Here is a 54,809-nt window from a genome sequence, read left to right on the forward strand (position 1 = left end):
GGCACGGGCTTCGCCCGTGTTCGCGGGCAAGCCCGCTCCCACAGTGACTGCATATGTTTTTAAATTTTGGGCAAGACGGTTCTCCCACAGGTTACGCGCACCGCTTGCGAATTCAGTTCTCTTCGCGACAGCTCCGGCCTGACAGTTGCTCCACCAGAAAATCCACGAACACCCGCACCCGCGCCGGCATTGCCGGGCCGCCGACGAACACTGCATGAATCGGCTCCCGATCACCGGGGTTGTACGCCTCCAGCAACGGCACCAGCTGACCGCTGGCCAGGTCATCGGCCACGGTAAAGGTACCGATGCGCGCTACGCCGGCGCCGAGCCTGGCCAACTGCGCCAGGGCTTCGCCGCTGCTGCATTCGATATTGCCCGTCACCTTCAATGAGAACGCCTGCCCGTCGCGGCGGAATGGCCAGTCGGGGGCGGCGCGGCGGAAGTTGAAGCGCAGGCAGTTGTGCCGGGCCAGGTCCTCCGGCACAAGCGGCGTCCCACAGCGCGCCAGGTATGCGGGCGAGGCGACGATCACCTGGCCGGTTTCGCCAATGGCGCGGGCGCTCAACGAGCTGTCCGGCAGGTGGCCGAAGCGCAGCGCCACGTCGGCCTGGCCGCCGAGAATGTCGGCCACTTCGTCACTGAGGGTAAGGTCGACCAGCACCTGCGGGTAGCGCGCGCTGAACGCTGCCAGCAACGGCACCACGGTCAGCCGGCCATGGCCCAGCGCTGCGCTGACGCGCAAGCGCCCGCGTGGCACGCCCTGGTCGGTGATGGCCTCTTCCACTTCGAGCATGTCGGCCAGCACCCGCCGCGCACCGCGCAGGTACGCTTCGCCCTCGGGCGTGAGAGTGATCGCCCGGGTGGTGCGTAGCAGCAGGCGGGTGCCCAGCCGCTGTTCGGTGCGCGCGAGGATGCGGCTGACCGCCGAAGGCGTCAGCCCCAGCGCCCGGGCGGCGGCAGACAGGCTGCCCTCTTGTGCCACCTTGGCAAATATTTCCATCTCTCCGGATCTTCCACTGAAGTCCATTTGTGCCTCTTCAGCAAAGGTGGTTCGCAAAAACCCAGTCTAGTGCGGCTCAGTTTCGGATCGTAGCATTTGCAGCACAGATAAGGAGTTTGCCATGCGTATCAATCCACCGCTTGTCGCACTCGCCATCGGTGCCTTTGGCATCGGTGTCACCGAGTTCGCCCCCATGGGCATGTTGCCCAGCATCGCCACCGACCTTGGCGTCTCAATCCCGGCTGCCGGGCTGTTGGTCAGTGCCTATGCGATCGGTGTGCTGATCGGGGCACCGCTGATGACCCTGGCCACGGTGAAGGTCCCGCGGCGTTACCTGTTGATCGGCCTGATGGCCATCTTCACCCTGGGCAACCTGATGTCGGCCCTGGCCAGCGACTACGCCAGCCTGCTGGTCGCCCGCGTGGTCACCTCGCTCAACCACGGTGCGTTCTTTGGCATCGGCTCGATCGTCGCGGCCAGCGTGGTGCCGCCCGAGAAGCGCGCCGGGGCCGTGGCCGCCATGTTCATGGGGTTGACCCTGGCCACCATCGGCGGTGTGCCGCTGGCGACCTGGTTCGGTGAAATGCTGGGCTGGCGCACGGCATTCTGGGGCATCGCCGGGCTCGGCCTGGTGGCAATGACAAGCCTCTGGTATGCACTGCCCCATGTGCCGTCGCCCAAGGGTGACGGGGCCATGGCCGAAATCCGCGTGCTGGGTCGCGGGCCGGTGCTGGCGGCATTGCTGCTGACCGTGGTGGGCTCCAGCGCGATGTTCACGGTATTCACCTATATCGCGCCGATCTTGCAGAGCGAGGCGGCCGCGTCCACCACCTTCGTCACGGCCATGCTGGTGTTGTTCGGTGTCGGCCTGACCTTGGGCAACGTGTGGGGTGGCAAGGCCGCGGACCGCTCGATCGACCGCACCCTGATGCTGTCACTGGCCGTGCTGATTGCGGTGTTGCTGGTGTTTCCGCTGGTGATGGGCTGGCCGCTGCCGACTGCGCTGGCGATCCTGGTGTGGGGTGCGGCCAGCTTTGCCCTGGTGCCGCCGCTGCAGATGCGGGTGATGGAGGCGGCCAAGGATGCGCCCAACCTGGCGTCGGCGGTGAACATTGGGGCGTTCAACCTGGGTAACGCGATTGGTGCGGCGCTGGGTGGGGCGGTGATCAATGCCGGGCTGGGGTATTCGGCGGTTTCCCTGGCGGGGGCGGCGATGGCGGCGGTTGGATTGGTAATGGTCTTGATGTTTGCCTGGCGTGGGCGGGCGGTGGCGTTGGGGGATCGGGCAGCGGTTTAACGGGCTGAGGTCCTGGGGGCGCCTTGCGCCCCTTTCGCGACGCAAGGCCGCTCCCACAAGTCAAGCGAGCACCGTCCCTGTGGGAGCGGCCTTGTGTCGCGATGGGCTGCAAGGCAGCCCCAAGGTCCTGTACTAGCTGTCAATCTGTTGCCATCACGGCGTACCGTTGCGGCCGTGCAGGTGATAGGCCGGGCGCTCGCTCAACCGCTCGTAATAGTCGCGCACGGCCGGCAGGTGCGGTTGCTCGAACGGTGTTTCGAACCAGCGGTTGACCGACAGGCCGATGGGAATGTCGGCCAGGGTGAACTGGCTGCCGGCCACATAGGCACCGGTGGCCGCCAGCTGGCGGTCGAGAATGTGCATGTAGCGCGCCCAGTCCGCACAGCCGGCGGCGAGGGCCTGAGGGTCCTGGTGGGCGGGCGAGTGCCTGACCAGTGACATGAACGCGTAGCTCCAGGAGCGGTTGAGGTCCGAGGCCTGCCAGTCGATCCACTGGTCGATCCTGGCCCGCGCCTGCGCTTCGCCCGGGTAGAACGCGGTGGCGCCGTAGCGCGTGGCCAGGTAGCGGATGATGCTGTTGGATTCCCACAGGGTGAAGTCGCCATCCTGGATCACCGGGATCATGGCGTTGGGGTTCAACGCAAGGAACTCGGCGCTGTCCGTGGGCTTGAAGCCCGCCCCCCAGTCTTCGCGCTCGAACGGAACCTCGAACTCGGCGCACGCCCACAGGACTTTTCGTACATTGATGGAAGAGGCTCTGCCCAGTATCCGTAGCATGGTGTTCGTCCTTGTGTGGGGGAACTTGATCGTCCGTCACTGCCGGGTGCCGGTCAAGAGCCTGGCCGGTGGCAGAGCGTCCCCTTTGTAGGATTCTTGTAGTCCATTTCCGAAAGTAAGCCTTTCCACCCCCAAGGTGATTGTGGCGGGGCAGGCAGCGCCCTAGTCTCGGCACGCTCGTAACCCCGAGGAATGGACATGGACAAAGACACTCCGAAAGAAGGCAGCAACCTTAATGTCGTGCGCGCAGCGGGCCGTTTTGGCAACGGCGGTGCCGAACTGGTGCAGATGAAACCGCAGCTGCCAATGCGGACGGCGCTGATGGAAGCCTCAAGCATCATGGGCTGCATTACCGAACTCACCCGCAAGGCCATCGACCGGCCTGGCGACCGCAAGGTGATGATGCAGGCCACGTACTATCTGGCAGGTATGGCCAAGGCGTTGATCGACGGCCAGTTGCATCAGTTGCGCCAGGCACGGGCAGGTGAGGAGCAGCCTTAGTCAGGCTTGCCTGGGGGCCGTGAACTTGGCACCCTTGGTCAGTTTGAATCGTCTGAATCACGACAGAAGGAAGTTCGCATTGAGCTGGGACAAGGTGGGGAAACTTCTGGTAGCCGTGCTGCTTGGCCTGATGGTTCTGCTGGCCGTCTATGGGCTGCTCAGAGGCAACCCGCGCCTGGAGGCATCGCTGACCTATGCCTACCTCACCTATCCCAGCCAGTTCAGCGAACGCATCAGCAAGGCCAGCGAGCAGCTCAAGTACGAGCAGTTGCAGGGGCGTATCAACACCATCAGCGAGGGCGGGCTGAGCCACGATCAGGTCGAGCGCCTGATCGAAATGGCCCAGGCACCCTATGCCCAACTGTTCGCCAAGCCCTTCGAGGCCGGGCTGGTCGACCACCGCACCGGTTTGCTCATCGAATTGCGCAACAGTGGTGATGCACAGGTGCGTCAGGTGAAAATCCGCCTGCCAGCCAAGGGCCTGGTGCAGGTGCGCGACGCTGCGGGCAACGACACCATCCTGGAAACCGCCACCATGCAAGTGGATATCCCCGCCATCGAGCCGGGTGGCGCGTGCAAGGTATGGGTGTACTTCGATGCGGACTACTCGCAGATCCGCCAGAGCGGGGTCAGCATCAGTCACGCCAATGGTAAGGCCGATGTGCAGGTGTACCGCGAGGTCATCGGCTTCCCGGCCTGGGTGGCCCGCTACAGCCGTGAGCTGATGGTACTGCTGGGCGTATTGGCGGTCAGCGTGCTGGGCCTGGGGTATGCCTGCCTGTCGCGGCGCCGCGTGGTATAACCCCGGCGGGCGTGCCTTCAGGTCAAGGGTCATTTGCCGCAAACTCAACAATCGCCCGTTGACAACCCTCTATAGTGCTCGGCATTACAAGACCTATGCCGAGCCTGCCCGATGATCCCTTCCCTGGACTCCATTTTCTCCCGCCTGCGCCTGCGTCAGTTACGCCTGCTCATCGAACTGGACCGCTGCGGCTCCCTGCACAAGGCGGCCGAGGCCATGGCGATTTCCCAGCCCGGGGCCACCAAGGCCTTGCGCGAGGTGGAGGAGGTACTGGGTGTGCCGTTGTTCCAGCGCCTGCCCAGCGGGCTGGTGGCCAATGACGTAGGTCGTTGCGTGGTGCGTTATGCGCGGTTGATCCACAGCGACCTGGGGCACTTGCGCGAAGAGGTGCTGGGCATTGTCCAGGGCCAGGGCGGGCGGCTGGCGGTGGGCAGCATCATGGGTGCCATGCCGACCCTGGTCGGCGCCCTCGGGCGGCTGCGCAGCAGGCAGCCGCAACTGGCGGTGGAGATCGCCGAAAACACCAGTGCCAACCTGCTGGCCCAGCTCGATGAAGGGCGCCTGGACCTGGCCATCTGCCGGCCAGGGCTGGGACGCAACGCGGCAGACTATGCCTTTGTCGAACTGGCCCAGGAGCCGCTGGCGGTGGTCGCGCACCCACGGCACCCGCTGGCCGGGGTAGCGGCGCTGGAAGTCGGCGACCTGAGCCAGTACCGCTGGATTGTCTACCCGGCCAACATGCCCATGCGCCAGGCGCTGGAGCGTGAATTGAGCGAAGCGGGGGTGGAGGTGCCACGCTACCCGCTGGAAACCTTCTCCACCTTCGCCACCTTCATGCTGCTGGAGGATGACCCGACGCTGGTGGCGGTGATCCCCAGCGCGGTGGCGGCCTTTGCCGAGCAGCGCGGCTTGCTGGTGTCGCTGGCAGTGCAGCTGCGGGCACTGAGCGAGCCGTTCGGCATCGTGCACCGGGTGGCAGCGCCGCTGTCACCGGCGGCGCGCTTGCTGGTAGAGGAGTTGACTGCCGGTTGAAACCTGTAGCGGCCCCTGTGGGAGCGGGCGCGCCCGCGAACACCGGCGCAGCCGGTGCCATCCACCGCGTCGCCTGCTTCGCGGGCACGCCCGCTCCTACAGGGGCTTGCAATCCCAAACCTCAGAACTGCCGCTCGCGGTAATCGATCAAGCTGGAAAACACCGCAATCAACACCGCCGCCACCACGAAGAAGATCAGCGCAAAGAAGTAATCCCCGGTGAACTGCACGATCAGCCCGATCACGATCGGTACCAGCACCCCGGCCATGTTGCCGCAGAAGTTCATGGTGCCACCCAGCACGCCGGTGCGCGACGGCCCGCCGATGATCGCCGGCAGGCACCAGTACATCCCGCACCAACGGATGAAGAACATCGCCACGCACAGCAGGCTGATCACCGCGACGGTTTCGCCCACATAGGCTGCTGCCAGGATGCACACCGCCGCCACCAGCGCCGAACCGCTGAACAGGGTGCGCATCACCAGGTTCGGCGAGGCACCGCTGGCCCGCCAGCGGTCACCGATCCAGCCGCCGATCAGCTCGCCGACAAACCCGCACATGAAGATCAGGAAGGTCGCCCCACCCATGGCCGAGATGTTCAGGCCGTGGGCCTTGTGCAGGTAGCTTGGCATCCAGGTCAGCAGCCCGTAGAACACCGCCAGGATGCAGCTGTAGCCGGCGAACATGGCAAAGATCGAACGGTCCTTGAGCAGCTCGCGCAGCGGCAGGCTGGCCTTGGCTGCCGCGGCATGGGCGCTGGCGTTGCCTTCGGTGATGTGGCGCAGCTCGGCCTCGTTCACCCCTGGGTGCTCGCTGGGGTGGTTGCGGATGTACTTCCACGCCAGGATGCCGGCCAGTACGGTACCGACCCCCGCCACCACGAAGGCCAATCGCCAAGAGCCCAGCCAGGCAATCAACCCGGAAATCAGGATCGCCCCCAGGGCACTGCCCAGCGGCGCGCCGCCGTCCACCAGCACTGCGCCACGGCCACGTTCGTTGGGCGTCAGCCAGGCACCATTGAGCTTGGCCCCGGCGGGCATGATCGGCGACTCGGCCACGCCCAGGCCGATGCGCGTCAGTAGCAGTACCAGCCAGTTGTGCGAGGCCGCGCCCAGCGCCTGGAACAGGCCCCAGGCCACGGTTGCCGCGCCAATGATGCCGCGGGTGTGGAAGCGGTCCAGCAGCAGGCCGCCAGGGATCTGCATCAAGGCATACGACCAGAAGAACGCACTTAGCATCAGCCCTTCCATGGCCGGTGTCAGGTTGAATTCGGGGGCGATCAGCGGCAGCGCCACCGACAGCGAGGCGCGGTCGATGTAGTTGATTGCGGTCAGCAGCAACAGGATCAGGAAGATGCGCCAGCGCACCGTGGTCATCGGGGCCGCGGCGGGCAGCGCCAGGTCGGCCGGGGAGGGGATGGTCTTCATCGCGGGAGCTCGTTGTTGTGATTATCGGGAGGCGTAGCAGCTACGCAGGCCGATTGTTGGAGCGCTGCCGGCGGGGCGGGTAATGAAAAGAGCTGATCCGCNNNGCGGATCAGCTCTTTTCATTATCGGCGGCCCTGGCCCGCGCTCTAGATTGCCCCGGCACGGCCCGCCAGCGTCACGGCGGGCACAACAAGAACAACGCAGTTGCCTGAGGACACCTCATGAGCCCATTCCAGTTCCATTTCCCCACCCTTGCCAAATGTGGCGCGGGCCTGGCCGACCAGGCCGGTGCGCTGCTCAAACCGTACCTGGACGGCCCCCTGCTGGTGGTCACCGACCAGGGCCTGATCGACGCTGGCATCCTGGCCGGTTTCTTCGCCTCGCTGGAGCAGGCGGGTATCGACTACCAGCTGTTCTCAGACGTTGAAGCCAACCCCAGCACCGACGTGCTGGACGCTGCCGTGGCGCTGCTGAAAACACGCAACTGCACCGCCGTGATCGGCGTGGGCGGTGGCAGCAGCATCGACACCGCCAAGGGCGTGGCGGCGATGGCCACCAACCCTGGCAACATCCTCGACTACGAGGGTTACGACAAACTGACCCAGCCACCGCTGCCGATCTTCGCCATCCCGACCACCTCCGGTACCGGCAGCGAATGCACGGCGTCGACCGTGTTCACCAACAAGCGCACGCTGTTCAAGACGGTGATCGTCAGCCCGCGGCTGTTCCCGCGCCTGGCCATTCTCGACCCGGCACTAACCCTGAAACTGCCCGCGGCCATCACCGCGGCCACCGGCATGGATGCGCTGACCCACGCCATCGAGTCGTATGTGTCGCGCCAGGCCAACCCGATCAGCCAGGCCATGGCCCTGCAAGCCATTCGCATGATTGCCGGCAGCCTGGAAAAAACCTACTTCGTCGGCACCGACATGGACGCCCGCGAGCAGATGCTGCTCGGCTCGTTCCTGGCCGGGGTGGCGTTCTCGCAATCCAGGCTGGGCAACGTGCATGCCATTTCCCATACCTTCGGTGGGGTGTTCAACATTCCCCATGGCATCGCCAACGCCGCCCTGCTGCCTTACGTGATCAAGTTCAACCTGCCGGCCTGCCCGGAGCGCTTCCGCGACATCGCCATTGCCCTGGGCGCCGATGTGACCGGGCTCAGCGTGGAGCAGGCCGCGGCGCGCGCGGTAGAGGCGGTGGTGGCCCTGAACCAGGCCATCGGCATCCCGGCGACCATCCGCGAACTGGGCGTGGACCTGGAGTTCCTGCCGCAGATGGTCAGCGACTCGATGCGCAGCGGCAACGTGCTGGTCAACCCACGCCTGACCACGGCGCGCGATGTCGAGCGCCTGATCACCGACGCCTACCACGGCAACCTCTGAACCTTTAGCGGAACCACGACCATGTTCTATGAAATGCGTACCTACACCCTGCACATCGGCAAGATGAAGCAATACCTGGAGCACTTCGAAAAGGAAGGCTTGCCGGTGATCTCACGCTACGCCAAGCTGGTGGGCTGGTGGTATACCGAGATTGGCGAACTGAACCAGGTGGTGCACATCTGGGCCTACGAGAGCCTTGACGACCGCATCGAGCGCCGCGCCGCCCTGTACCGCGATGCGGACTGGCTGGAGCGCTTCATCCCCGTGGCCTTCCCGATGCTGGTGCGGATGGAATCGAAGTTGTTGATGCCTGCCGCGTTTTCGCCGATCCAGTGACCCTGTAACTGCATTGCATCAAGGAGCAACCCAATGGATCTAGGCATTACGGGCCGCTGGGCCATCGTCTGCGCGGCCAGCCAGGGCCTGGGCAAAGGCTGCGCCGAAGCGCTGGGCAAAGAAGGCGTCAACCTGGTCATCAATGCCCGCACCCAGGCCACCCTGGAGCAGACCGCTGCCGAGTTGCGCGCGGCCTGCCCGGGCATCGAGGTGCGCACCGTGGCCGGGGATGTCGCCGACGCCGAGGTGCGCCAGGCGCTGCTGGCAGCCTGCCCGCAGGTGGATATCCTGGTCAACAACGCCGGAGGCCCGCCACCGGGTGACTTCCGTGACTGGGGGCGTGAGGACTGGCTGAAGGCACTGGACGCCAACATGCTTACCCCCATCGAGCTGATCAAGGCGGTGGTCGATGGCATGGCCGAGCGCGGGTTCGGCCGGGTGGTGAACATCACCTCCGGTGCGGTGAAGGCGCCGATCGATATTCTTGGCTTGTCCAATGGCGCACGCAGTGGCCTGACCGGCTTCATCGCCGGCCTGGCCCGTCAGCAGCGCCTGGCGGGCAGTAACGTGACGCTGAATAATCTGCTGCCGGGGGCGTTCGACACAGCGCGCCTGCAGAAGACCTTGAAGGCGGCAGGTGGCGATGTAGAAGCCACCGCACAGTCCCGGCGCAAGGCTATCCCGGCGGCGCGCTTTGGTAGTGCCGATGAGTTCGGCGCCTACTGCGCGTTCCTGTGCAGTGCGCATGCCGGGTACATCACCGGGCAGAACCTGCTGATCGATGGCGGGGCGTATCCCGGTACCTTCTGAATCGCCTGACTGAACTGTCATTCGAAACAAAATGCAGGCCCTTGTGGGAGCGGGTTTACCCGCGAAGGAGGCGACACGGTGTATGGCACCGGCTTCGNNGCGGGTAAACCCGCTCCCACGGGTACCGCGTCAGCATTGAGGTGCGGCGATCAGTGAATCGCTACGGGGTTGATGTTCACCTGGGTCGAGCCCTTGTACAGCGGCTGCCCAAGCACGAACAGGAACTCGAACGCCTTGTCCTTCACCAGCGCTCGGGTGTCGATCAGCTCGAGGTTGTAGATGCCACGCTTGGCCAGCATGAACTGGTTGACCGGGAATTCTTCACCGGTCGGGTTGGGGTACACCTCCGACGCCCAGGTGTCGCCACCAAAGGCAACGATGCCCTGGTCCGCCAGCCACTCGGCCGCCGGCAGGTCGATGCCCGGTTCGGTGGCGAGGAACTGCTGGTTGTCCTTGCCGATCAGTTCCAGCCAACCGGTGTTGAACAGCACCACGTCACCCTTGCGCAGGGTAATGCCTTCTTTCTTCAGCACGGCCTTGATGTCATCGACGGTGATCGAGGTGCCGCCCGGCACGATGGCTTTGCCGTAGTGAGCGGTCATGTCCAGCACCACGCCGCGGGTGACCATGGGCGGTACTTTCTCCACACCCAGCTTGGTCACGCCTTCGACGGTGACGAAGTCGGCAGCCTTGTTGCCGTTGTAGTAGACGTTGTCGATACCGATGTGGCCGATGCCGTTGAGCTGGGTGCCGACGCCGGTCCAACCGTTGACCAGTTCATCGTTGAACGTGAACTTGTTGCGGCCCAGGGTCTGGCCAGCCTGCTCGCCGGGCTGGATGTTGTACAGGTGGAAGCTGCGGTGGCGGAAGGCTGGCAGGTCCTTGCTCACCGGCACGGCCAGCGGGTAGGTCTTGCCGGTCTTGACCAGGCCGACCGCCTGCCTGACCACTTCGGGGGTGAGCAGGTTGGCGGCGCCGACTTCATCCTGTTTGCCGTAGGGCGAGGTCTGCCAGTCGGCGGCCAGGGTGGCCTGGGCAGTGGTCGCCAGGGCGACGGCGAGCAGCAGGGGCTTGAAGCGTTTCATCGGGTACTCCTGATGGTGAGGCGTTGTCAGGAGCAGATTCTGCGCAGGGCCCGCTATGGGAAAAAGCGGCCCGGGGGACAATGACTTTTGCTTGCCGATCAACAACCACTCTCGTGCAGCGCCAGGCTCTGGCGCAACTGTTCGAGCATGGCCTGGCGCAGTGCCTGCGGCGCCTGCACGCGGATCGAGCCGGCCTGGGACAGCAGCCAGCCCATCAGCGCGCGGTTGTCGTCGACGGTGGCGACCAGCGTGGCGCCGCCGTCCGCTTGCGGCGTCAGTTGCATATCTGCCGACAGTGGCGACGCTTCCAGGCGCCTGGCCAGCGCAGCATCGACCCAGGCGTGCAACTCAACCTGTTCCGGGGGTGTGAGCGCATCGGGCTGCAGCTGCTGCGCTTCACCCAGGCTCAGGCCCGGTTGCCAGTACCAGCCGTAGGGCATGCCTTTGCTGTTGCACTGCAGCGGGAACAGCGCCGCGAGTTCGACCAGATCGCGTTCGACGGTGCGTTTGCTGGTGATATGGCCAACGGTTGTCAGGGCCGCCTGCAGCTGGGTGGAACTCATCCCTGGGTGACGGCCGGGCAGCAGCTTGAGCAACTGCCACTGGCGGGCGATGGTGTGACGGGTAGGGTGGCTGGGCAAAGGGCTCGTCCTTGAAGGCAGGCACGAAGCCTGCCTGAGTAGTGGCGTTTAGCTATCGGTCAGCATACCTTGTCACGGAATGGGATCCAAGTTCTCGCAGACGGCTGTTAGTCGAGGCGTGTCACCCATTTGCCTGCGCCTTGGCCTTCTTTCAGCTGCTGCAGAGCCTGTGGCAATGCCGAGAAGGCGAACTCTCGGCGCTGTGGCGCGATCAGGCGGCCATCGGCGACGGCCTGCAGCAGTCGTTCACCGGCCACGCGCAGGGCCTGGCGATCCGCCAGCCGGCCGTGGGCATGAATGCTGTTGAGCGCCACTTCATGCAGCGAGATTGCCGTGCTGAAGGCGGGCGTTGGTGCGGTTTCCTGGCGGTCCTGGATGCACACGAGGTGGCCGTTGTAGCCGAGCAGGTAGGCAAGGCTGCCGGCATAGGCGCCGCTGACGGTGTCGAACAGGGCATGCAGCGGGCGCTCGCCCAGGGCGGCCTGCAGTTGGTTCTGCCAGTCGGCGTCGTGGTAGTCGAACACGCCGCTTACGCCGAGGGCCTTGAACAGCGCTTCGGTGGATGGGTAGCCGGGGTTGAATTCAGATAGCCAGGCTGTCGACCACGCCGCCGTCGACCCGCAGCGCTGCGCCGGTGGTGGCGGAGGAGTAAGGGGAGGCGAGGTACACCGCCAGGTGGGCGACTTCGTCGACATCGGCGGCGCGCTGGATGATCGAGCTCGGCCGTGCGGTACGCACGAAGTTGTCGGCTTCTTCACGAATGCTGCGCCCGGACGCCTGGGCTGCATCGGCTACCAGCGCAGCCACGCCGTCGGTCAGGGTTGGGCCGGGCAGTACTGCGTTCACGGTTACCCCGGTGCCGGCCAGGCGCTTGGCCAGGCCATGCGATACCGCCAGGTTGGCAGCCTTGGTGACGCCGTAGTTGATCATGTCGGCAGGGATGGCGATGCCCGATTCCGAGGAGATGAACAGGATCCGCCCCCAACCTTTCTCGACCATGCCCGGGGCATAGTGACGGGCCAGACGCACGCCGCTCAGCACGTTGGTGTCGTAGAAGCGCGTCCACTCGCTGTCGGCCACGTCGAAGAAGTCGACGTCGTCGTAGATGCCCAGGTTGTTGACCAGAATGTCGGCCCGTGGGTGGGCGGCGAACAGGGTGTCGGCACCGGCGGCGGTGCCCAGGTCGGCGACCACGCCGTGGATCTGCCCACTCCCACCTTGCTCGCGCAGTTCGGCCAGGGCGGCATCCAGCGACTTCTGGCTGCGGCCGGCAATGACTACGTCGGCGTTTGCGCGGGCCAGGCCGCGGGCGATAGCCAGGCCAATACCGCCGGTCGAGCCGCTGATGATGGCGGTGCGTCCGCCGAGGTCGATGTTCATGGAATGGCTCCTGTGGTTGGGTTGCATCGATAGGAGCCATCCTAGTGAAGCGCAGTCAGACTGTAAAAGACGTAATTCGACTGAGTTAAGACCTACATGGACTTATCAAGCCCTTCCTCGGCCAATGCCAGCACCTGCTCACGGAAAATGCCCACGATTGGCCGCAAGTCGACCTGGTGCCAGACCGCCCACAACTGCTCGCTGGGCTGGAACCAGTCCAGCTTGCGCAGCACCACGGTTGGCCCGGCGCTGGCCGACAGGCTGCTTTGCACCATGGCCAGGCCCAGGCCGGCGGACACCAGGCCGAGTACGCTCAGCGGGTCGGTAGCCTCCAGCGACAGGCGCGGGGTGAAACCGGCATCACCACAACGGGCAATGAAATCGTCGCGCTTGTTGACCTGGTCGGGCTGGCCACCGGTGATGATCCATTCCTGCTCATGCAGGTCGGCGGGGGTCAGCCGAGCCTTGCTGGCCAGCGGGTGCGCGGCCGGGATGGCCAGCAACAACGGGTCGTCCAGTACCGGCTGGCCGCGCAGGTCGGGGTCGTTCTTTGGCGGCGGCTCGCAGACCAGGGCAATGTCCAGGCTGCGCTGACGCAGGCCTTCGAACTGCTCGTTGGGGGTCATGTTGTACAGCGCAATGTGAATGTTCGGGCGCTCGCCACGAATGGCCCGCACCGCGCCAGGCAGCACGCCGGCATGGATGGCGTGGTTGATGTAACCGATGCACAGCCCGCCTTCCTCGCCGCGGCCCAGGCGCTTGCCCAGCGATTCCAGGCGCTCGGCATGCTTGAGCAGGCCACGTGCCTCGGCCAGGAAGGTGCGCCCGTCCCTGGTCAGGTACAGGCGCTGGTTGCGCCGTTCGAACAGGGCCAGGCCCAGGTTGTCCTCCAGCTGGGCGATCTGCCGGCTGAGGGGAGATTGGGAAATATGCAGCTGCTCGGCGGCCCGGCCGACGTTCTCGCATTCGGCGACGGCTACGAAGTAGCGCAACTGACGTAGATCTTGCATGAGACCTCCGGGGACTTAACTGTTGATGATTATGACTTTGGCGGTCTCGATCTGGCCAGCCATGGATGCGCTCGCTTCGTCGGTTGAGCATGCCGACCAGGACTTGGCGGTGTTCAACGCAAGGGGAGGGCTTTGCCCTCCATTCGCGGGCACGCCCGCTCCCACAGGTACCGCGCTGTTTCAAATGCAGCGCAGTACCTGTGGGAGCGGGCGTGCCCGCGAATGCATCTGTCCAGGCCCCACAAAAGCTTGATCCTTTCGCAACAGCCCGACCACCACCTTTGCTTCAGAGGCAAAACTCATTGTCCCGCCCCCGTCTTTTTCCCATCCCGCGCCCCCCGAGAATTCACCCATCCCAACCTTCCACAGGTGATTCTCAAATGCCTCTCGCCTTGTTAGCCCTGACCTTGGCGGCCTTCGCCATCGGCACCACGGAGTTCGTGATCGTCGGCCTCATCCCGACCATCGCCAATGACCTGGCGGTCACCCTGCCTTCGGCCGGCCTGCTGGTCAGCCTTTACGCCCTCAGCGTCGCCATCGGCGCACCCCTGCTCACCGCCATGACCGGCCGCGTACCGCGCAAGCTGTTGCTGGTCGGCCTGATGGCGCTGTTCACCGCCGGTAACCTGGTGGCCTGGCAGGCGCCCAGCTACGAATCGCTGATCATGGCGCGCATCCTCACCGGCCTGGCCCACGGGGTGTTCTTCTCGGTCGGCTCGATCATCGCCACCAGCCTGGTGCCGAAAGAAAAAGCCGCCAGCGCCATCGCCACCATGTTCAGTGGCATGACCGTGGCCTTCGTCACCGGCATTCCGCTGGGTACCTTCATCGGCCAGCACTTCGGCTGGCGCGTGACCTTCCTGGTGGTGGCCGCGTTCGGCCTGGTGGCGCTGCTCGGCGCGCTGCTGTTCGTGCCCAAGCGCATCCAGCACAGCCAGCCGGCACCGCTGCTGCGCCAATTGCGGGTGATGCTGCAACCGCGCCTGCTGCTGGTGTATGCCATGACCGCCGTGGGTTACGGCGGCTCGCTGATCGCCTTCACCTTCCTTGCCCCGATCCTGCAGGACATCGCCGGCTTCGGCGCCAACAGCGTCGCCCTGGTGCTGCTCGCCTACGGCGTATCGGTTGCCCTGGGCAACATCTGGGGCGGCCGCCTGGCCGACCGCAAAGGCCCGGTCAAGGCACTGTCGATCATCTTCCTGCTGCTGGCCATGGTGCTGCTCGCGCTGACCTTCACCGCGCCGCATCCGGTGCTGGTGGTAGTGACCGTGCTGGCCTGGGGCGCAGTGGCCTTCGGCAATGTGCCGGGCCTGCAGGTGTACGTAGTGCAGCAGGCGGAAAAGGTCGCCCCCGATGCCGTCGACGTGGCCGCCGGTTTCAACATCGCCGCCTTCAACCTGGGTGTGGCCGGTGGTTCCTGGGGCGGTGCCCAGGTGGTGCAGCAACTCGGCCTCGGCCACACCCCCTGGATCGCCGCACTGGTCACCCTCGGTGCCCTGGCCCTGACCCTGTACAGCGGCCGTCTCGACCGCCGCGTGCCTGCCCAGCCACAACCTGTCGTCAGCCGCGCCTGACCCCTGATTCGACTTACGGAGATGCTCGCCATGACTCAAGATCCGCTGTTCCAACCCCTGCAACTCGGCGCCCTGAACCTGCCCAACCGCGTACTGATGCCGCCGATGACCCGCTCCCGCGCCGCCCAGCCTGGCGATGTACCGACCGCGCTGATGGCCGAGTACTACGCACAACGCGCCAGTGCCGGGCTGATCGTCAGTGAAGGCACCTGGATCTCGCCGCTGGGCAAGGGTTACGCCCGTACCCCGGGTATTCACACCCAGGCGCAAATTGACGGCTGGCGCCTGGTCACCGAAGCGGTGCATGCCGCGGGCGGGCGTATCTTTGCCCAGCTCTGGCACGTCGGCCGCCTCAGCCACAGCAGCCTGCTCGGCGGCCAGGCACCGGTGTCGTCCTCGGCGATGCAAGCCGAAGGTGTGAATGTGTTCATCGACAATGCCGACGGCACCCCAGGCTTTGTCCAGGCCTCCAAACCGCGCGCGTTGAGCGAAGCGGAAATTGCCGAGATCATCGAGCAGTACCGCCAGGCCGCGCGCAATGCCATGGCGGCCGGTTTTGACGGTGTCGAGTTACACGCGGCCAACGGTTACCTGGTCAACCAGTTCCTCGATTCTGGTGCCAACGACCGCACCGACCGCTACGGCGGCTCGCTGGAAAACCGCCTGCGTTTCCTCGACCAGGTCACCCGCGCGCTGGTCGAAGGCACAGGTGACGCCCAGCGCGTAGGCGTACGCCTGGCCCCACTGACCACCCTCAATGGTTGTGTCGATGCCGACCCGGTCACCACCTATACCGCAGCGGCCCAGCGCCTGGGCGAAATCGGCATCGGCTACCTGCACATTGCCGAAGCCGACTGGGATGACGCGCCGGACATGCCGGTGGACTTCAAGCAACAACTGCGGGCGGTGTTCCCCGGGGTGATGGTGTATGCCGGCAAGTACACCGGCGAACGTGCACGGCGTGCGCTGGAGGAGGGCTGGGCTGACCTGATCGGTTTTGGCCGGCCATTCGTGGCCAACCCGGATCTGCCGGCACGGCTGAAGCTGAATGCGCCCTTGGCGGAACACGAACGGGCTACGTTGTTTGGCGGTGATGCCCATGGCCTGACCGACTACCCGGCACTGGCAACAGCCTGATACAAGCCTTCGCGCGGACTTTTGCAGGGGCGGCCTTGTGCCGCGATAGGCCCGCAACGCGGCCCCGGCGATGTCAGTGCGAAGCTGCAATCGATGTGCTTGTTTGTGTCCTATATATGAACCAAAATATGGCTCTCTATTGAGGGTGCAAACATGCAAAACATATTCGCTGACGTGGCTGTAAGCGTGTCGGAACTGAAAAAGAACCCATCCGCGGTGATGACCGGCGCTGCGGGTATGCCCGTCGCCGTGCTCAATCACAACCGCGTGATGGGTTACATGGTGCCGGCCGAACTGTACGAGGCCATGATGGAACGCTTGGAAGATCTCGAATTGAGCGAACTGGCAAAGTCGAGGCTGGGTGAACAAGGCGTACCGGTTTCCCTGGATGACCTATAAACTCGAATTCCTGCCTTCGGCAATGAAAGAGTGGGGCAAGCTAGGCCACACCGTGCGCGAACAGATCAAGAAAAAACTCGCCGAGCGCCTGCAGTCACCCAAGGTACAGGCCGACGCGCTGCGTGACCTGCCGAACCACTACAAAATCAAGCTCAAGGCCTCTGGATATCGCCTCGTCTATCGAGTCGAGGACGAGCGTATCGTTGTAGTGGTGGTATCGGTTGGCAAGCGCGAGCGTAGCGAGGTGTATCGATCCGCTCAGAAGCGGTAAACATCATCAGTGGTGTAGCCATCCTGCAAACGCCGCGCGCTACGAATGCGCTTCGCTTACCGTTCCTCGTTGCTATTCCATCAGCATCACAGCGTTGGCGTATTTTTCCTGGTCCGGTGTGAACGTTGTCAGCATGCCGGTGTGATTACAGGTCAGGGTGAGCTCTGTTCGCGTATCGATGAACAGATCCTCGCCGCGAAGGCCCTGCCATTGCGCCAGGTACTTGAACGAACCGTACTTCATCGGTTTCTTCAATGCGCGATCATGGCCACCTTTCCAACCTAGCACCGGGAGTGCGCCATCGGCGCAGTGCCGGGCAAGTTCTGGTTGGGCCAAAGCCCGCTCACGGCCAATCTCCCAGCAGCGGATCAAGCCCTCGTCGGGTCCTTTCCATGCTTCTTCCCAGGTGATCAAGGGGCGGATGGGGTGATGAATAGGGCGCTTGATGATCCCGGTAGTTCGATCCATGACTGAGATTGTCCGTAATGTTCAGTTGGCCTGGATGCTACTAATTGGCCATCATTGTGTCCAGTGCTGGCCCGCCTCACCTCTGTGTTCAGTCAAGGCTTTGCTGCAACGCCTCGATAAACACCTCTTCCGCGCGGCTGAAGCGCTGCTCCCTGTTCCACAACAGGTGGATATCCACATCGGCAATCCCTTCCTGCGGCGGCAGCTTCCACAGCAACCCGGCGTCTACATCCGGTGCCACCACATGCTCGGGCAGGCAACCTATGCCAAACCCGGCAATCACCAGCCGGCGCACTTCTTCAAGGCTCGGTGACGACGCCACGATCCGCCCGGCAAACCCTTGCTGGTCGCGGAAAATGGTCAGTGGCGACAGCATGCCGCCAATCTGGTCACTGGTGAAACTGACGAAGTTCTCCCGCTGCAGGTCGCCTTCGTCCTGGCCGAACAGGGCATGGTGCTTGCCACAGAAGAACGCATAGCGCTGGCGCAGGAACAACCGTTGCTCCAGCCGTGGCTGCGCACGCCGGTTCAGGCTGAGGCCCGCCGTGGCGGTTTTTTCCTGCAAGGCGGCGACGATGTCGGAGCTGCGCATCACGTCGATCTCCAGCTCCACCCGCGGGTGCTGGCGGTGGAAATCGGCGAGGAAGTCGTCGAAGCGTTCGTTGACGATACGGCTGATCATCAACAGGCGTACCTTGCCCACCAGTTCGTCCGCCGGCTGCTCCAGCAAGCCGCCGATCTGCGACATCTGCCCATAGACCTCGCCGGCAAGCTGGAACAGCTGCTCGCCCATTTCCGTCAGCACGAAGCGCGGCCCGCGACGGGCGATGAGTTGGCGGCCGAGCTGCTCCTCCAGGCGCTTGAGTGCCTGGCTCACTGCCGGCTGGGTGAGGTGCAGGCGGGCGGCGGCGCGGCTGATGGACAGCTCCTGGCCGATGACCCGGAAGGTGCGCAGCAGGTTCCAGTCGAGGCGGTCGTTGAGCAGGCGGTCGGGCATGGCGGGGCTCGATAATAAGCAAGGCTAATAGTGCGAATAATAAATAGAAAATTGACTAATCATAGCCCCGGGCCGATAAATCGCAGGTATTGAGGCCTGTTGCATCGGTGCTGGCTTCTTCGCGGGTAAACCCGCTCCCACAGGTACTGCAGCGCTTGCAGACCTTGTGCAATCCCTGTGGGAGCGGGTTTACCCGCGAAGAAGCCAACACCAGACCAGCAGGCCAAGCGCCACAAGAGCGCCACCGTGCCCCCGACAACTCCTGCCAGAACAACAAGCAAAGGAGCCCCCATGAAGCCCACCGCTTCCCCCCAACCACGCCGTGCCGCCGCCGCCGCATTCATCGGCACCATGATCGAGTGGTACGACTTCTACATCTATGCCACCGCCGCCGCCCTGGTGTTCGGCGCGCTGTTCTTCCCCTCCGACAACAGCCTGTTCAGCACCATGGCCGCGTTCGGCACCTTCGCCGTCGGCTTCTTCGCCCGGCCGCTGGGTGGCATCGTCTTTGGCCATGTGGGCGACCGTATCGGCCGCAAGAAGTCGCTGGTCATCACCTTGCTGATGATGGGCATCGTCACCGTGGGCATCGGCCTGCTGCCGACCTACGCGCAAATCGGCGCCATCGCGCCGGTACTGCTGATCCTGCTGCGCATCGTCCAGGGCATTGCCGTGGGCGGCGAATGGGGCGGGGCGGTGCTGATGGCCGGCGAGCATGCGCCCAAGGGCCGGCGCAACTTCTTTGCCTCGTTCGCCCAGTTGGGCAGCCCGGCGGGCCTGATCCTGTCGCTGCTGGCCTTCGGCGCGGTCACCCGCCTGCCGGAAGCAGACCTGATGAGCTGGGGCTGGCGTGTGCCGTTCCTGGCCAGCGCGCTGTTGCTGCTGGTGGGCCTGGCAATCCGCCTTGGGGTGAATGAATCGCCCGAGTTCATCGCCAGTCGCGAGCAGGCGGAAAAGGCCCGGCGCAAGGAGCAGGCTCCGGCATTCGAAGTGCTGCGCACGGCCTGGCGCCCGCTGTTGCTGTGCATCGGCGCCAATACCCTGGGCATTGCCGGGGTCTACTTCACCAACACCTTCATGATCAGTTACACCACCCAGCAATTGCACCTGGAGCGTTCGTTGATCCTGGAGTGCCTGTTCTTCGTGGCGATCATCCAGTTCTGCGTGCAGCCGCTGGCCGCGTGGTTGTCGGAAAAGCTCGGCGCTACCCGCTTCCTGGCCCTGGTTGCGTTGCTGGCCATGGCCTCGCCATACCCGATGTTCGTGCTGGTCAGCTCTGGCGAAGGCCCGCTGATCGTGCTCGGCATCGCCCTGGCAGCCGCGTGCATGGCGTCGTTCTACGCGGTAATCGCCGGCTACGTCAGCGGCATGTTCGACACCCGCGTGCGCTACACCGCCATTTCCCTGGCCTACCAGATCTGCGGCGCCATCGCTGGCGGCCTGACCCCGCTGATCGGCACCTGGTTGGCCCACACCTTCAGCGGTCAGTGGTGGCCGATGGCGCTGTTCTACACCCTGATCGCCACTATCTCGTTGGTTTGCGTGCTCGCCCTTGCGCGCCAGTATGCCCGTAGCCAGCGCCTGGAGCTGGCTTGATCGAACCGTTTATTCTGGAGTACCCGCACATGTTGAAAAGCAATGGCGAACGCCTGTGGGCGAGCCTGATGGCCATGGCCGAAATTGGCGCCACCGCCCGTGGCGGCAGCTGTCGCCTGGCTCTGAGCGACGACGACAAGGCTGGCCGTGAACTGTTCAGCCACTGGTGCCGCGAAGCCGGCCTGACGCTGACTGTGGATGCCATCGGCAACCTGTTCGCCCGCCGCGCTGGCAGCGACCCGGCTGCAGCGCCGGTGATGATGGGCAGCCATCTCGACACCCAACCAGAGGGCGGTCGTTTCGATGGCGTCTACGGTGTGTTGGCGGGGCTCGAAGTGGTACGCCGGCTCAATGACTTGAACATCCAGACGCGCAAACCGCTGGAAATCGCCGTATGGACCAACGAGGAGGGGGCCCGCTTCACCCCGGCCATGTTCGGTTCGGCGGTGTTCACCGGCGCCCTCGCGCTGGACGAAGCGCTGGCCATTCGCGACGCCGATGGCATCAGCGTCGCCGACGAACTGCAACGCACCGGTTACGCCGGCCAGCGCCCGCTGGGCGGTCAGGTCGCTGCCTATTTCGAGGCGCATATCGAGCAAGGCCCTATCCTTGAAGACAACGCCAAGGCCATCGGTGTGGTCAGCGGCGGGCAGGCCATCCGCTGGCTGGACGTTACCGTCGAGGGCCAGGCGGCGCATGCCGGTACCACGCCGATGTCATTGCGCAAGGATGCCCTGTACGGCGCTGCACAGATGATCCAGGCCGTTGAGCAACTGGCCGCCGACTTCGCGCCGCAAGGCCTGACCACCGTGGGCGAACTCTCTATCGCCAAGTCCTCGCGCAACACCATCCCCGGCGTGCTGCGCTTCACGGTGGACCTGCGTCACCACCGCGATGAAGCCATCGAGGCCATGGAGCGTGACCTGACCCTGAAGCTGCAAGCCATCGCCAACCAGCGCGGCCTGCAGGTGCGTATCGAGCGCCACTGGGTCAGCCCGGCCACGCCGTTCGACGCTGACTGCGTAGCCGCTGTGCAGCAGGCGGTGGACGGCCTCGGTTATGCCCAGCAGTCGATCGTCAGCGGCGCCGGCCACGACGCCATCCTGCTGGCCCGCTACTGCCCGACCGCCATGGTGTTCATCCCCTGTGTCGGCGGCCTGAGCCACAACGAAGCCGAAGACGTACTGCCCGACGACGCCCGCCAGGGTGCCGATGTACTGCTCAACGCCGTGCTGGCCCGCGCGGGCCGTATCGAACAAGGAGAAGCCTGATGCGTTGCTACTTCCATCCCGAACAACTGCTGCACCACCCCCGTAGCTATTACTCGCGCGGCGCCATGCGCACCCCGCAGGAAGTCCCCGAGCGCGCCCGGCGTCTGCTGCAGGCGGCCAGGGACCTAGGCTTCGACATCCGTCAGCCTGAGGATGCCGGCCTCGAGTCGCTCAAGGCTGTGCATGGCGAGGCCTACCTGGCCTTCCTCGAAGAGGCCCATGCGCGCTGGAAGGAAGTGCCCGAGGACTGGGGCGACGAGGTCATGTCCAACATCTTCGTGCGTGAGCCCAACGCCCTGCGCGGCATCCTCGCCCAGGCAGGGCGCTACCTTGCGGATGGTAGCTGCCCTGTAGGTGAAAACACCTGGCGCTCGGCCTATTGGTCTGCGCAAAGCGCGGTGGCCGGGGCAAAGGCCATTCTCGATGGGGAACCGGCGGCCTATGCGCTGTGCCGACCTCCTGGGCACCATGCGCGGTTCGATGCTGCGGGTGGTTTCTGCTACATCAACAACGCTGCCGTTGCTGCCCAGGCCTTGCGCAGCCGCTACAGCCGCGTGGCCATTCTCGATACCGACATGCATCACGGGCAGGGGATTCAGGAGATCTTCTACGATCGCAGTGATGTGCTGTATGTGTCGGTGCATGGTGACCCGACCAACTTCTACCCGGGTGTGGCCGGGTTCGAGGATGAGCGTGGCAGTGGTGCGGGGGAGGGGTACAACCTGAACTTGCCGATGGCGCATGGGGCTAGCGAAGCGGACTTCATGGGCCAGTTGGAGGTTGCACTCGCTGCGGTGAAGGACTTTGGCGCCGAGGTGCTGGTGTTGTCACTGGGGTTCGATATCTACGAGCTGGATCCGCAGAGCAAGGTGGCGGTGACGACGGAAGGGTTTGCGGTATTGGGCGAACGGATTCGGGCGATGCGCTTGCCGTGCCTGATCGTGCAGGAAGGGGGGTATCACCTGGAGAGCCTGGAGGCGAATGCGCAGGCGTTTTTTGCTGACAAGGCGGACTGGCGATAAGGAGGGGCGGGGCTGACAGGTGCTTGCCATGACAGTTTCAGCGCCTGAGAGATCGAGCGCCGCGCGGGCNNTCGATCTCTCAGGCGCTGAAAGTGTTGTGGCGAACACCCCGCAAACTGTTACACCCCACCCCGCCGCACATGCTTCACCAATACCTTCTCCAGCAACTCCCACATCGCCGGCTCGGTGCTGAACGCCACGTTGAACCGCATCCACCCGGTCGCCTTGGCATCGACCATGAACAACTGCCCGGGCCCGAGCATGATGCCTTTCTCCAGCGCATCATCCAGCAACGCCGCGCTGTCCGGAATCGCCGGGTGGCGGGTCCAGATATACATCCCTTCATCCGACTCGATGAACAACTCGAAGCCCAAGCGATGCAGGTGCCGGCCAACTTCCTGGTGCGCTTCGGCCAAGCGCTGGCGCAGGCGCTTGAGGTGCTTGCGCCAGCGGCCGTCGATGATCGCGGCATACACCACACGCTCCATCACCTGCGAGGTGGTCAGGCCCGAGCGCATCTTCAGGTGCAGCAGCTTCTGCATCAGTTCGGGGTTGGCCAGCATGTAGCCAACGCGCACATTGGGCGAAATGCTCTTGGAGTAGCTGCCCACGTACACCACCTGCTGCAGGTGGTCGAGGCTGGCCAGGCACGGCTGCGGCTCGGCGACCATGTCGGCGTACAGGTTGTTCTCCACCAGGCGGAAACCGTGCTGGCTGGCCAGTTGCAGCAGGCGGTGCAGCTGCGGCAGCGGCGTGCGCGAGCAGGTCGGGCTGTGCAGGTGCGGCTGGGTGAAGAACGCAGTGGGGCGGTGATGGCTGAGCAACTGTTCCAGCTGGTTCAGGTCGTAGCCGGCCGGTGTGCGCGGCACGCCGACCAGGGTCGCACCCTGGGTGCGCAGGATGCTCATCAGGTTGGGGTAGCCGGGGTCGTCCACCAGCACCACATCGCCCGGGCGCACCAGCGTACGCGCGGCCAGGTCCAGGGCCTGGCTGGCGCCGTGGGTGAGCATCAGTTGCGCCGGGTTGGCGACGATCGACAGTTCCTGCTGCAGGTTCTGCGCGGTCAGCGCGCGCAGCTCCGGCAGGCCCATGGGGTCGCCGTAGCCCGACAGCTCCAGCGGGCTGCCGGCCACCTGGCGCAGGCCGCGGCGCAGTCCGTCTTCGTACATCCAGTCGTTGGGCAGCCAGCCGCACCCCGGCTTGAACGGCAACTGGCGGATTTCGAAGATCTGCTGCAGGTACCACTCGGAGTTGAACGTTGGTCGACTGGTGTCGGCCTCGGCATTGTGCTGGTCCAGCAATTCGCCCGCCGCGCGGTTGACGAAGAACCCCGCATTGCCCCGGCTCACCAGCAGGCCCTGGGCGACCAGGCGGTCGTAGGCCTCGACCACGGTGAAGGTGCTCACCGAATAGCTCGCGGCAAAGGCGCGGATCGAGGGTACCTTGGCGCCTGGCTTGAGGGTCTGGTTGTCGATCAGCTCGCGCAGCCCGTCGATGATCTGGTTCACCAGCGGGGTCGAGGAGTCTGGATGTAATTCGAACATTCGGGGCCTTCAGGGTGCGTATCGCCCGGCGTTTGCAAGGTGTATTGCATGGGCGACCTGTACAGTGCAGTGCGAGTTTCATGCCACTGTGCATGGCTCTCTTCGTCGGACATTTTTACATTAGGTGTCAGATATCGCCACCTAAAGCATGTTCAGTTCGCCCCAGGCGCCTGCCCTGGGGCGCGTCAGCAGGCCGCCATGGAAGGCCTGCGTGTGTTCGCTCACACCATCCTGCGCGCATTAGCACTGATGTACGTGAAACCGCCAGCCATCGGGGTTTCACAGTTTTCCTTGGATAAAAAGAAGCACGGGGTACACAACTGATGGACGCAACATCCACAACCACCACCGCGAAAAGCGGGCACGAGAGCAAGCTCAGTGCCTCGCTGAAGTCGCGCCACCTGACGATGATGTCGATCGCCGGGGTTATCGGCGGCGCCTTGTTCGTCGGTTCCGGCAGCGTGATTCACAGCGCCGGCCCAGCCGCTGTCCTGGCCTACCTGGCAGGTGGCATCCTGGTGGTACTGATCATGCGCATGCTGGGTGAAATGGCGACTTCCTCGCCAGACACCGGTTCGTTCTCCACCTACGCCGATCGCGCCATCGGCCGTTGGGCCGGTTTCACCATCGGCTGGCTGTACTGGTGGTACTGGGTCATCCTCATGGCCTGGGAAGCTTATGTGGCGGGCAAGATCCTGCATGGTTTCTTCCCCGACGTCAGCGTCAACGTGTTCGTGCTGGCCACGACCCTGTTGCTGATCACCGTCAACTTCTTCAACGTCAAGCACTACGGTGAGTTCGAGTTCTGGTTCGCCTTGATCAAGGTGATCGCGATCGTCTGCTTCCTGATCGTGTGTACCGCTGCCGTGCTGAACATCTGGCAGTTCGGTGAAGTGCGTGGCATCAGCCACCTCACCGCAGAAGGCTTCATGCCCAACGGCATCACCACTGTGATCGGTGCCTTGCTCGGGGTGATGTTCGCCTTCCTCGGCGCGGAAATCGTTACCATCGCCGCTTCCGAAGCCAAGGACCCGGCCGCGCAGATCGTCAAGGCGACCAACTCGGTAGTCTGGCGTGTGTGCCTGTTCTACGTGGGTTCGATCTTCCTGATCGTCTGCCTGGTACCGTGGAACGACCCGTACCTGGGCGTTTCCGGCTATGGCGCCTACCGCCGCACCCTGGAACTGCTGGGCGTGCCCTATGCCGAGCTGCTGATGAACTTCGTGGTGCTGACCTCGGTGAGCAGCTGCCTGATCTCGGGCCACTACACCGCTTCGCGCATGCTGTTCTCCCTGGCCCAGCGTGGCGACGCGCCGTCGTTCTTCAAGATCACCCGCGCCGGCACCGGTGTACCGGTGTACGCGATCATGGGGTCGTGCGCCGTGGCCGTGGTGTGTGCACTGATCAACTTCAGCGAGACCCTGCGCCCGAAAGACGTGCTGGAAACCCTGATGAACACCACCGGCATGATCGCCCTGCTGGTGTACCTGGTGATCGCCTTCTCGCAGCTGCGCATGCGCCGCAAGCTGATCGCCGAAGGCAAGGAAGTGCGTCTGAAGATGTGGCTGTTCCCGTGGCTCACCTACCTGGTGATCGCGTTCATCGTGGCCGCCCTGGTGACCATGGCCTTCATGCCTGACTACCAGATCCTGGTGATCTCCACCGGTATCGCCGCAGCAGTCGTGGTGGCGATGGGTGTGGTGCACCAGATCCGCACTGGCAAGCAGCACTAAACGTCACGCGCTTCTCAAAACGGCCGGCTCCCTGGGGGGGCCGGCCGTTTTGTGTTGTTGGGCCAGGGTTTTCCCTCGGACTTCTGGCGTTTTGCTTGTGGGACCGCGTCAGACCTATCAGAACAGGGCAGATGGCATATGCTGAACACATTGCCCGCCCAAAGGAGCTTCACATGGCCTGGTCCGCCACCCAGTATTCCCAGTTCGAAGACGAACGCACGCGCGCCGTGCGCGACCTGCTCGCCGCCGTGCCGCCACGCCCGGTCCGCCACGCCACCGATCTGGGCTGTGGCCCCGGCAATTCCACCGAGGTGCTGCTGCAACGTTACCCGGATGCTCAGGTGACGGCCCTGGACAGCGACCCGGACATGATCGACAAGGCCCGCGAGCGCAAACGGCTGTGCATCCCCCGCGTGCGCACGGTCATTGGTGACATTGCAGGCTGGTCCGCCCCCGAGCCGCAGGACCTGATCCTGGCCAATGCCTCGCTGCAATGGGTACCTGACCATGCCTCGCTGTATCCGCACCTGGTGCGCCAGCTGAGCGAAGGTGCCAGCCTGGCCGTGCAGACCCCGGACAACCTCGACGAGCCGGCCCATCGGCAACTGCGCGAAATCGCCAGCCAGGGTCCCTGGGCGGCGAAGTTCGCCGATTTCCAGCTGCCGCCACGGCACAACGCGGCGTTCTACTACGACCTGCTCAGCCCGCTGTGTGCGCGGGTGGATGTGTGGCGTACCACCTACCATCACCCGTTGGCCGGCGGCGCCGAAGCCGTGGTGGAATGGTTCAAGGGTTCTGCCTTGCGTCCGTATCTGGGGCGGTTGGAGGCGCAGGAGCAGGTGGATTTCCTGCAGATGTACCTGCAGGCGATGCAGCGCGACTACCCGCCGGCCACCGATGGCAAGGTGCTGTTGCCGTTCCCGCGGCTGTTCGTGATCGCTACCCGCTAGGGCGGCGCCAGCGCCAGGCCACGTAGCTGTAGATGCCGAGGTTGAGCAGCAGTACGAAAGTGCCCAGCAGCAGCTGGATGTGCGGGGTCAGCCCGGCGGGGTAGATCAATGGCCAGATGTAGTGCTCGACGAAGCCGCCCTGATAGCCCGCGTCACCGGCAGCGCTGCGCATGCGGTTTTCCCAGGTGGTCAGCGGGCAGCCCAGGTGCAGGCATTCTACCGCCAGGCCCCAGGTCAGGGCCGGCAGGTGCAGCAGCAGGGCAGGGCGCCAGCGCAGCACCAGCAGGCCGCCGAACAGCACCAGCAGGATGAAGGCCAGGTGCAGCAGGACCAGGGTGTCGGCGGCAAGGCGGTAGAGCATGAGGAGTTGTTTTGTGAATTGAGTTCTTCCCAGCATAGATGGGTTGCCTGTACTGGCCTCTTCGCGGGTAAACCCGCTCCCACAGGTACTCCACGGAACCTGAGAACTGTGGGGGATCTGTGGGAGCGGGTTTACCCGCGAAGAGGCCGGCACAGGCTTACAACCCTTCCTCCACCATCTGCAGGAAGGTCGCCACCACCCGCCGCGTGCGCTGTTCACTCAGGCACACCAGTGTCTCGGTCAGGTGCCGCTGGCAATCGACGATCGGCAACGCACACACCCGTGCATCCGCACCAAACTCCGCCGCCGACACCACCCCCACACCAATCCCCACCACCACCGCTTCCCGCGCCGCTTCCCGGCCTTCCACCTGGATCGCCGGGCGAATCCGCAGCCCGGCCCGTTGCATCTCTTCTTCCAGCGTCTGCCGCGTCACCGACCCGGGCTCGCGCAGCACCAGCGGCATATCGTCCAGATCCGCCAGGCTGATCGCGCCACGGCTGGCCCATGGGTGCTGGTGGGAGACGAACGCCACCATCGGGTCGCGACGCAGCGGCAGGCAGTGCAGCCGCTCATCGTCGACGTCCCGCCCCAGCAGGGCCAGGTCGGCCTGGTAGCTGAACAGCCGGGCCAGCGACTCGTCGGTGTTGCCGGTCTCGATCTTCACCTGGATGCCCGGGTAGCGCTGGCAGAAGCGGGCGATCTGCGGTAGCACGTGCACTGGCGCATCCACTGCCAGTACCAGGCTGCCGGTGTGCAGCGCACGCGAATCCTGCAGCAGTTCATGGGCTTCGGCCTCGCAGGCGAACAGGCGCTGGCTGATGCCCAGCAGGCGCTCGCCGAGGTCGGTGAGCTGCACCGAGCGCTTGTTGCGGTGGAACAGCAACACGCCGAAGCGCTCCTCCAGTTTGCGCACCTGGTCCGACACCGCGGGCTGGGTAAGAAACAGCTTCTCGGCGGCGCGGGTAAAGCTGCCGTGAACTGCCACGGCATGGAAGGCCTTGAGTTGTGCGTGGGAAACCGACATGACGACCTCAGTAACAAGCTGGGCTTATGTGTGAAATACGATAAATCGATTTTATTTATCTTACTGCAACTGTTTCCATGCATGTCAGCCCGACGCAGGCACCACAAGCGCCGCCAGGGCCATGGCGCCCACACGGTGCCATCTGACCCGATGACAGCCTCGTCATCGCTGTGCGTAACACAAGAACAAGACAGGCGTTTCTTCACATTCTGCCGGCACACTTGAGCAAGAGGTCAGACTTACATGAACCAATCCCTAGCCGCGTTCAAACGCTGGCGCATCCAGATTTTCGCCATTACCTGGCTGGCCTACGCCGCCTTCTACTTCACCCGCAAGGCCTTCTCGGTGGCCAAGCTGGGCATCGCTGAGGACCCCGGCTTCATGCTCGACAAGGCCGCCATGGCCAACCTCGACGCCATCTACCTGGCCGCCTACGCCGTGGGCCAGTTCACCTGGGGCATGCTTGCCGACCGCTTTGGCCCGCGCGTGGTGGTGCTCGGCGGCCTGCTGATTTCTGCTGCCGCGGCGGTGGTGATGGGCAGTTACGCGACCTTCCCGATCTTCGCCACCTGCATGCTGGTACAGGGCCTGGCGCAATCCACCGGCTGGGCCGGGTTGTGCAAGAACATCGGCAGCTTCTTCCCCGCGTCGCAGCGTGGGCGGGTGCTGGGCCTGTGGAGTTCCTGCTATGCCTTTGGCGGCCTGGTGGCCTCGCCGTTCGCCGGCTGGTGGGCCTATACCCTGGTCGGTACCTGGCATGCGGCGTTCTTCTCCAGTGCCGCGGTGGTGGCGCTGGTGGCCGTGCTGTTCTTCTTCCTGCAGCGCAACAAACCTGAAGACGTTGGCCTGCCGGCGGTGGAGCCCGAGCCGCAGAGCATGGCCCCGGCCGGCAACCTGTGCAGCGTGTGGGCGCCGCTGAAGGAGATCCTGCGCAACCGCACGGTGCTGACCCTGGGGCTGGCGTACTTCCTGTTGAAGCCGGCGCGTTACGCCATCCTGCTGTGGGGGCCGGTGATCGTCTTCGAGCAGATGCCTTCGGTGGGCAAGGTAGGTGCAGCGATCATCCCGACAGCCTTCGAACTGGCCGGGCTGCTCGGCCCTATCATCATTGGCCTGGCCTCCGACAAGCTGTTCGGCGCCCGGCGCATGCCGGCCTGTGTCATCAGCCTGCTGCTGCTGACCGTGTCCCTGGCGGCATTCATGGCGGCCATGCACACCGGCAGCGTGATCCTGGTGGTGGTCCTGCTGTTCGTCATGGGCCTGACCCTGTACGGGCCGGACTCGATGATCAGCGGCGCTGCGGCCATCGACTTCGGCACCGCCAAGGCCGGTGCCACCGCGGCGGGCTTCGTCAATGGCTGCGGCTCGGTGGGGGCGGTACTGGGCGGGCTGCTGCCGGGTTACTTCGATGGTGTCACGGTGTTCATCGTGTTTGCCGGCTGTGCCCTGTTCTCGGCGCTGGTGCTGCTGCCGCACTGGAACAGCCGACCGGCCAGCGCTGTGCAAAGCACCGATGTGGCACCGAATACCAGCATGGCAATCAAGCCACTGCGTACCTGAAAGGAAAGCGAGCGAATGAGACCCTTCTGGCTGCAACAGGCCCTGGATTCGGCGCAGGAGGCGGTGTGCCCACCGCTGCAAGGCGATGCCCGTTGCGATGTATGCATCGTCGGTGGCGGCTACACCGGCCTGTGGACCGCACTGATGCTCAAGGAGGCGGTGCCGGCCCTGGATATCGTGCTGATCGAGGCCGATATCTGCGGCGCCGGTGCCAGTGGCCGCAATGGTGGCTGTGCGTTGTCCTGGTCGGCCAAGTACTTCACCCTCGAGCGCCTGTTCGGGGTGACCGAGGCGGTGCGCCTGGTGCGCGAGTCGGAGCGCAGCATCGGTGAAATCGGCGCGTTCTGCGCGGCCAATGGCATCGACTGCGATTACCGCCTTGACGGCACGCTGTACACCGCCACCAATGCCGCCCAGGTCGGCGCCACCGACGCGGTGATTGCTGCGCTGGAGCACAGGGGGATCAATTCGTTTCGCCGCCTGCCGCTGCAGCAGGTGCAGCGCCTGGCGGGTTCGGCGCGGCACCTGGAAGGCTGGTTTTCGCCGGCCGCGGCCACGGTGCAGCCGGGCAAGCTGGTGCGCGGCTTGCGCCGGGTGGCCTTGCAGCGCGGCGTGCGTATCCATGAGGGCAGCGCCATGACTGGCCTGGAGCACGGCACCCCGGTGCAGGTGCGCACGGCCCATGGCACGGTGCGCGCCGACCGCGTGGTCCTGGGCCTGAATGCCTGGATGGCGCGGGCTTTCCCGCAGTTCGAGCGCAGCGTGGCGATCGTTTCCAGCGACATGGTGATCACCGAGCCGTGTCCCGAGCTGCTGCACCAGATTGGCCTGGACAGCGGCATCAGCGTGCTCGATTCGCGGATTTTCGTGCACTACTACCACAACACCTCCGATGGTCGGCTGATGCTCGGCAAGGGCGGCAATACCTTCGCCTATGGCGGGCGCATGCTGCCGGTGTTCGACCAGCCGTCGCCGTACCGGCCGCTGCTGCGCGAAAGCCTGGGCGGGTTTTTCCCGGCGCTGGCCGAGGTGCCGCTGGCGGCCAGCTGGAACGGGCCGTCCGATCGCTCGGTGACCGGTTTGCCGTTCTTTGGCCGGCTGGACGGGCAGGGCAACGTATTCTACGGCTTTGGTTACTCCGGCAGTGGCGTCGGGCCGTGCCACATAGGTGGGCAGATTCTCTCGTCGCTGGCGCTGGGGCTGGACAACCCGTGGACCCGTTCGCCGTTGGTGAAAGGGCCGCTGGGGCTGTTCCCCCCCGAGCCGATCCGCTACCTGGGCTCGCTGATGGTGCGCAATGCCATCCGCCGCAAGGAGCGGGCCGAGGACCATGGTTTGCGTCCGCGCCGGCTGGATGTGCGGTTGGCGCGGTTTGCCGCGGCGGCAGGCAAGGCGGACAAAGGCTGATGAGATTTCTTGTCGAACACAGGCCAGAGGGCGTATAAACTGCACCCACTTTTGGCCGGTCGCTTCCTGAACCGGCCGCTGAAACAAGAGAGTCGACATGGGCGCACAGTGGAAAGCCAAACATAAAGAAGCCGCGGCCAACGCCAAAGGCAAGATCATGGGCAAGCTGTCCAAAGAGATCCAGATCGCTGCCAAGTCCGGTGCCGACCCGGACATGAACCCGCGCCTGCGCCTGGCCATCGAGCAGGCCAAGAAGGCCTCGATGACCCGCGAGACCCTGGAGCGCGCAATCCGCAAGGGCGCGGGCCTGGACGGCGATGCCGTGCAGTACTCGGCGGTTAGCTACGAAGGCTTCGCCCCGCACCAGGTACCGCTGATCGTCGAGTGCCTGACCGACAACGTCAACCGTACCGTCGCGCAAATCCGCGTGCTGTTCCGCAAGGGCCAGCTGGGTGCCAGCGGTTCGGTGGCCTGGGACTTCAACCACGTCGGCCTGATCGAAGCCACCCCGAATGGCGATGCCGACCCGGAAATGGCGGCCATCGAAGCCGGTGCCCAGGACTTCGAGGAAGGCGACGAAGAGGGTTCGACCCTGTTCATCACCGACACCACCGACCTGGACGCGGTGCAGAAAGCCCTGCCGGAGCATGGCTTTACCGTGACTTCGGCGAAGATCGGCTACACCCCGAAAAACCCGGTGAGCGCGGCCAGCCTGAGTGCTGAAGCATTGGCCGAGGTGGAAGCGTTCCTCGAGGCGATCGACGAGAACGATGATGTGCAGAACGTGTATGTCGGCCTGACTGACTGATCTGCGTATCCGGGGCCGCTTTGCGGCCCTTTCGCGACGCAAGGCCGCTCCCACAGTGGAACGCATACTCCATGTGGGAGCGGCATTGTGTCGCGAAACGAGGGCAAAGCCCTCGCCAGCGGTCTGGAGCCGAACCCCGATGAACCCCACCTTCGCCTCCCTCAGCCTCGCCCACCTGCGCACCCTCGACCACCTGCTGCAGCTGAAGAACCTCAGCCACGCCGCCGAGCGTCTGGGCGTCAGCCAGTCCGCCCTTAGCCGCCAGCTGGCCCACCTGCGCGAAGCCTTTGACGACCCGTTGCTGGTTCGCCAGGGCCGCGGTTACGTGCTAAGCGAACACGCCGAAGCCCTGGTCGAACCCCTGCGCCAGGTTCTCGAAGAACTGCACGCCCTGCGCCAGCCCGCAGTATTCGACCCGGCGCGTTGCGAGCGGCGCTTCTGCCTGGCAGCGTCCGACTATGTGGCCGAGCACATGCTGCCGCTGCTGGTGGCGGCGCTGGAGCGCGAAGCGCCGGGCGTATCGCTGGAGTACCGCACCTGGCAGGCCGGCCAGTACGCCTTGCTGGCCAGCGGTGAGATCGACCTGGCCACCACCTTGTTCGACGAGTCGCCACCCAACCTGCACGGGCGCCTGTTGGGCGAAGACCGCGCGGTGTGCCTGATGCGCCACGACCATCCGCTGGTCGCCCACGGTGCGCTCAGCCAGGCCGACTATCTGGCGCACAAGCATGTGCGTATTTCCGGCGGTGGTGACAAGGACAGCTTCATTGACCGCCATCTGCGCGTCCAGGGCCTGCAACGGCGGGTCAGCCTGGAAGTGCCGTTCTTCTCAGCCACCGTGCAGGTGATCGCCAACAGCCAGGCGCTGGCCACCGTCCCCGAGCATATCGCCCGGCAGCTGTGTCGCCTGCATGACCTGGCCTGGCGGCCGCTGGGTTTCATCGACCACAGCCAGCGCTACTGGGTGGTATGGCACCAGCGCCTGCAGGCCTCGGCCGAGCACCGCTGGTTGCGCAACCGGGTGTTCGAGTTGTGGCGCCAGTCGCAGTTTGGTGTGCAGGGCGGGCATGCGGGTTTGCCATAACAGGTATGCGCGAAGCGGGGTTATTCACTTCGGGATAGGTGCCTAGACTGGGTGCAATGTGTTGTCTGTACCGGCCTCTTCGCGGGTAAACCCGCTCCCACAAGCGATGCCATGCCTGTGGGAGCGGGTTTACCCGCGAAGAGGCCAGTACAGGCAGCGAATAACCCACAGGAGACCCCAGGTGACCCCCGAACAATTCCGCCAGTACGGCCACCAACTGATCGACCTTATCGCCGATTACCGCCAGACCGTTGGCGAGCGCCCGGTCATGGCCCAGGTCGAGCCCGGCTACCTCAAGGCCGCCTTGCCCACACAGGCCCCTCAGCAAGGCGAACCTTTCGCAGCGATCCTCGACGACGTCAACCAGTTGGTCATGCCTGGCCTGTCCCATTGGCAGCACCCGGACTTCTACGGTTATTTCCCCTCCAACGGCACCCTGTCGTCGGTCCTCGGTGACTTCCTCAGCACCGGCCTTGGCGTATTGGGCCTGTCGTGGCAGTCCAGCCCGGCCCTGAGCGAGCTGGAGGAAACCACCCTCGACTGGCTGCGTCAGTTGCTCGGCCTGTCTGGCCAATGGAGCGGGGTGATCCAGGACACCGCATCCACCAGCACCCTGGTGGCGCTGATCTGTGCGCGCGAACGCGCCAGCGACTACGCACTGGTGCGCGGCGGCCTGCAAGCCCAGGCCAGGCCGCTGATCGTCTATGTCAGTGCCCACGCCCACAGCTCGGTGGACAAGGCAGCACTGCTGGCCGGTTTTGGCCGCGACAACATCCGCCTGATCCCGACCGACGAACGCTACGCCATGCGCCCGCAAGCACTGCAGGCGGCGATCGAGCAGGACCTGGCCGCCGGCAACCAGCCCTGCGCCGTGGTCGCGACCACCGGTACCACCGCCACCACTGCGCTCGACCCGCTGCGCCCGATCGGCGAGATCGCCCAGGCCCATGGCCTGTGGCTGCACGTGGACTCGGCCATGGCCGGCTCGGCGATGATCCTGCCGGAATGCCGCTGGATGTGGGACGGCATCGAGCTGGCCGATTCGCTGGTGGTCAACGCGCACAAGTGGCTGGGCGTAGCCTTCGATTGCTCGATCTACTACGTGCGCGACCCGCAGCACCTGATCCGGGTCATGAGCACCAACCCCAGCTACCTGCAGTCGGCGGTGGATGGCGAGGTGAAGAACCTGCGTGACTGGGGTATCCCGCTGGGCCGCCGGTTCCGGGCGTTGAAGCTGTGGTTCATGCTGCGCAGCGAGGGCGTTGAGGCGTTGCAGGCACGGCTGCGGCGTGACCTGGACAATGCCCAATGGCTGGCCGGGCAGGTTGCGGCGGCTGGGGAGTGGGAGGTACTGGCGCCGGTGCAGTTGCAGACGTTGTGCATTCGCCATCGGCCTGCGGGGCTGGAGGGAGAGGCGCTGGATGCGCATACCAAGGGCTGGGCCGAGCGGCTGAATGCGTCCGGGGATGCCTATGTGACGCCGGCGACGCTGGATGGGCGGTGGATGGTGCGGGTGTCGATTGGCGCATTGCCGACCGAGCGGGAGCATGTCGAACAGCTCTGGGCGCGCCTGCAGGAAGTGGTCAAGGGCTGAAATTGCCGGGGCCGCGTTGCGGCCCATTCGCGGGCAAGCCCGCTCCTACAGGGACTGCATCGGCCTCAGGCTTGATGTGACCCTGTGGGAGCGGGCTTGCCCGCGAATGGGCTGCAGAGCAGCCCCCTGCAATCGATCAGTGGCTCACTGCCTGAAAGCTACCTTTACGGCTAGCTTCATAGGTGGTCTTGTCCATCGGCTTGGCATCGGGGTTACCCAGGTCTTCCATCGCCAGGCGATGGGTTTCCGGGGCAATGTACGCTGCCAGGGCGCACACGCAGGTGATGAAGAACGCCAGCCCACCAACCACCAGCGGGATGTTGTCCGAGCCGGGCGGGGCAACCAGGGCGAACAGCGCCGGCAGCATGGCGGTCAGCATGGTGCCGATGTTCTGCGCGATGGCCATGGCCGAAACGCGGTAGCGGGTGTGGAACAGTTCTGGGTAGAAGCTGGGGAACACCGCGTTGTAGCCCTGGTACACCATGCCCCACATGACGATCGACGAGGCGAACGCCAGCGGTACGTTCTGGATGCTGATCGCATACAGGTAGAGGAACGCCAGCAGGCCCGAGCCCAGGCAACCGGCGATCATGGTCGGGCGACGGCCGATCTTGTCGGACAGGTTGCCGACAAACGGAATCACCAGCACCGCAACGATGTTGCCGACTACCGGAATCCACAGGTACACGCTCTTGTCGAAGCCGATGCCATAGGCCGGCTGTACCGCGTAGGCCGCACCGAAGATGGTGGCCACCACCGGGATCACGTTCATCAGCGCCATGAACATCACCAGCACCATGTGCCTCCAGCTGTGGCGGAAGGCTTCGCTGATCGGCGACTTGGCGACTTTGTCCTGCTTCTCTTCCTTCACGAACGCCGGGGTTTCGTGCACTTCCTTACGGATGATGAAGCCGGCAATCAGCACGATGGCGCTCATCAGGAATGGAATGCGCCAGCCCCAGTCGTTGAAGGCTTCGCTGGGCATGAAGTAGGCCAGTGGCAGGAACACGGCCGCCGCCAGCACCTGGCCAGCCTGTACGCCTTGCAGGGTGAAGCTGGCGTAGTAGCCCCGTCGACCGAATGGCGCATGTTCCATGATCATCGAACTGGCACCGGAAATTTCACCAGCCACGGCAAAGCCCTGGATCAGGCGCAGCACCACCAGCAAGGCCGGGGCGAGCAGGCCGATGTCGTGGTAGGTGGGCAGCAGGCCCACGGCCATGGTCGACAGGCCCATCAGGAACATGCACAGCAACAGTACGTTCTTGCGGCCGCGGGTGTCACCCCAGTGGCCCAGCACGAAGGCGCCGAACGGGCGCGCCAGGTAACCCACGCCGTAGGTGGCCAGCGAGGCAATGATGGCCATTTTCGGGTCGGTGTTAGGGAAGAAGATCTGCGGGAAAATCAGCGCAGCGGCCTGGGCGTAGATGAAGAAGTCGTAGTACTCGAGTGCCGAGCCTATCCATCCACTGGCGGTCGCTTTCTTGGCTTGAGAGCTGGAGTGAGCCATCGTTGTCTCCGTTGTTATTGTTGTTAGCGCAGGTTCCGCCGGAGGTTAGCCAAGGCAGGAGGCAGTGGTCGGTGTGCCTGCGTCTGTGGTTCATGTTGACCACGGGCCAGCGGACTGGCAATTCGCTAAAACGGGTATTGTGCGATAATCGAACGCAAAACTAACCATTCCGTACAAAGAGATTGAAGCGACGACTCTACCTGCGAATAATCGATCGTGCCATAAACTGTGACAGTGTTTTTTTACCTGTCTGGCACCGTCTCCCTCTAACAACAAGGAACTCCCGCCATGCAGCGTTCGATCGCTACCGTGTCCTTGAGCGGCACCCTGCCGGAAAAGCTCGAAGCCATCGCCGCCGCCGGTTTTGACGGCGTCGAGATCTTCGAAAACGACCTGCTCTATTACGCTGGCAGCCCGCGCCAGGTGCGGCAGATGTGCGCCGACCTGGGTATTGCCATCACCCTGTTCCAGCCGTTCCGCGACTTTGAAGGCTGCCGCCGCGACCGCCTGCAGAAAAACCTCGACCGCGCCGAGCGCAAGTTCGACCTGATGCAGGAACTGGGTACCGACCTGGTGCTGGTGTGCAGCAACGTCCAGGCCGATGCCCTGAGCGAAGAACAGTTGTTGGTCGACGACTTGCGCCTGCTGGCCGAGCACGCCGGCAAACGCGGCCTGCGCATTGGCTACGAAGCCCTGGCCTGGGGCCGCCACGTCAATACCTACCAGCAAGTCTGGAACCTGGTGCGCCAGGCTGACCACCCGGCCCTCGGGGTGATCCTCGACAGCTTCCACACCTTGTCGCTCAAGGGCGACCCGAGCGCGATCCGCGATATCCCCGGCGACAAGATCTTCTTCGTGCAAATGGCCGATGCGCCGATCCTGGCCATGGATGTGCTGGAGTGGAGCCGTCACTTCCGTTGCTTCCCGGGGCAGGGCGAGATGGACATGGCCGGTTTCCTGGCGCCAATCCTCGCCACCGGCTACCGCGGGCCGCTGTCGCTGGAAATATTCAACGACGGCTTCCGCGCTGCACCGCCCCGGCAGAATGCCGCCGACGGCCTGCGTTCGCTGCTGTACCTCGAGGAGCAGACTCGCCTGCGCCTGGAGCAGGAAGGCACGCCGATCGAACCCGGTGTGCTGTTCACCCCACCGGCGGCCAGTGCCTATGACGGTGTGGAGTTCCTCGAATTCGCGGTCGACGAGGCCGTTGGCGCGCGCCTGGGTAGCTGGCTGAAGCGCCTGGGCTTTGCCGAAGCCGGCAAGCACCGCAGCAAAGCGGTGCAACTGCTGCGCCAGGGCGATATCAACATTGTGCTGAACGCCGAACCCTATTCCTTCGGCCACAACTTCTTCGAGGCCCACGGGCCGTCGCTGTGCGCCACCGCGCTGCGGGTCAAGGACCAGCAAGCTGCCCTGAAGCGTGCCACCGCCTACCGTGGCCAGCCGTTCCGCGGCCTGGTCGGGCCTAACGAGTGTGAAGTGCCGGCGGTACGAGCGCCGGATGGCAGCCTGCTGTATCTGGTGGAGCAGGGCACGGCTGGCCAGACCCTGTACGACACCGACTTCAGCCTGGACAAGAGCGCCACGGCCACCGGCGGCCTGCGTCGCATCGACCACATGGCCCTGGCCCTGCCAGCCGAGTCGCTGGACAGCTGGGTGCTGTTCTACAAGAGCCTGTTCGATTTCGCTGCCGATGACGAAGTGGTGCTGCCAGACCCTTACGGGCTGGTCAAGAGCCGCGCCCTGCGCAGCCAGTGCGGCACCTTGCGCCTGCCGTTGAACATTTCGGAAAACCGCAATACCGCCATCGCCCATGCGCTGTCCAGTTACCGTGGTTCGGGGGTGCACCACATTGCCTTCGATTGCGACGACATCTTCCGCGAAGTGGCGCGGGCCAAACTGGCTGGCGTACCGCTGCTGGAGATCCCGCTGAACTACTACGACGACCTGGCGGCGCGTTTCGATTTCGACGACGAGTTCCTCAGCGAACTGGCCTACTACAACGTGCTGTACGACCGCGATGCCCAGGGTGGCGAGCTGTTCCACGTGTACACCGAGCCGTTCGAAGAGCGTTTCTTCTTCGAAATCATCCAGCGCAAGGGTGGTTATGCCGGTTACGGTGCAGCCAACGTCGCGGTGCGCCTGGCGGCCATGGCCAAGGCCCGCAGCGGGGCGGTGCGCAAGCCGGTCCTCTGACCCTGGCGCGGTCCCTGTAGGAGCGGCCTTGTGTCGCGATGGGCCGCAAGGCCGCTCCTACGACCGCGTATGCTTCAAGGGCGCTCGGCCACCAACAGCAGCGACTGCGGCAGCGCACTCTGCGGGTGCTGTGGCTCCTGCAAACCGACCAGCCGCAACCCCGCCATGTCCAGCGCGTTCAGCCAGCTGGCCAGGGTGCGGAAGTACCAAGGCATCACGTGCCAATCCCCGGCGAGCCCGGCAAACGACTCCTCCCGCCAGCCATCCTGGTAATTCCCATCCGCCACACTCCATGGGTGCAGGGTCTGGATCACCAGCGCACCGCCTGGCACCAGCAACGCATTCATCGCCGCCAGCAGCGGGATGATGTCCTGCTGCAACAGGGCGAAGTTGGCACAGACCAGGTCATAGTCCTGGCCAACATAAGCCTGCGCATCGACCAGCTGTGCATAGCTGGCCAGGTGCACCTCGGCGGAACCCGCAGCGCGCGCGGCATCCACCAGCGCCCGGTCACCATCCACACCTACTGCTTCGACACCACGGTCGCCCAGCGCCCGCAACAGCCAGCCTTCACCACAGCCCAGGTCGAGCACGCGTTCGGGTTGGCGACCAAGAATGGCCAGCAGGATGGCCTGATCGGTGACCTGGCGGCGGCTCTCGATGGCGCCACTGCGCACCGCATCGATCCAGGCCTGGGCGTTGTGCTGCCAGCTATCGAGCAAGGTATCTTCAGGGTTGCGCATGGTCATCTCCGTTGTGGTCGATTCCACCAGCGGCCGCCAGAGCGATCAGCTGGCCGCAGCGCGCTGTCGCTTGACCCGGTACATATCGCCATCAGCATGGCGCAGCAGCATGTCGGCGTCGCTGCCGTCCTCGGGGAAACAGGCCACGCCAATGCTGCAGGAAGGCGCGTCGATGCCCGCAAACTCGGCGCCGAGTGGCTCGGCCATGGCTGCCAGGATACGTGCCACCTGCTCGGCAATGGTCTCTGGCGATGCGTAGTCGGTCAGTAGCACGGTGAACTCGTCACCGCCCATTCGGGCTACTGTATCGGTCGCACTCACACAGCCTTCCAGGCGCCGTGCCAAGGTGCACAGCACCCGGTCACCCACGCTGTGCCCATGGTTATCGTTGATGTCCTTGAAGTCATTGATATCGATGAACAGCAACGCCAGCGGGTGGTTGTGGCGCCGGGCCGCGGCAAGGGCGGTGTCAAGCCGCTCGTTGAACATGGCCCGGTTGGCCAGGCGGGTGAGGGGGTCATGGTGGGCCAGGAAGCGCAGTTCGTCCTCGGCCTGGCGTTGGGCGGTGATATCCCGCGCCACACCGATGCGGGCATCGGCCTCGTCGGACCAGCAGGCCGCCCACAGGATATGCACGATACCGCCATCCTTGCGGATGTAGCGGTTGCGGAAGTCGTAATGGGGATGGCCGCTCATCACCCGGACGATCGATGCACGCGTGATCGCCAGGTCGTCAGGGTGCATATAGTCGGTGATCGGGGTGCCGATCAGTTCGCAGGCCTGGTAACCCAGCAGCGCCTCGCAGGCATCGCTGACGAAAACGATCTGGTTGTCCCTGTCGACCACGAACACCGTGTCCAGCATCAGGTGGATCAGCCTGGGGTATAACGCTTGCAGGTCGACGGGCATAGGTCAGGGCGTCCGCGGCGGGGTCACCGATCATAGCCTGAAATGGAACAAAATGCGGTAGGCGCCGCTGTGGGAGCGGGCCGATAGTCAGTTGCTCACCACCAGTTCCGGTCCAAGGTAATCGTTGATCTGCTGGATATCGTCATCCCCCAGGCTGCCCACCGACGACGCCAGGCGCAGCCGCGACATCAGGTAGTTCAACTTCGCCTCGAACAGGTCGTGGCGGGCGTCATACAGCAACTCTTCGGCATTGAGCACATCGGAGTTGGTGCTGGTGCCGCCTTCCTTGAAGCCCTTGCGGGCCGAAAGCAGCGAGCGTTCGTTGGACGCCACAGCCTTTTCCAGCGCCTGAATGCGCAAGGCGCCACTCTGCACGCCGCGGTACTCGCGAGTGGTGCCGGAAATCACTTCCTGGCGCGTGGCGTCCAGTTCATCCAGGGCCTTGGAACTGTTGGCACTGGCCTGGCGGGTGAGGGCACTGGTACCGCCACCGCTGTACAGCGGAATGTTCAGCTCCAGCCCGATCGAGCTGTAGTGGTTGCGCTGGTTCAGTTCGGAAATCGACTGGCTGCTGCCAGCGGTATAGCCCGCCACGAAATCCAGGGTCGGCCAGTGCCCGGCGCGGGCGCGCTTCACTTCTTCTTCGGCCAGCTCGTAGCTGTGCCGGCGCGCATGAATCAACGGGCTGTCGGCCTGGGCCTTGACCAGCCAGTCCTGCAGGTTGCCCGGTATCAGGGGCGGTGTGTTGAAGCCTGGCTGCAAGGTGGTCAGCGACTGCGGGGTTTCACCGATGTATTCCTCCAGCTTGCGGCGGGCGTTGACCAGGTTGTCCTGGGCCTCGATCAGGTCAGCCTCGGCCAGGTCGCGGCGGGCCACCGACTCGTCGATGTCGGTGATGGTGCCGGCACCCAGCTCCATGCGCCGCTTCGCCGACGCCAGCTGCTCTTCGAAGGCATTCAGCTTGGCCTTGGCCAGGGTGATGGTTTCGCTGGCCAGCAGCACGTCGAAGTAAGCGTCGGCCAGGCGCACCGCAGCGTCCTGGCTCTTGGCGTCGAACACTGCCACGCTGTAGTCGGCACGTTGCTGGCCCTGACGGTATTCGGCCATCTTCTGCTTGTTGAACAGCGGTTGGCGCAAACGCACGTTGGCGCCCTTGGAGTCATAGTCCAGGTCGCTGTCCCGGCCACTCTGCCGCTGGCTGCCATTGACCTTGTTGAAGTAGCCAGCCGCGTTGATCTGCGGTAGCAGGCCGGCCTGGCCGATGGCGCGGTTCTCGCTGCCGGCTTCTTTCTCGTGCACCGCGGCGCGGTAGATCGGGCCCTGGTACTGCAGCAGGTCCCAGGCTTGTTTCAGGTCCATGGCACTGGTCTGTGCGGACAACCCCAACAGGCAAAGCATCAGGCACCGGTGATTCATTCACTGCTCCTTGAACGAGGCGTCCACGCGTTCGAGCATCGGTTTTAGCAGGTAGCTTAGCAGGTTGCGCTCGCCAGTCTTGATGGTGACGGTGGCCGGCATGCCGGGGCGGATGTGGTTGCTGCCCAGCAGGCCCATGCCGTCCTGCGTCACCTCAACCTGGGCCAGGTAGTACGGCTGTTTGCTTTCTTCGTCCATCAGGCGGTCGGCGGAGATGGTCTTGACCCGCCCTGGGATGTTCGGCGTCTTCGCATGGTTGAAGGCCGGGAAGGCGAGGTCCACGTCCAGGCCCGGGACCATCTTGTCGATGGCCTGTACCGGGATCATCGCGTCGACCTGCAGCGGCTGGTCGAGCGGCACCACCTCCATGATCTTGACCCCAGGCTGGATGATGCCGCCGACCGTGGCAATGCTCAGGGCCTGGACCATGCCGTCGATCGGCGAGCGGATCACCGTGTGGGTCACTTCGTAGTCCAGCGCGCGCAGGCGGTCGGCCAGGGTGGTGTTCTCCTTGGCGGTATCGGTCAGTTGCGACTCCACTTCCTTCAGGTAGTCGTGCTGGCGTTGCAGCATGCGCAGCTTGATCTCGGTGGCCTGGCTGCGCGTGCGGGCAATGTTGTTGAGGTTTTCCGCCTGGCCGGCGGACAGGTCGGCATTGTTGCGCTCCAGCTCCAGCAGGCGGTTGCGTGGCACGTAGCCTTCGGCGGCCAGCACGCGGGTGCCTTGCAGTTCCTGGTTGAGGAAGCCAATCTGCGAGGCACGGGCGCCGTACACCTGCTGCAGGCCCTTGAGCTGTACCGCAGTGGCGGCGAGGTTTTCCTCGAGGATGCTCAGTTCACCGGCAAGGCCCGCGCGGCGGGTGTCCAGCAGGCGTTGTTGCAGGTCCATGGCTGCCAGCAGGCGCGGGTCGTTGCCGTAGTGCTTGAGCAGGGCTGGGTCGAAGGTGACCGTGTCGCGGCCATCGCGCTCGGCTTCCAGGCGGTTTTCCACGGTCTTGCTGACGATGTACTGGGCACTGACTGCGCCCTGTTCGGCCACTGCGCGCAGGGCGTCGAGGCGTACCACCTCCTGGCCTTGCTTCACCATATCGCCTTCGCGTACCAGGATTGCCTCGACCGTGCCGCCGGTCAGGTGCTGTACGGCCTTGCGGTTGCTGGTGACCTTGACCGTGCCGGTGGCGACCACCCCGGCATCCAGTGGCGCCAGGCACGACCACAGCAGGAAGCCGCCAAAGCCGGCGATGACCATCCATACGCCCCAGCGTGCCGGCCGGCCCATGTCCAGGTCGATCCCGTTGCGGGCCTCGGCGGGAATCAATTCGGTGTGTTGGGTCATCTGCATGATCGATCACTCCCGTGCTTTTACCGAAGCCAGCGGCGCAGCGGTTGCCGCCGGGATCACGCTGGCCTTGCGCAGCGCCGCGAACACTTCGTCGCGGCTGCCGAGCATGTGTACAGCGCCGTCACGCAGCATCAGCACCTTGTCGACCGCACACAGCACATTGGGCCGGTGGGAAATCAGGATTACCGTGGCACCGCGTGCCTTGAGTTCGGCCAGCGCATCGACCAGGGCCTTTTCGCCAACGTCATCGAGGTTGGCGTTGGGCTCGTCCAGCACTACCAGGTTCGGCTCGCCATACAGCGCACGGGCCAGGGCAATGCGTTGCTTCTGGCCACCGGACAGCGGGCTGCCGTCGGCGGCCAGACGAGTGTCGTAGCCCTGCGGGAAGCGCAGGATCATGTCGTGCACGCCGCTGCTGCGGGCAGCGCGGATCACCGCCTCGCTGTCCACTTCTGCGAAGCGTGCGATGTTCTCGGCGATGGTGCCCTCGAACAACTCCACGTCCTGCGGCAGGTAGCCGATCCACGGCCCCAGTTCGGCTTTGTTCCAGGTGAAGATATCGGCACCGTCCAGGCGCACCTTGCCGGCCTGGGTCGGCCACACGCCTACCAGCAGGCGGGCGAGGGTGGACTTGCCGGAGGCCGAAGGGCCGATGATGCCCAGGCTTTCACCCGGGACCAGGCTGAAGCTGACGCCGCGCACGATGTTGTTGCTGGTGCCGGGGGCGCCGGCGATCACGTTTTCCACGGCCAGCATGCCCAGTGGCCGCTGTAGCGACATGCTCGGTGGCCGCTGCGGGTAGTCGTGCAGCAGGTCGTTGAGCCGGCCCCAGGCGGAACGGCAGCCCAGCAGTTGCTTCCACGCGGCGATCACCTGCTCTACCGGGGCCAGGGCGCGGCCGGTGAGGATCGAGCAGGCGATCATCATGCCGGGGGTGATCTTGCCTTCGATTGCCAACAGTGCGCCGGCGCCAAGGATTACCGACTGCAAGGTAATGCGCACGAAGCGCCCGGTGCTGCTGATCAGCGCGGCGCGGTCGGAGGCCAGGGTCTGCATCTGCAGGATGCGCAAGTGGCCCTGGTACCAGCGCTTGCCGATCGCCGGCAGCATGCCCATGGCTTCGATCACTTCGGCGTTGCGCAGGTTGTTGTTGGCGTAGCTGGCCGACGACATGGCCGCCTGGTTGGCTTCGGCCAAGGGTTTTTGCGTGGCCTTTTCGGTGAGGTAGGCCAGGCCCACCAGAATCAGCGAGCCGATCAGCGTGACCAGCCCCAGCAGTGGGTGGATCAGGTAGCTGACCAGCAGGTAGATCGGCGTCCAGGGGGCATCGAAGAAGGCGAACAGGCCGTTGCCGGTCAGAAACTGCCGCACCTGCGCGAGGTCCTGCAGGGCCTGGGCCGGGTTGCCGCCGGCGCGGCTCAGGTTGCGCTCGAAGGCGGCGCTGAAGATGCGTCGGTTGAGGTCCATGTCGAGGAAGTTGCCTACCCGGATCAGCACGCGGGTGCGGACCATCTCCAGGGCTGACATCAGCATGAACAAACCGATCACCAGCAGGGTGAGCATGCTCAGGGTGGTGACGTTGCGGCTGACAAGAGCGCGGTCGTACACCTGCAACATATAAATTGCTGGCGTCAACATCATGACGTTTATGACACCGCTGAAGGCGGCCAAGGCAAAAAAGCTACGGCGCAGGCGGAACAGCACGTCGGCCAGCTCGGAACGAGTGCGTGGTGGCTTGTGCATCGGGGCCTCCCTTTTATCGCAAATCGGGAAGCCCTTGCGGCGCCCCGTACAGCGGTAGTCGTGGCTTCTGGCTGGCTCGCAGGCGGATCGCTCTTATGGCGAATGGTCCAAAACGCTGCGTAGCTCCCACATGCTGGAGCGTAGGTTGCAGCGACATGGACGGTAATATCGTTTCGCTCTATCGGGTCTTTGAAGTTTTCATAAGTGCCAATAAAACAGCTATTTGCAACGCATTATCATCGCGTGGTGTTTTTTTCGACGAAATATTGACAAGCTTTTCGCCTGCGACTTTAGTCTGATGTATTCGGACCCTGTGCGAGCTGGGGTCGATGCATGTGCGTTACAGCTGTATCGCATGCTTAACAACGCCCCCGGACAGTGGGTGCCGGCTTGCGAATGAGAAGGCCAGTGGGGCCGGCACAAGCGTGTTGTGCGCCCTGCGCCTGGAACACAGAACCAGTATCTGCGCACGTCAATACTGACTGGGCGCGGGAAGGACCCTGTTGCCCTGTGTCATCTCCCGACAGATCGAGGGCAATTTGAAATGGCCAATTTCAGCAAGTCGGACCTTGAATTCATCCTGCAACAGATTTTCATCGCCGAAGCCCACGCCGATGGCGCGAACCTGATCGACCTGCTGCCCAACAGCCAGGTACCGTTCGGTTTGCGCACCGTGGACGGCAGCTACAACAACCTGGTGACCGGGCAGAGTGAATTCGGTGCCTCCGACAACTCGTTCCTGCGCCTGCTCAGCCCCTCCTTCAGCGGCGATTATGCGGGCACCGGCACGGTCACCGATTCGCAACCACGCACCATCAGCAACCTGATAGTCGATCAGACGGCGAACAACCCGGCTGCGGTGGAGGCCAATGGCGGTGCTGCTCCGGTGATCAGCCCCGGCATCGATGGGGTGTTCGGCACCGCTGACGACACGCAAGTGTTCTTCATCCCCAACGTGTCGCCCGACGCCGGCCTGACCGCCGGCTTCAACGCCTGGATGACATTCTTCGGCCAGTTCTTCGACCACGGTCTGGACCTGGTCACCAAGAGCAGCACCGACTTCGTGTTCATCCCGCTGCAGCCGGACGACCCGCTGTTCGACCCCAACAGCCCGACCAACTTCATGGTGCTGCCGCGCGCCGTGCGTACCGCTGGCGCCGATGGCGTGGTGGGCACCGCCGACGATGGTCAGACCAACACCACTTCGCCGTTCGTCGACCAGAGCCAGACCTACAGCTCGCACCCCTCGCACCAGGTGTTCCTGCGTGAATACACGCTCAACGCCGCAGGCGACCCGGTAGCCACCGGACGGCTGATCACCAACCGTGACCTGGGCCCCGATGGCCGCTTTGGCACCGCCGACGATGGCAGTGGCGAAAGCGGTGGTATGGCCACCTGGGCAGTGGTCAAGGCCCAGGCCCGCGACCTGCTCGGCATCAACCTGACCGACGCCGACGTGCACAGCGTGCCACTGCTGGCCACCGACCCCTACGGCAACTTCGTGCGCGGGCCCAACGGCATGCCGCAGGTGGTGATGCGCGTGAGCAATGGTGCCGACGGCATCGCCGGTACCGCCGACGACGTCACCACGCTGGTCGAAGGCAACCGCGACGCGCCCATCAGCTTGGCCAATGCCGTGAGCAGCGGGCATGGCTTCCTTGACGACATCGCCCACAACGCCGCGCCGGTGATCGTGAATGGTGTGCTGCAGGCCGACGCCGATACTGCCGTCGGTAACGCGCAGCCGGTGGGGCCAGGTGGCAACAACCTTACCTACGACAACGAACTGCTCGACGCCCACTACATTGCAGGCGACGGCCGGGTCAACGAGAACATCGGCCTGACCGCCGTGCACCACGTTTTCCATTCCGAGCACAACCGCCTGGTGCAGCAGACCAAGGACACCCTGCTGGCCTCCGGTGACCTGGCGTTCCTCAACCAGTGGCTGATCGATGATGTCGCTGCCATCCCCACCACGCCCGCTGAAATCGCCGCGCTGGTATGGGACGGCGAGCGGCTGTTCCAGGCCGCCAAGTTCGGCACCGAAATGCAGTATCAGCACCTGGTGTTCGAAGAGTTCGCCCGCACCATCCAGCCGCAGATCGACGAGTTCCTGGCCCCCAATGGCTACGACACCTCGATCAACCCGGCCATCCTCGCCGAGTTCGCCCACGTGGTGTATCGGTTCGGCCACTCGATGCTGACCGAAACCGTCGACCGCTTCGACCCGGCGTTCAACCCGGTGTCAGCCGACCCGAACAACCCCGATCAGCAGCTTGGCCTGATCGCCGCCTTCCTCAACCCGCTGGCATTCGCCGGCAGTGGCGCAACCGCTGATGAAGCGGCCGGCGCGATCATCCGCGGCGTCACCCGCCAGCTGGGCAACGAAATCGACGAGTTCGTCACCGAAGCCCTGCGCAACAACCTGCTTGGCCTGCCGCTCGACCTGCCGGCGCTGAACATCGCCCGTGGCCGCGACACCGGCATCCCCACCCTGAATGAGGCACGCCGCGAGTTCTATGCTGCAACCGGCGACAGCCAGCTCAAGCCGTACATCAGCTGGGTCGATTTCGGCGACCACCTCAAGCACCCGGCGTCGCTGATCAACTTCATCGCCGCCTACGGCACCCACGCCAGCATCACCGGGGCAACCACCCTGGCCGATAAACGCGCCGCGGCCGTGGCGCTGGTGCTTGGCGGTGCCGGCGCGCCAGCGGACCGCCTGGACTTCCTCAACGGCACCGGTGCCTATGCCAACGTGACATTGGCCGGCGCGGACGGTATCGCCGGCACCGCCGACGATATCAGTGGGGTGACCGTTACCGGCGTCGATGACATCGACTTCTGGGTCGGTGGCCTGGCCGAGAAGAAAATGCCATTCGGCGGCATGCTCGGTTCCAGCTTCAACTTCGTCTTCGAAACCCAGCTGGAAGCCCTGCAGAACGGCGACCGGTTCTACTACCTGTCGCGTACCGCGGGCATGAACTTCGGCACCGAACTGGAGAACAACTCCTTCGCCAAGCTGATCATGGCCAACTCGGATGTGACTCACCTGTCCAACACTGTGTTCCTCACCCCAACCTTCACGCTCGAGGTGAACCAGGCCAACCAGTTCACCGGGCTGGGCGCCGATGGCCGGGCCGACCCGACCGGCGGGATCATGATCAACGGCGTGGAGATCGTACCGCTGGTGATCCGCGACAATCCCGATACCGTGGGCAGCGACACCAACTACCTGCACTACACCGGTGAAGACCATGTGGTACTGGGCGGCACCTCCGGCAACGACATCATCATCTCCGGCGAAGGCGACGATACTGTCTACGGCGACGCCGGTAACGACACGCTTGAAGGTGGCGCCGGTAACGATGCGGTACTGGGTGGCGCAGGTGACGACATCATCACCGACTCGTTCGGTGACAACCGTCTGGAAGGCAACGACGGCAACGACGTGATCGTCGCCGGCAGCATGCTGGCGGCCGGCAACCTGATCCTGGGTGGCAACGGCCAGGACTTCATCGTCACCACCGAAGACATCACCACCACCTTTGGCGGCCAGGGTGATGACTTCATCCTCGGCGCCAAGACCAACCTGCCACCTACCGGCAACGAGGGTGACGACTGGATCGAGAAGGGCACCCAGGACGGTGCGCCCGGCGACAACTTTGCGCCGCTGCTGGGTGATGAAGTGGTCGGCAACGACATCTTCGTCGGTGGCGGTGGCTTCGACGAAATGATCGGGGAGGGCGGCGACGACATCTTCGTCGGCAGTGACGCCCAGGACAAGATGGACGGCATGTCCGGTTTCGACTGGGTTACCAACAAGAATGACCAGGTTGGCGTCACCGTCGACCTGACCCTGGCCGCCCTGGCTCAGCCCCATGGCAACGCACCGAACCAGAACGCTGGCGTGTTCAACCCGGTCGGCGCCTCGCCGGCTTCCATCCTCGACCGCTTTGCCGAGGTCGAGGGCGTGTCCGGTTCGAACTTCGCCGACGTGCTCAAGGGCGACAACGTCGATGCCGTGACCATTGTCAACCATGGCGGTGCCACCGGCAGCGCCTTGACCAACGTCGCGTTGATCCGCGGCTTGCAACAGTTCCTGGCCGATGCCGGGTTGCCGACCACTGGCTTTGCCACCGGCAACATCATGCTCGGCGGCAATGGCAGCGACCTGATCGAAGGTCGCGGCGGCGATGACCTGATCGACGGCGACAAATGGCTCAACGTGCGCATCGCGGTGTATGCCGCCGATGACGTCAATCATACCGGCCCTGAAATCGCCAGCTTCGACAGCATGGTCGACATGATTCCGTTCATGCTCGACCGTACCTATAACCCTGGCCAGCTCAAGGCCGTGCGGGAAATCCTGCCCGGCACCTCGACGGGGGGCGCGGCGTTCGACACGGCTGTGTTCTCGGGGATTCAGAGCGAATACACGGTGACGCAGAACACCAAAGGTACGCTCGACACTTCCGATGATGTCTGGACGGTGACCGACAACGTGGCTGGCCGCGACGGCGTCGATACCCTGCTGCATATCGAGCGCTTGCAGTTCGCCGACAGCCAGCGGGTGCTGGTTGAGGGGCTGAATGCGCAGCCTACCGGCAGCCCGGCCATTACTGACGGCAACGGCGGTGCGATTACCGTGGGCGATGTCCTTACGGTAAACGTCGCCGGTGTGTTGGATGCCGACAACATCAGCGCCGGTAACCCCCAGGGTACGCTCGCCGACCGTTCGGTGTCGTACTACTGGCAGTTCGAGGCCACCCCGGGCAGTGGTGTGTTCGAGGACATCATCCTGCTGCCAGCCGGCGACCTGGCGTTCCAGAGCGCCGACGGCACCACATTCAAGGTGTCGCCAGACCTGGCCGGGCTAGCCCTGCGGGTCAAGGCGATCTACCAGGACGCCCACGGCACTACCGAAGTGCTGTTCTCCCAGCCCACCGCCGTGGTGCAGCCGGGCGCGCCTGTGGTAGTGACACCGGCCACGCCGGTGGTGGATGCCACTGCAGGCGGTGCCGGTCTGCACATGGTGCGCTCCGACCTCAACTTCATCCTCGACCAGATCAAGATCGCCGAGGCTGACGCCAACGGGGCAGACATCCTTTCGTTGCTGCCGAACATCCGTGCGCCGCTGGGCCTGCGGGCGGTGGATGGCTCGAACAACAACCTGATGAACCTCAATGGCATCAACAACACCGAGTTCGGTGCCAGCGACAATGTCTTCCCGCGCTTGACCGATCCGGTGTTCAACCCGGCCGAAGGTGCGCCTGCGGGCTTCTTCGGCCCTGGCTCGCCGGCCATTCCGGGCTCGTCGTACCAGCAGACCAGCGGCCCGGTGTTCGACTCGCAGCCGCGCACCATCAGCAACCTGGTCGTCGACCAGACCTCCAACAACCCGGCGGCCTATGCCACCGCGTATGATCCGGGTGCCGACGGCGTGCTCAACTTCGGCGCCGTTGGCAACGACGACGTGCTCAAGGACGGTGTGCGCATCGTCGCCAGCCCGGGCCTGGACGGCCAGTTCGGTACCGCTGACGACCACGACGTCTACCTGTTCGAGAACACCGCTGCCGATGCTGGCCTGTCCGCGCCGTTCAACGCCTGGATGACCTTCTTCGGGCAGTTCTTCGACCATGGCCTGGACCTGGTCACCAAAGGGGGCTCGGGCACCATCTACATCCCGCTGCAACCGGATGACCCGCTGTACGTGGAGGGCGGTTTCACCAACTTCATGGTGGTGACCCGTGCCACCAACCTGCCGGGGCCGGATGGCATCCTTGGTAACGCCGACGATATTCACGAGCACACCAACACCACCACGCCATTCGTGGACCAGAACCAGACCTACAGCTCGCATCCTTCGCACCAGGTGTTCCTGCGCTCTTATCTGATGACCGACGCTGGCCCGGTTGCCACTGGCCGGTTGATCACAAACCGTGACCTGGGTGCAGATGGCAAGTACGGTACCGCGGACGATACGGAAATCGGTGGCATGGCGACCTGGAAAGTGGTCAAGGCCCAGGCCCGTGACCTGCTTGGCATCAACCTGACCGATGCCGATGTCGACAACGTGCCGCTGCTGGCTACCGACGCCTACGGCAACTTCATCAAGGGGCCGAACGGCTTCCCGATGGTGGTGATGAAAGGGGCTGACGGCATTGCCGGCACTGCCGATGACGAGCAGATCGAGGGCAACCCGCTGGCGCCGATCGACCTGACCAACGCCGTACGCACCGGTCACCAGTTCCTTGCCGACATTGCCCACAATGCCGTGCCGGTGTTCAGTAATGGCGTGCTGGTACCTGATGCCGATACCGATGCGGGCAATGCCGTGCCGGTGAACCCGCAGACCGGTGCCAACCTGGCCTACGACAACGAGCTGCTCGATGCTCACTACATCGCCGGCGACGGCCGGGTCAACGAGAACATCGGCCTGACCGCCGTGCATGCGATATTCCACTCCGAGCACAACCGGCTGGTGGCACAGACCAAGGACACCGTGCTCGACTCGGGCGATCTGGCCTTCATCAACGAGTGGCTGCTCAACCCGCTGACCGCGCTGCCGGCCAATCAGGCCGAGATCGACGCGCTGGTGTGGAATGGTGAGCGCCTGTTCCAGGCGGCCAAGTTCGGTACCGAGATGCAGTATCAGCATTTGGTGTTCGAGGAGTTCGCCCGCACCGTGCAACCGCGGGTCGACCTGTTCTTCGCTCCGACCCAGGTGTATGACGTCGACCTCGATGCGTCGATCGTGGCCGAGTTCGCCCACACCGTGTACCGCTTCGGCCACTCGATGCTGACCGAGACTGTCGACCGCTTCAACGTCGACTTCACTGTCATCGGCGACCCGAACAGTGCCAACCCCGACCAGCAACTGGGCCTGATCGCGGCGTTCCTCAACCCGCTGGCGTATGCCGCCAGTGGCGTTACCCCCGAGGATGCCACCAGCGCCATCGTGCGCGGGGTCACCCGCCAGGCCGGTAACGAAATCGACGAGTTCGTCACCGAGGCGCTGCGCAACAACCTGCTCGGCCTGCCGCTGGACCTGCCGGCGATCAACATCGCCCGTGGCCGCGACGTCGGTATCCCCTCGCTGAACGCCGTGCGCCGCGACATCTACGCGCAAACCGGCGATACCCAGCTCAAGCCGTACACCAGCTGGGTCGACCTGGTGCAGCACCTGAAGCATCCGGAGTCGCTGATCAACTTCATCGCCGCCTACGGCACTCACAGCACCATCACCGGCGCCACCACGTTGCTGGAAAAACGCGCGGCGGCCATGGCCTTGGTGTTCGGCGGTGACGGTGCGCCAGCCGATCGCCTGGACTTCCTCAACAGCACCGGCGCCTACGCCAACGTCACCCTGCCTGGCAAGGATGGCGTGCTCGGCACCGCCGATGACCTGAGGGCGGTTACCGTGACCGGGGTCGATGCCATCGACCTGTGGATCGGCGGCCTGGCTGAAGCGAAAACCCCGTTCGGTGGCATGCTTGGCACTACCTTCAACTTCGTGTTCGAGAACCAGATGGAGAAACTGCAGGATGGCGACCGCTTCTACTACCTGGAGCGCACCGCTGGCCTGTCGATGAACGCCGAGCTGGAAAGCAACTCGTTCGCCAAGCTGATCATGGCCAACACCTCGGCCACCCACCTGCCGGGCCTGGTGTTCTCCGACCCGGGCTTCTACCTGGAAGTAGACCAGAGCAAGCAGTTCAACGAAGGCCTGGGCAGCGCCGACCCACTGGGCGAAAATGGCGAGCAGGTGGTGTTCCGCGACAGCCCGCTGACGGCAGGCCCGGACACCAACTACATCCGCTATGCCGGTGCCGAGCACATCGTGCTGGGCGGCACTGATGGTGATGACATCCTGGTGTCCAGCGAGGGTGACGACACGGTCTGGGGCGATGGTGGCAACGACCGCATCGAGGGTGGCGACGGCAACGACCAACTGCGTGGTGGTACCGGCGACGACATCATCAGCGACATGGGTGGTGACGACAATATCCAGGGCGGCGACGGCAACGATGTGCTGCACGGCGGTAATGGCATCAACCTGATTATCGGTGGTTTCGGCAACGACTTCATCGTCACCGGTGAGGACGCTTCCGAGGCCATTGGCGGCCAGGGCAATGACTTTATCCTGGGCAGCAAGGCCAACGAGCAGGACATGGGTAACGAAGGCGACGACTGGATCGAGAAGGGCACCTCGGACGGTGCGCCTGGCGACAACTTCGACCCGCTCGGCAACGACCCGGTCATTGGTCACGACGTGTTCATCGGTGGCAACGAGAACGACAAGTTCAACGGTGAAGGCGGCGACGACATCATGGTCGGCAGCCTGGGCTTCGGTGACCGCTACATCGGTGGCTCCGGTTACGACTGGGCAACCTTCAAGGACCTGGCCCAGGGCGTGACCATCGACTACAGTGACCGCTTCTTCGATGTGCCGCCGGTACCTGGCTCGGGTGCGTCTGCGCTGGTGCGCTTCGACATCATGGAAGGCCTGTCGGGCTCGGCCCATGGCGACTTCCTGCGCGGTGACAACGAAAACGCCGCCAGCCTGCCGACCAATGGCGCCACGGGCAGCGTGTTGACCAACATCAGCCTGATCGACGGCCTGGCCGGCCTGCTGGCTGCCGGGGCGACGTTCTACGATGGTGGCAACATCATCCTCGGCGGCAGTGGCAGCGACCTGATCGAAGGCCGTGGCGGTGACGATATCCTCGACGGTGACAAGTGGCTGAACGTGCGCATCAGCGTGCGCGCCAACAGCGACGGCACCGGCCCGGAAATCGCCAGCTACGACAGCATGGAGCCGATGGTGCCGCTGATGCTCAATGGCACCTACAACCCGGGCCAGCTGGTGATCATCCGCGAAATCCTCAACGGCACCGACAGCTACGACACGGCGGTGTTCTCGGGGGTGTCCACCGACTACAGCGTGGTGGTCGATGGCAACTCGGTGATCGTCACCGACCTGGTGGCCGGGCGTGATGGTGTCGACCACCTGACCGGTATCGAGCGCCTGCAGTTCTCCGACAGCTCGCAGGCTTCCGGCGTGGGCACTGCCGTCAACGCCGGCCCAACGGGCCACCTGGCGATCCTCGACGCTGCCACTGGTCTGCGTAACGACACATCGGTCAGCGGCCAGCTGCTGCGGGTGAGCAACGTGGCGGTGCACGATGCCGACAACGTCGGCGCAGGCAATGCCAGCGGTGCCGTCAACGGCCCGATTGCCTACTACTGGCAGGTCGAGCGCCTGCCGGGCTCGGGGGTGTACGAAGACATCACCTTCGTCGCCGCCGGCGAGGTCTCGCGGGCGATCGGCAGCACCTACCGGGTGACCGATGATGTAGCAGGCCTGAACATCCGCGTACGCGGAGTGTATCAGGACACCAAGGGCACGCTGGAAATCGTCGATTCGTCGCCGAACAACGCGCCGACCGCCGGGCCGACCGTGACCGGGCTGCTGGTGCAGAACCAGACCCTTACCGCCAACACCGCAACCATCGTCGATGCCGACGGGCTGAGCAACCCGCAGTTCACCTTCCAGTGGCAGTCCAACCGGGGCCTGGGCTGGGTCAATATTGCCGGTGCCATCAGCAGCACCTTTGTCCTCACCCAGGAACAGGTGGGGCAGAACATGCGGGTGTTGGTGAGCTACGTGGATGACGTCGGCGTACATGAAAGCATCGCCTCCGACATCCTCGATCCGGTGGCCAACGTCAACGATGCGCCCACCGGTGCCGTGCTGATCAGCGACACCACGCCAGTTCAGGGGCAGACGCTGACGGCACTTACCGGCACTATTGCCGACCTGGACGGGCTGGGTACGTTCAGCTTCCAGTGGCAGCAAGGTACGGGCGGCGTCTTCAGCGACATCATTGGTGCCACTGCGGCCACCTTCACCCCGGGCCTCGACCAGGGAGGCCAGCAATTGCAGGTGATCGTGCGCTACACCGACGCCTTCGGCGCGCAGGAGTCACTCACCTCGGCGGCGACTGCTGCAGTGCCAGGGTTGGCGCTGGTCGGCACCAATGGTGCCGATATCCTGATCGGGAGCGCGGGTAATGACGTGATCTCGGGCCTGGACGGTGCCGACCAGCTGTTCGGCGGGCTTGGCAACGACATCCTCAACGGCGGGCTTGGCGCGGATGCCATGACCGGCGGTGGTGGCAACGACACCTTCGTGGTCGACAACGTCGGCGACACGGTGAGCGAAGCGCTTAACGGCGGTGTCGACCTGGTGCAGACCAGCCTGGCCAGCTACACCTTGGGTGCCAACGTTGAAAACCTGACCTATACCGGGGTGGGCAACTTCATCGGCGGCGGTAATGCGCTGGACAACGTCATTACCGGTGGCGGTGGCAACGACCGGCTCAATGGCGGTGCAGGTGCGGACCGGCTAGTGGGTGGTCTCGGCAACGACACCTACGTGGTGGATAACGTTGGGGATCTGGTGTTCGAGGCTGCGGGGGCTGGTACGGATGACGTGCGTACCACCCTGGCCAACTATGTCCTGCGTTCCAACGTCGAAAACCTGACCTATATCGGGGTGGGCAACTTCATCGGTGGTGGCAACACGCTGGACAACATCCTCTTCGGCGGCGCTGGCAACGACCGGCTCAATGGCGGTGCGGGTGCGGACCGGCTAGTGGGT

43 protein-coding genes are annotated in these 54,809 nt (G+C 64.5%); 24 read left to right on the top strand and 19 right to left on the bottom strand.

Annotation, left to right across the window (positions count from 1 at the left end; translation table 11 throughout):
- Window positions 1-112: 112 nt before the first annotated feature.
- The gene (locus M2S36_RS17030; protein WP_063913773.1) at window positions 113-1,027 is read right to left on the bottom strand and encodes a LysR substrate-binding domain-containing protein; all 915 of its coding nucleotides are present in this window, start codon (window positions 1,025-1,027) and stop codon (window positions 113-115) included.
- A 94-nt stretch (window positions 1,028-1,121) separates the two neighbouring features.
- Here M2S36_RS17030 and M2S36_RS17035 point away from each other — a divergent pair, with 94 nt between their 5' ends.
- On the top strand, window positions 1,122-2,297 hold the full coding sequence (locus tag M2S36_RS17035; protein ID WP_233686829.1) for an MFS transporter: 1,176 nt from the start codon (window positions 1,122-1,124) through the stop codon (window positions 2,295-2,297).
- 153 nt (window positions 2,298-2,450) lie between these two features.
- On the opposite strand, the gene M2S36_RS17040 is transcribed toward M2S36_RS17035, so the two are convergent.
- Window positions 2,451-3,074 (bottom strand): glutathione S-transferase family protein, encoded by a 624-nt coding sequence (locus tag M2S36_RS17040; RefSeq protein WP_333957491.1) that lies wholly within the window; start codon window positions 3,072-3,074, stop codon window positions 2,451-2,453.
- A 198-nt stretch (window positions 3,075-3,272) separates the two neighbouring features.
- Between M2S36_RS17040 and M2S36_RS17045 the strand changes: the two genes are divergently transcribed.
- From M2S36_RS17045 to M2S36_RS17055, 3 genes are all read left to right on the top strand, one after another.
- The gene (locus M2S36_RS17045; protein ID WP_233693556.1) at window positions 3,273-3,575 is read left to right on the top strand and encodes a DUF3077 domain-containing protein; all 303 of its coding nucleotides are present in this window, start codon (window positions 3,273-3,275) and stop codon (window positions 3,573-3,575) included.
- 79 nt (window positions 3,576-3,654) lie between these two features.
- Window positions 3,655-4,377, top strand: a complete 723-nt coding sequence (locus tag M2S36_RS17050) for a hypothetical protein (RefSeq protein WP_207836282.1) — start codon at window positions 3,655-3,657, stop codon at window positions 4,375-4,377.
- 111 nt (window positions 4,378-4,488) lie between these two features.
- The gene (locus tag M2S36_RS17055; protein ID WP_063913767.1) at window positions 4,489-5,409 is read left to right on the top strand and encodes a LysR family transcriptional regulator; all 921 of its coding nucleotides are present in this window, start codon (window positions 4,489-4,491) and stop codon (window positions 5,407-5,409) included.
- A 121-nt stretch (window positions 5,410-5,530) separates the two neighbouring features.
- Here M2S36_RS17055 and M2S36_RS17060 read toward each other — a convergent pair whose 3' ends face one another.
- The gene (locus M2S36_RS17060) at window positions 5,531-6,835 is read right to left on the bottom strand and encodes an MFS transporter (RefSeq protein ID WP_207836271.1); all 1,305 of its coding nucleotides are present in this window, start codon (window positions 6,833-6,835) and stop codon (window positions 5,531-5,533) included.
- 221 nt (window positions 6,836-7,056) lie between these two features.
- Between M2S36_RS17060 and M2S36_RS17065 the strand changes: the two genes are divergently transcribed.
- The 3 genes from M2S36_RS17065 to M2S36_RS17075 are packed head-to-tail and all read left to right on the top strand — an operon-like array spanning window position 7,057 to window position 9,366.
- Complete coding sequence (locus M2S36_RS17065; protein ID WP_233688000.1) at window positions 7,057-8,220, top strand: iron-containing alcohol dehydrogenase; 1,164 nt, start codon at window positions 7,057-7,059, stop codon at window positions 8,218-8,220.
- Between the two features lie 21 nt (window positions 8,221-8,241).
- Window positions 8,242-8,556, top strand: a complete 315-nt coding sequence (locus M2S36_RS17070; RefSeq protein WP_013972037.1) for an NIPSNAP family protein — start codon at window positions 8,242-8,244, stop codon at window positions 8,554-8,556.
- Window positions 8,557-8,589: 33 nt separating this feature from the next.
- Entirely contained in the window at window positions 8,590-9,366 is a 777-nt protein-coding gene (locus tag M2S36_RS17075; RefSeq protein ID WP_207836261.1) for an SDR family oxidoreductase, read from the top strand.
- Window positions 9,367-9,515: 149 nt separating this feature from the next.
- Here the strand turns inward: M2S36_RS17075 and M2S36_RS17080 are convergent, their stop codons facing one another.
- From M2S36_RS17080 to M2S36_RS17100, 5 genes are all read right to left on the bottom strand, one after another.
- Entirely contained in the window at window positions 9,516-10,451 is a 936-nt protein-coding gene (locus M2S36_RS17080; RefSeq protein WP_333957492.1) for a cyclase family protein, read from the bottom strand.
- Window positions 10,452-10,549: 98 nt separating this feature from the next.
- On the bottom strand, window positions 10,550-11,092 hold the full coding sequence (locus M2S36_RS17085; protein WP_207836257.1) for a WYL domain-containing protein: 543 nt from the start codon (window positions 11,090-11,092) through the stop codon (window positions 10,550-10,552).
- 107 nt (window positions 11,093-11,199) lie between these two features.
- Window positions 11,200-11,787: a zinc-binding dehydrogenase gene (locus M2S36_RS17090; protein ID WP_333957493.1), complete on the bottom strand. Its 588-nt coding sequence runs from the start codon at window positions 11,785-11,787 to the stop codon at window positions 11,200-11,202.
- The gene (locus tag M2S36_RS17095; RefSeq protein ID WP_207836255.1) at window positions 11,675-12,472 is read right to left on the bottom strand and encodes an SDR family NAD(P)-dependent oxidoreductase; all 798 of its coding nucleotides are present in this window, start codon (window positions 12,470-12,472) and stop codon (window positions 11,675-11,677) included. Before M2S36_RS17095 ends, M2S36_RS17090 begins: the two co-directional genes overlap by 113 nt.
- Before the next feature lie 92 nt (window positions 12,473-12,564).
- Window positions 12,565-13,482 carry a LysR family transcriptional regulator gene (locus M2S36_RS17100; RefSeq protein WP_284384605.1) on the bottom strand — a complete coding sequence of 306 codons (918 nt, stop codon included), beginning with the start codon at window positions 13,480-13,482 and terminating at the stop codon, window positions 12,565-12,567.
- Between the two features lie 380 nt (window positions 13,483-13,862).
- Between M2S36_RS17100 and M2S36_RS17105 the strand changes: the two genes are divergently transcribed.
- From M2S36_RS17105 to M2S36_RS17120, 4 genes are all read left to right on the top strand, one after another.
- Entirely contained in the window at window positions 13,863-15,056 is a 1,194-nt protein-coding gene (locus M2S36_RS17105) for an MFS transporter (protein WP_333957494.1), read from the top strand.
- 30 nt (window positions 15,057-15,086) lie between these two features.
- Window positions 15,087-16,193 carry an alkene reductase gene (locus M2S36_RS17110; protein ID WP_333957495.1) on the top strand — a complete coding sequence of 369 codons (1,107 nt, stop codon included), beginning with the start codon at window positions 15,087-15,089 and terminating at the stop codon, window positions 16,191-16,193.
- Window positions 16,194-16,346: 153 nt separating this feature from the next.
- The gene (locus tag M2S36_RS17115) at window positions 16,347-16,592 is read left to right on the top strand and encodes a type II toxin-antitoxin system Phd/YefM family antitoxin (RefSeq protein ID WP_063913757.1); all 246 of its coding nucleotides are present in this window, start codon (window positions 16,347-16,349) and stop codon (window positions 16,590-16,592) included.
- Window positions 16,582-16,863, top strand: coding sequence for a type II toxin-antitoxin system RelE family toxin (locus M2S36_RS17120; protein WP_233687996.1), 282 nt, complete (start codon window positions 16,582-16,584; stop codon window positions 16,861-16,863). The genes M2S36_RS17115 and M2S36_RS17120 overlap by 11 nt, the downstream gene beginning before the upstream one ends.
- A gap of 72 nt (window positions 16,864-16,935) precedes the next feature.
- Here M2S36_RS17120 and M2S36_RS17125 read toward each other — a convergent pair whose 3' ends face one another.
- On the bottom strand, window positions 16,936-17,331 hold the full coding sequence (locus M2S36_RS17125; protein ID WP_063913755.1) for a hypothetical protein: 396 nt from the start codon (window positions 17,329-17,331) through the stop codon (window positions 16,936-16,938).
- Window positions 17,332-17,419: 88 nt separating this feature from the next.
- Window positions 17,420-18,328 (bottom strand): LysR family transcriptional regulator, encoded by a 909-nt coding sequence (locus tag M2S36_RS17130; RefSeq protein ID WP_063913754.1) that lies wholly within the window; start codon window positions 18,326-18,328, stop codon window positions 17,420-17,422.
- A 291-nt stretch (window positions 18,329-18,619) separates the two neighbouring features.
- On the opposite strand from M2S36_RS17130, the gene M2S36_RS17135 reads away from it, so the two are divergent.
- The 3 genes from M2S36_RS17135 to M2S36_RS17145 are packed head-to-tail and all read left to right on the top strand — an operon-like array spanning window position 18,620 to window position 22,217.
- Window positions 18,620-19,924 (top strand): MFS transporter, encoded by a 1,305-nt coding sequence (locus tag M2S36_RS17135; protein WP_333957496.1) that lies wholly within the window; start codon window positions 18,620-18,622, stop codon window positions 19,922-19,924.
- A gap of 29 nt (window positions 19,925-19,953) precedes the next feature.
- Entirely contained in the window at window positions 19,954-21,195 is a 1,242-nt protein-coding gene (locus M2S36_RS17140) for a Zn-dependent hydrolase (RefSeq protein ID WP_207836298.1), read from the top strand.
- Window positions 21,195-22,217: a histone deacetylase family protein gene (locus M2S36_RS17145; protein ID WP_207836245.1), complete on the top strand. Its 1,023-nt coding sequence runs from the start codon at window positions 21,195-21,197 to the stop codon at window positions 22,215-22,217. Before M2S36_RS17140 ends, M2S36_RS17145 begins: the two co-directional genes overlap by 1 nt.
- A 119-nt stretch (window positions 22,218-22,336) precedes the next feature.
- On the opposite strand, the gene M2S36_RS17150 is transcribed toward M2S36_RS17145, so the two are convergent.
- Window positions 22,337-23,761 (bottom strand): aminotransferase-like domain-containing protein, encoded by a 1,425-nt coding sequence (locus M2S36_RS17150; RefSeq protein WP_063913751.1) that lies wholly within the window; start codon window positions 23,759-23,761, stop codon window positions 22,337-22,339.
- A gap of 48 nt (window positions 23,762-23,809) precedes the next feature.
- Between M2S36_RS17150 and M2S36_RS17155 the strand changes: the two genes are divergently transcribed.
- The 3 genes from M2S36_RS17155 (at window position 23,810) to tam (ending at window position 26,444) form a co-directional block, all read left to right on the top strand.
- Window positions 23,810-24,085 carry a hypothetical protein gene (locus tag M2S36_RS17155; protein WP_333957497.1) on the top strand — a complete coding sequence of 92 codons (276 nt, stop codon included), beginning with the start codon at window positions 23,810-23,812 and terminating at the stop codon, window positions 24,083-24,085.
- Window positions 24,085-25,494: an amino acid permease gene (locus M2S36_RS17160; protein WP_207836243.1), complete on the top strand. Its 1,410-nt coding sequence runs from the start codon at window positions 24,085-24,087 to the stop codon at window positions 25,492-25,494. The genes M2S36_RS17155 and M2S36_RS17160 overlap by 1 nt, the downstream gene beginning before the upstream one ends.
- Before the next feature lie 173 nt (window positions 25,495-25,667).
- Window positions 25,668-26,444, top strand: a complete 777-nt coding sequence (tam, locus tag M2S36_RS17165) for a trans-aconitate 2-methyltransferase (protein WP_063913750.1) — start codon at window positions 25,668-25,670, stop codon at window positions 26,442-26,444.
- Here the strand turns inward: tam and M2S36_RS17170 are convergent.
- Together M2S36_RS17170 and M2S36_RS17175 are read right to left on the bottom strand one after the other, a co-directional pair.
- Window positions 26,434-26,805 carry a DUF2784 domain-containing protein gene (locus tag M2S36_RS17170; protein ID WP_207836240.1) on the bottom strand — a complete coding sequence of 124 codons (372 nt, stop codon included), beginning with the start codon at window positions 26,803-26,805 and terminating at the stop codon, window positions 26,434-26,436. The two genes, tam and M2S36_RS17170, sit on opposite strands and share 11 nt — an antisense overlap.
- 157 nt (window positions 26,806-26,962) lie before the next feature.
- Window positions 26,963-27,832 carry a LysR substrate-binding domain-containing protein gene (locus M2S36_RS17175; RefSeq protein ID WP_063913748.1) on the bottom strand — a complete coding sequence of 290 codons (870 nt, stop codon included), beginning with the start codon at window positions 27,830-27,832 and terminating at the stop codon, window positions 26,963-26,965.
- 243 nt (window positions 27,833-28,075) lie between these two features.
- Between M2S36_RS17175 and M2S36_RS17180 the strand changes: the two genes are divergently transcribed.
- The 5 genes from M2S36_RS17180 (at window position 28,076) to M2S36_RS17200 (ending at window position 34,285) form a co-directional block, all read left to right on the top strand.
- Window positions 28,076-29,392 (top strand): MFS transporter, encoded by a 1,317-nt coding sequence (locus tag M2S36_RS17180; RefSeq protein WP_333957498.1) that lies wholly within the window; start codon window positions 28,076-28,078, stop codon window positions 29,390-29,392.
- A gap of 15 nt (window positions 29,393-29,407) precedes the next feature.
- Window positions 29,408-30,799, top strand: coding sequence for an FAD-dependent oxidoreductase (locus M2S36_RS17185; protein ID WP_333957499.1), 1,392 nt, complete (start codon window positions 29,408-29,410; stop codon window positions 30,797-30,799).
- 97 nt (window positions 30,800-30,896) lie between these two features.
- A complete protein-coding gene (locus M2S36_RS17190; RefSeq protein WP_013972055.1) occupies window positions 30,897-31,607 on the top strand; it encodes a YebC/PmpR family DNA-binding transcriptional regulator in 711 nt (236 codons plus the stop codon).
- 139 nt (window positions 31,608-31,746) lie between these two features.
- Window positions 31,747-32,691 carry a LysR family transcriptional regulator gene (locus M2S36_RS17195; protein ID WP_207836233.1) on the top strand — a complete coding sequence of 315 codons (945 nt, stop codon included), beginning with the start codon at window positions 31,747-31,749 and terminating at the stop codon, window positions 32,689-32,691.
- 181 nt (window positions 32,692-32,872) lie between these two features.
- Window positions 32,873-34,285 carry a DOPA decarboxylase gene (locus M2S36_RS17200; protein WP_207836232.1) on the top strand — a complete coding sequence of 471 codons (1,413 nt, stop codon included), beginning with the start codon at window positions 32,873-32,875 and terminating at the stop codon, window positions 34,283-34,285.
- Window positions 34,286-34,421: 136 nt separating this feature from the next.
- Here M2S36_RS17200 and M2S36_RS17205 read toward each other — a convergent pair whose 3' ends face one another.
- Window positions 34,422-35,795, bottom strand: a complete 1,374-nt coding sequence (locus tag M2S36_RS17205; RefSeq protein ID WP_207836217.1) for an MFS transporter — start codon at window positions 35,793-35,795, stop codon at window positions 34,422-34,424.
- Between the two features lie 288 nt (window positions 35,796-36,083).
- Between M2S36_RS17205 and quiC the strand changes: the two genes are divergently transcribed.
- Entirely contained in the window at window positions 36,084-37,991 is a 1,908-nt protein-coding gene (gene quiC / locus M2S36_RS17210; protein WP_207836214.1) for a 3-dehydroshikimate dehydratase QuiC, read from the top strand.
- A gap of 74 nt (window positions 37,992-38,065) precedes the next feature.
- On the opposite strand, the gene M2S36_RS17215 is transcribed toward quiC, so the two are convergent.
- The 5 genes from M2S36_RS17215 to M2S36_RS17235 all read right to left on the bottom strand — a co-directional run bounded on the left by M2S36_RS17215 (window position 38,066) and on the right by M2S36_RS17235 (window position 44,143).
- On the bottom strand, window positions 38,066-38,734 hold the full coding sequence (locus M2S36_RS17215; RefSeq protein ID WP_207836211.1) for a class I SAM-dependent methyltransferase: 669 nt from the start codon (window positions 38,732-38,734) through the stop codon (window positions 38,066-38,068).
- A gap of 45 nt (window positions 38,735-38,779) precedes the next feature.
- Complete coding sequence (locus M2S36_RS17220; protein ID WP_207836207.1) at window positions 38,780-39,643, bottom strand: sensor domain-containing diguanylate cyclase; 864 nt, start codon at window positions 39,641-39,643, stop codon at window positions 38,780-38,782.
- 87 nt (window positions 39,644-39,730) lie between these two features.
- The gene (locus M2S36_RS17225) at window positions 39,731-41,059 is read right to left on the bottom strand and encodes a TolC family outer membrane protein (RefSeq protein ID WP_207836204.1); all 1,329 of its coding nucleotides are present in this window, start codon (window positions 41,057-41,059) and stop codon (window positions 39,731-39,733) included.
- Entirely contained in the window at window positions 41,060-42,400 is a 1,341-nt protein-coding gene (locus tag M2S36_RS17230) for an HlyD family type I secretion periplasmic adaptor subunit (RefSeq protein WP_233687991.1), read from the bottom strand.
- Between the two features lie 6 nt (window positions 42,401-42,406).
- Entirely contained in the window at window positions 42,407-44,143 is a 1,737-nt protein-coding gene (locus M2S36_RS17235) for a type I secretion system permease/ATPase (RefSeq protein ID WP_207836200.1), read from the bottom strand.
- Between the two features lie 544 nt (window positions 44,144-44,687).
- Between M2S36_RS17235 and M2S36_RS17240 the strand changes: the two genes are divergently transcribed.
- Window positions 44,688-54,809 (top strand): peroxidase family protein (locus M2S36_RS17240; RefSeq protein WP_333957500.1); only part of this gene is annotated, 10,122 nt, incomplete at its 3' end.

It is taken from the genome of Pseudomonas sp. SF2 (genome assembly GCF_036858055.1).
GTDB lineage: Bacteria > Pseudomonadota > Gammaproteobacteria > Pseudomonadales > Pseudomonadaceae > Aquipseudomonas.

What these genes read in the sequence shown, in the direction of transcription:
- M2S36_RS17030 (WP_063913773.1), bottom strand. Translation starts at nt 1,027, where the DNA reads ATGGACTTCAGTGGAAGATCCGGAGAGATGGAAATATTTGCCAAGGTG.
- M2S36_RS17035 (WP_233686829.1), top strand. Translation starts at nt 1,122, where the DNA reads ATGCGTATCAATCCACCGCTTGTCGCACTCGCCATCGGTGCCTTTGGC.
- M2S36_RS17040 (WP_333957491.1), bottom strand. Translation starts at nt 3,074, where the DNA reads ATGCTACGGATACTGGGCAGAGCCTCTTCCATCAATGTACGAAAAGTC.
- M2S36_RS17045 (WP_233693556.1), top strand. Translation starts at nt 3,273, where the DNA reads ATGGACAAAGACACTCCGAAAGAAGGCAGCAACCTTAATGTCGTGCGC.
- M2S36_RS17055 (WP_063913767.1), top strand. Translation starts at nt 4,489, where the DNA reads ATGATCCCTTCCCTGGACTCCATTTTCTCCCGCCTGCGCCTGCGTCAG.
- M2S36_RS17060 (WP_207836271.1), bottom strand. Translation starts at nt 6,835, where the DNA reads ATGAAGACCATCCCCTCCCCGGCCGACCTGGCGCTGCCCGCCGCGGCC.
- M2S36_RS17065 (WP_233688000.1), top strand. Translation starts at nt 7,057, where the DNA reads ATGAGCCCATTCCAGTTCCATTTCCCCACCCTTGCCAAATGTGGCGCG.
- M2S36_RS17070 (WP_013972037.1), top strand. Translation starts at nt 8,242, where the DNA reads ATGTTCTATGAAATGCGTACCTACACCCTGCACATCGGCAAGATGAAG.
- M2S36_RS17075 (WP_207836261.1), top strand. Translation starts at nt 8,590, where the DNA reads ATGGATCTAGGCATTACGGGCCGCTGGGCCATCGTCTGCGCGGCCAGC.
- M2S36_RS17080 (WP_333957492.1), bottom strand. Translation starts at nt 10,451, where the DNA reads ATGAAACGCTTCAAGCCCCTGCTGCTCGCCGTCGCCCTGGCGACCACT.
- M2S36_RS17090 (WP_333957493.1), bottom strand. Translation starts at nt 11,787, where the DNA reads ATGTCGACGAAGTCGCCCACCTGGCGGTGTACCTCGCCTCCCCTTACT.
- M2S36_RS17095 (WP_207836255.1), bottom strand. Translation starts at nt 12,472, where the DNA reads ATGAACATCGACCTCGGCGGACGCACCGCCATCATCAGCGGCTCGACC.
- M2S36_RS17100 (WP_284384605.1), bottom strand. Translation starts at nt 13,482, where the DNA reads ATGCAAGATCTACGTCAGTTGCGCTACTTCGTAGCCGTCGCCGAATGC.
- M2S36_RS17105 (WP_333957494.1), top strand. Translation starts at nt 13,863, where the DNA reads ATGCCTCTCGCCTTGTTAGCCCTGACCTTGGCGGCCTTCGCCATCGGC.
- M2S36_RS17110 (WP_333957495.1), top strand. Translation starts at nt 15,087, where the DNA reads ATGACTCAAGATCCGCTGTTCCAACCCCTGCAACTCGGCGCCCTGAAC.
- M2S36_RS17115 (WP_063913757.1), top strand. Translation starts at nt 16,347, where the DNA reads ATGCAAAACATATTCGCTGACGTGGCTGTAAGCGTGTCGGAACTGAAA.
- M2S36_RS17120 (WP_233687996.1), top strand. Translation starts at nt 16,582, where the DNA reads ATGACCTATAAACTCGAATTCCTGCCTTCGGCAATGAAAGAGTGGGGC.
- M2S36_RS17125 (WP_063913755.1), bottom strand. Translation starts at nt 17,331, where the DNA reads ATGGATCGAACTACCGGGATCATCAAGCGCCCTATTCATCACCCCATC.
- M2S36_RS17130 (WP_063913754.1), bottom strand. Translation starts at nt 18,328, where the DNA reads ATGCCCGACCGCCTGCTCAACGACCGCCTCGACTGGAACCTGCTGCGC.
- M2S36_RS17135 (WP_333957496.1), top strand. Translation starts at nt 18,620, where the DNA reads ATGAAGCCCACCGCTTCCCCCCAACCACGCCGTGCCGCCGCCGCCGCA.
- M2S36_RS17140 (WP_207836298.1), top strand. Translation starts at nt 19,954, where the DNA reads ATGTTGAAAAGCAATGGCGAACGCCTGTGGGCGAGCCTGATGGCCATG.
- M2S36_RS17145 (WP_207836245.1), top strand. Translation starts at nt 21,195, where the DNA reads ATGCGTTGCTACTTCCATCCCGAACAACTGCTGCACCACCCCCGTAGC.
- M2S36_RS17150 (WP_063913751.1), bottom strand. Translation starts at nt 23,761, where the DNA reads ATGTTCGAATTACATCCAGACTCCTCGACCCCGCTGGTGAACCAGATC.
- M2S36_RS17155 (WP_333957497.1), top strand. Translation starts at nt 23,810, where the DNA reads ATGGGCGACCTGTACAGTGCAGTGCGAGTTTCATGCCACTGTGCATGG.
- M2S36_RS17160 (WP_207836243.1), top strand. Translation starts at nt 24,085, where the DNA reads ATGGACGCAACATCCACAACCACCACCGCGAAAAGCGGGCACGAGAGC.
- tam (WP_063913750.1), top strand. Translation starts at nt 25,668, where the DNA reads ATGGCCTGGTCCGCCACCCAGTATTCCCAGTTCGAAGACGAACGCACG.
- M2S36_RS17170 (WP_207836240.1), bottom strand. Translation starts at nt 26,805, where the DNA reads ATGCTCTACCGCCTTGCCGCCGACACCCTGGTCCTGCTGCACCTGGCC.
- M2S36_RS17175 (WP_063913748.1), bottom strand. Translation starts at nt 27,832, where the DNA reads ATGTCGGTTTCCCACGCACAACTCAAGGCCTTCCATGCCGTGGCAGTT.
- M2S36_RS17180 (WP_333957498.1), top strand. Translation starts at nt 28,076, where the DNA reads ATGAACCAATCCCTAGCCGCGTTCAAACGCTGGCGCATCCAGATTTTC.
- M2S36_RS17185 (WP_333957499.1), top strand. Translation starts at nt 29,408, where the DNA reads ATGAGACCCTTCTGGCTGCAACAGGCCCTGGATTCGGCGCAGGAGGCG.
- M2S36_RS17190 (WP_013972055.1), top strand. Translation starts at nt 30,897, where the DNA reads ATGGGCGCACAGTGGAAAGCCAAACATAAAGAAGCCGCGGCCAACGCC.
- M2S36_RS17195 (WP_207836233.1), top strand. Translation starts at nt 31,747, where the DNA reads ATGAACCCCACCTTCGCCTCCCTCAGCCTCGCCCACCTGCGCACCCTC.
- M2S36_RS17205 (WP_207836217.1), bottom strand. Translation starts at nt 35,795, where the DNA reads ATGGCTCACTCCAGCTCTCAAGCCAAGAAAGCGACCGCCAGTGGATGG.
- quiC (WP_207836214.1), top strand. Translation starts at nt 36,084, where the DNA reads ATGCAGCGTTCGATCGCTACCGTGTCCTTGAGCGGCACCCTGCCGGAA.
- M2S36_RS17215 (WP_207836211.1), bottom strand. Translation starts at nt 38,734, where the DNA reads ATGCGCAACCCTGAAGATACCTTGCTCGATAGCTGGCAGCACAACGCC.
- M2S36_RS17220 (WP_207836207.1), bottom strand. Translation starts at nt 39,643, where the DNA reads ATGCCCGTCGACCTGCAAGCGTTATACCCCAGGCTGATCCACCTGATG.
- M2S36_RS17225 (WP_207836204.1), bottom strand. Translation starts at nt 41,059, where the DNA reads ATGAATCACCGGTGCCTGATGCTTTGCCTGTTGGGGTTGTCCGCACAG.
- M2S36_RS17230 (WP_233687991.1), bottom strand. Translation starts at nt 42,400, where the DNA reads ATGCAGATGACCCAACACACCGAATTGATTCCCGCCGAGGCCCGCAAC.
- M2S36_RS17235 (WP_207836200.1), bottom strand. Translation starts at nt 44,143, where the DNA reads ATGCACAAGCCACCACGCACTCGTTCCGAGCTGGCCGACGTGCTGTTC.